This is a genomic window from Hymenobacter sp., assembly GCF_031398885.1.
Lineage (GTDB): Bacteria > Bacteroidota > Bacteroidia > Cytophagales > Hymenobacteraceae > Hymenobacter.
Genome location: NZ_JANNOD010000046.1, coordinates 1 through 50,606, shown reverse-complemented (window position 1 = coordinate 50,606; position 50,606 = coordinate 1). Strand labels below are relative to the sequence as shown.

General features: G+C 64.6%; 52 protein-coding genes. 25 read left to right on the top strand and 27 right to left on the bottom strand.

Annotation, left to right across the window (positions count from 1 at the left end):
* Positions 1-183 precede the first annotated feature (183 nt).
* Positions 184-1,191: a bestrophin family ion channel gene (locus RMO51_RS08380; protein ID WP_310393749.1), complete on the bottom strand. Its 1,008-nt coding sequence runs from the start codon at positions 1,189-1,191 to the stop codon at positions 184-186.
* A gap of 420 nt (positions 1,192-1,611) precedes the next feature.
* On the opposite strand from RMO51_RS08380, the gene RMO51_RS08375 reads away from it, so the two are divergent.
* Positions 1,612-3,354, top strand: coding sequence for an alkaline phosphatase D family protein (locus RMO51_RS08375; protein WP_310393747.1), 1,743 nt, complete (start codon positions 1,612-1,614; stop codon positions 3,352-3,354).
* 146 nt (positions 3,355-3,500) lie between these two features.
* Here RMO51_RS08375 and RMO51_RS08370 read toward each other — a convergent pair whose 3' ends face one another.
* The gene (locus tag RMO51_RS08370) at positions 3,501-4,301 is read right to left on the bottom strand and encodes a TerC family protein (protein WP_310393746.1); all 801 of its coding nucleotides are present in this window, start codon (positions 4,299-4,301) and stop codon (positions 3,501-3,503) included.
* A gap of 234 nt (positions 4,302-4,535) precedes the next feature.
* On the opposite strand from RMO51_RS08370, the gene RMO51_RS08365 reads away from it, so the two are divergent.
* From RMO51_RS08365 to RMO51_RS08355, 3 genes are all read left to right on the top strand, one after another.
* Positions 4,536-5,291 carry a DUF3891 family protein gene (locus RMO51_RS08365; protein WP_310393745.1) on the top strand — a complete coding sequence of 252 codons (756 nt, stop codon included), beginning with the start codon at positions 4,536-4,538 and terminating at the stop codon, positions 5,289-5,291.
* A gap of 104 nt (positions 5,292-5,395) precedes the next feature.
* Positions 5,396-6,364 (top strand): YihY/virulence factor BrkB family protein, encoded by a 969-nt coding sequence (locus tag RMO51_RS08360; RefSeq protein ID WP_310393743.1) that lies wholly within the window; start codon positions 5,396-5,398, stop codon positions 6,362-6,364.
* Between the two features lie 221 nt (positions 6,365-6,585).
* Entirely contained in the window at positions 6,586-7,581 is a 996-nt protein-coding gene (locus RMO51_RS08355) for a hypothetical protein (RefSeq protein WP_310393742.1), read from the top strand.
* A 90-nt stretch (positions 7,582-7,671) separates the two neighbouring features.
* Here RMO51_RS08355 and rlmN read toward each other — a convergent pair whose 3' ends face one another.
* Positions 7,672-8,754 carry a 23S rRNA (adenine(2503)-C(2))-methyltransferase RlmN gene (gene rlmN, locus RMO51_RS08350; protein WP_310393740.1) on the bottom strand — a complete coding sequence of 361 codons (1,083 nt, stop codon included), beginning with the start codon at positions 8,752-8,754 and terminating at the stop codon, positions 7,672-7,674.
* Between the two features lie 95 nt (positions 8,755-8,849).
* Here rlmN and RMO51_RS08345 point away from each other — a divergent pair, with 95 nt between their 5' ends.
* Both RMO51_RS08345 and RMO51_RS08340 read left to right on the top strand, forming a co-directional pair.
* Positions 8,850-9,122 (top strand): hypothetical protein, encoded by a 273-nt coding sequence (locus tag RMO51_RS08345; RefSeq protein WP_310393739.1) that lies wholly within the window; start codon positions 8,850-8,852, stop codon positions 9,120-9,122.
* A gap of 72 nt (positions 9,123-9,194) precedes the next feature.
* Positions 9,195-9,515, top strand: a complete 321-nt coding sequence (locus RMO51_RS08340; RefSeq protein WP_310393737.1) for a type II toxin-antitoxin system PemK/MazF family toxin — start codon at positions 9,195-9,197, stop codon at positions 9,513-9,515.
* Positions 9,516-9,679: 164 nt separating this feature from the next.
* Here the strand turns inward: RMO51_RS08340 and RMO51_RS08335 are convergent, their stop codons facing one another.
* From RMO51_RS08335 to RMO51_RS08325, 3 genes are all read right to left on the bottom strand, one after another.
* Positions 9,680-10,258 (bottom strand): cupin domain-containing protein, encoded by a 579-nt coding sequence (locus tag RMO51_RS08335; RefSeq protein WP_310393735.1) that lies wholly within the window; start codon positions 10,256-10,258, stop codon positions 9,680-9,682.
* Positions 10,259-10,362: 104 nt separating this feature from the next.
* Positions 10,363-11,196 (bottom strand): helix-turn-helix domain-containing protein, encoded by an 834-nt coding sequence (locus tag RMO51_RS08330; protein WP_310393733.1) that lies wholly within the window; start codon positions 11,194-11,196, stop codon positions 10,363-10,365.
* 178 nt (positions 11,197-11,374) lie between these two features.
* Positions 11,375-11,797, bottom strand: a complete 423-nt coding sequence (locus RMO51_RS08325; protein WP_310393732.1) for a thioesterase family protein — start codon at positions 11,795-11,797, stop codon at positions 11,375-11,377.
* Positions 11,798-11,893: 96 nt separating this feature from the next.
* Here RMO51_RS08325 and mnmD point away from each other — a divergent pair, with 96 nt between their 5' ends.
* The 3 genes from mnmD to RMO51_RS08310 all read left to right on the top strand — a co-directional run bounded on the left by mnmD (position 11,894) and on the right by RMO51_RS08310 (position 14,677).
* Entirely contained in the window at positions 11,894-12,694 is an 801-nt protein-coding gene (mnmD, locus tag RMO51_RS08320) for a tRNA (5-methylaminomethyl-2-thiouridine)(34)-methyltransferase MnmD (RefSeq protein WP_310393730.1), read from the top strand.
* A gap of 155 nt (positions 12,695-12,849) precedes the next feature.
* Positions 12,850-14,130 carry a DUF2157 domain-containing protein gene (locus tag RMO51_RS08315; RefSeq protein ID WP_310393728.1) on the top strand — a complete coding sequence of 427 codons (1,281 nt, stop codon included), beginning with the start codon at positions 12,850-12,852 and terminating at the stop codon, positions 14,128-14,130.
* A complete protein-coding gene (locus RMO51_RS08310; RefSeq protein WP_310393726.1) occupies positions 14,123-14,677 on the top strand; it encodes a GDYXXLXY domain-containing protein in 555 nt (184 codons plus the stop codon). The genes RMO51_RS08315 and RMO51_RS08310 overlap by 8 nt, the downstream gene beginning before the upstream one ends.
* A gap of 125 nt (positions 14,678-14,802) precedes the next feature.
* Here the strand turns inward: RMO51_RS08310 and RMO51_RS08305 are convergent, their stop codons facing one another.
* From RMO51_RS08305 to RMO51_RS08295, 3 genes are all read right to left on the bottom strand, one after another.
* Positions 14,803-15,630 carry a TonB family protein gene (locus RMO51_RS08305; protein WP_310393724.1) on the bottom strand — a complete coding sequence of 276 codons (828 nt, stop codon included), beginning with the start codon at positions 15,628-15,630 and terminating at the stop codon, positions 14,803-14,805.
* Positions 15,627-16,160, bottom strand: a complete 534-nt coding sequence (locus RMO51_RS08300; protein ID WP_310393721.1) for a biopolymer transporter ExbD — start codon at positions 16,158-16,160, stop codon at positions 15,627-15,629. The genes RMO51_RS08305 and RMO51_RS08300 overlap by 4 nt, the downstream gene beginning before the upstream one ends.
* 127 nt (positions 16,161-16,287) lie before the next feature.
* Positions 16,288-16,875 (bottom strand): 5-formyltetrahydrofolate cyclo-ligase, encoded by a 588-nt coding sequence (locus RMO51_RS08295; protein WP_310393719.1) that lies wholly within the window; start codon positions 16,873-16,875, stop codon positions 16,288-16,290.
* Between the two features lie 60 nt (positions 16,876-16,935).
* Between RMO51_RS08295 and RMO51_RS08290 the strand changes: the two genes are divergently transcribed.
* Positions 16,936-17,364: a DUF4440 domain-containing protein gene (locus RMO51_RS08290; protein ID WP_310393718.1), complete on the top strand. Its 429-nt coding sequence runs from the start codon at positions 16,936-16,938 to the stop codon at positions 17,362-17,364.
* 102 nt (positions 17,365-17,466) lie between these two features.
* Here the strand turns inward: RMO51_RS08290 and bshC are convergent, their stop codons facing one another.
* The 4 genes from bshC to pheS form a co-directional block, all read right to left on the bottom strand.
* The gene (bshC, locus tag RMO51_RS08285) at positions 17,467-19,068 is read right to left on the bottom strand and encodes a bacillithiol biosynthesis cysteine-adding enzyme BshC (protein WP_310393716.1); all 1,602 of its coding nucleotides are present in this window, start codon (positions 19,066-19,068) and stop codon (positions 17,467-17,469) included.
* A gap of 205 nt (positions 19,069-19,273) precedes the next feature.
* Complete coding sequence (gene rimO, locus RMO51_RS08280; protein WP_310393714.1) at positions 19,274-20,587, bottom strand: 30S ribosomal protein S12 methylthiotransferase RimO; 1,314 nt, start codon at positions 20,585-20,587, stop codon at positions 19,274-19,276.
* A gap of 64 nt (positions 20,588-20,651) precedes the next feature.
* Positions 20,652-21,278, bottom strand: a complete 627-nt coding sequence (locus RMO51_RS08275) for a Uma2 family endonuclease (RefSeq protein ID WP_310393713.1) — start codon at positions 21,276-21,278, stop codon at positions 20,652-20,654.
* A gap of 40 nt (positions 21,279-21,318) precedes the next feature.
* Positions 21,319-22,401: a phenylalanine--tRNA ligase subunit alpha gene (gene pheS, locus RMO51_RS08270; RefSeq protein WP_310393711.1), complete on the bottom strand. Its 1,083-nt coding sequence runs from the start codon at positions 22,399-22,401 to the stop codon at positions 21,319-21,321.
* Between the two features lie 95 nt (positions 22,402-22,496).
* Between pheS and RMO51_RS08265 the strand changes: the two genes are divergently transcribed.
* The 3 genes from RMO51_RS08265 to RMO51_RS08255 all read left to right on the top strand — a co-directional run bounded on the left by RMO51_RS08265 (position 22,497) and on the right by RMO51_RS08255 (position 24,329).
* On the top strand, positions 22,497-23,120 hold the full coding sequence (locus RMO51_RS08265; RefSeq protein ID WP_310393710.1) for a hypothetical protein: 624 nt from the start codon (positions 22,497-22,499) through the stop codon (positions 23,118-23,120).
* A 216-nt stretch (positions 23,121-23,336) separates the two neighbouring features.
* The gene (locus RMO51_RS08260) at positions 23,337-23,765 is read left to right on the top strand and encodes a hypothetical protein (protein WP_310393707.1); all 429 of its coding nucleotides are present in this window, start codon (positions 23,337-23,339) and stop codon (positions 23,763-23,765) included.
* Between the two features lie 180 nt (positions 23,766-23,945).
* Positions 23,946-24,329 (top strand): hypothetical protein, encoded by a 384-nt coding sequence (locus RMO51_RS08255; protein ID WP_310393705.1) that lies wholly within the window; start codon positions 23,946-23,948, stop codon positions 24,327-24,329.
* A gap of 13 nt (positions 24,330-24,342) precedes the next feature.
* Here RMO51_RS08255 and RMO51_RS08250 read toward each other — a convergent pair whose 3' ends face one another.
* The 3 genes from RMO51_RS08250 to RMO51_RS08240 all read right to left on the bottom strand — a co-directional run bounded on the left by RMO51_RS08250 (position 24,343) and on the right by RMO51_RS08240 (position 29,937).
* Positions 24,343-25,578 carry a pitrilysin family protein gene (locus RMO51_RS08250; RefSeq protein WP_310393704.1) on the bottom strand — a complete coding sequence of 412 codons (1,236 nt, stop codon included), beginning with the start codon at positions 25,576-25,578 and terminating at the stop codon, positions 24,343-24,345.
* A 142-nt stretch (positions 25,579-25,720) separates the two neighbouring features.
* Positions 25,721-27,169: a hypothetical protein gene (locus RMO51_RS08245; RefSeq protein WP_310393702.1), complete on the bottom strand. Its 1,449-nt coding sequence runs from the start codon at positions 27,167-27,169 to the stop codon at positions 25,721-25,723.
* A 131-nt stretch (positions 27,170-27,300) separates the two neighbouring features.
* Positions 27,301-29,937, bottom strand: coding sequence for a TonB-dependent receptor plug domain-containing protein (locus RMO51_RS08240; protein ID WP_310393700.1), 2,637 nt, complete (start codon positions 29,935-29,937; stop codon positions 27,301-27,303).
* 205 nt (positions 29,938-30,142) lie between these two features.
* On the opposite strand from RMO51_RS08240, the gene RMO51_RS08235 reads away from it, so the two are divergent.
* From RMO51_RS08235 to ytxJ, 5 genes are all read left to right on the top strand, one after another.
* Positions 30,143-30,718 (top strand): hypothetical protein, encoded by a 576-nt coding sequence (locus RMO51_RS08235; RefSeq protein WP_310393698.1) that lies wholly within the window; start codon positions 30,143-30,145, stop codon positions 30,716-30,718.
* A gap of 53 nt (positions 30,719-30,771) precedes the next feature.
* Positions 30,772-32,805, top strand: a complete 2,034-nt coding sequence (locus tag RMO51_RS08230; protein WP_310393696.1) for a dehydrogenase E1 component subunit alpha/beta — start codon at positions 30,772-30,774, stop codon at positions 32,803-32,805.
* A gap of 179 nt (positions 32,806-32,984) precedes the next feature.
* Positions 32,985-33,428 carry a hypothetical protein gene (locus tag RMO51_RS08225; protein ID WP_310393694.1) on the top strand — a complete coding sequence of 148 codons (444 nt, stop codon included), beginning with the start codon at positions 32,985-32,987 and terminating at the stop codon, positions 33,426-33,428.
* Positions 33,415-33,768: a hypothetical protein gene (locus RMO51_RS08220; protein ID WP_310393693.1), complete on the top strand. Its 354-nt coding sequence runs from the start codon at positions 33,415-33,417 to the stop codon at positions 33,766-33,768. Before RMO51_RS08225 ends, RMO51_RS08220 begins: the two co-directional genes overlap by 14 nt.
* A gap of 120 nt (positions 33,769-33,888) precedes the next feature.
* Positions 33,889-34,233 carry a bacillithiol system redox-active protein YtxJ gene (gene ytxJ, locus RMO51_RS08215; protein WP_310393692.1) on the top strand — a complete coding sequence of 115 codons (345 nt, stop codon included), beginning with the start codon at positions 33,889-33,891 and terminating at the stop codon, positions 34,231-34,233.
* A gap of 59 nt (positions 34,234-34,292) precedes the next feature.
* Here the strand turns inward: ytxJ and RMO51_RS08210 are convergent, their stop codons facing one another.
* Entirely contained in the window at positions 34,293-34,700 is a 408-nt protein-coding gene (locus RMO51_RS08210) for an OsmC family protein (RefSeq protein ID WP_310393690.1), read from the bottom strand.
* 106 nt (positions 34,701-34,806) lie between these two features.
* On the opposite strand from RMO51_RS08210, the gene RMO51_RS08205 reads away from it, so the two are divergent.
* Positions 34,807-35,625: a hypothetical protein gene (locus tag RMO51_RS08205; protein ID WP_310393688.1), complete on the top strand. Its 819-nt coding sequence runs from the start codon at positions 34,807-34,809 to the stop codon at positions 35,623-35,625.
* 162 nt (positions 35,626-35,787) lie between these two features.
* Complete coding sequence (gene lipA, locus RMO51_RS08200; RefSeq protein ID WP_310393686.1) at positions 35,788-36,681, top strand: lipoyl synthase; 894 nt, start codon at positions 35,788-35,790, stop codon at positions 36,679-36,681.
* A 52-nt stretch (positions 36,682-36,733) separates the two neighbouring features.
* Here lipA and RMO51_RS08195 read toward each other — a convergent pair whose 3' ends face one another.
* Positions 36,734-37,276: a dihydrofolate reductase family protein gene (locus RMO51_RS08195; protein WP_310393685.1), complete on the bottom strand. Its 543-nt coding sequence runs from the start codon at positions 37,274-37,276 to the stop codon at positions 36,734-36,736.
* A gap of 92 nt (positions 37,277-37,368) precedes the next feature.
* A complete protein-coding gene (locus tag RMO51_RS08190) occupies positions 37,369-37,968 on the bottom strand; it encodes a DUF4136 domain-containing protein (protein WP_310393683.1) in 600 nt (199 codons plus the stop codon).
* Between the two features lie 231 nt (positions 37,969-38,199).
* On the opposite strand from RMO51_RS08190, the gene RMO51_RS08185 reads away from it, so the two are divergent.
* Positions 38,200-38,511, top strand: a complete 312-nt coding sequence (locus RMO51_RS08185) for a hypothetical protein (RefSeq protein ID WP_310393682.1) — start codon at positions 38,200-38,202, stop codon at positions 38,509-38,511.
* A gap of 92 nt (positions 38,512-38,603) precedes the next feature.
* On the opposite strand, the gene RMO51_RS08180 is transcribed toward RMO51_RS08185, so the two are convergent.
* The 3 genes from RMO51_RS08180 to gcvP are packed head-to-tail and all read right to left on the bottom strand — an operon-like array spanning position 38,604 to position 42,557.
* On the bottom strand, positions 38,604-39,308 hold the full coding sequence (locus RMO51_RS08180; protein ID WP_310393680.1) for an IS630 family transposase: 705 nt from the start codon (positions 39,306-39,308) through the stop codon (positions 38,604-38,606).
* Positions 39,309-39,346: 38 nt separating this feature from the next.
* On the bottom strand, positions 39,347-39,592 hold the full coding sequence (locus RMO51_RS08175) for a helix-turn-helix domain-containing protein (protein ID WP_310393679.1): 246 nt from the start codon (positions 39,590-39,592) through the stop codon (positions 39,347-39,349).
* Between the two features lie 49 nt (positions 39,593-39,641).
* Positions 39,642-42,557, bottom strand: a complete 2,916-nt coding sequence (gene gcvP / locus RMO51_RS08170) for an aminomethyl-transferring glycine dehydrogenase (RefSeq protein ID WP_310393677.1) — start codon at positions 42,555-42,557, stop codon at positions 39,642-39,644.
* 277 nt (positions 42,558-42,834) lie between these two features.
* Here gcvP and RMO51_RS08165 point away from each other — a divergent pair, with 277 nt between their 5' ends.
* Both RMO51_RS08165 and RMO51_RS08160 read left to right on the top strand, forming a co-directional pair.
* Complete coding sequence (locus RMO51_RS08165; RefSeq protein WP_310393676.1) at positions 42,835-44,061, top strand: NAD(P)-dependent oxidoreductase; 1,227 nt, start codon at positions 42,835-42,837, stop codon at positions 44,059-44,061.
* Between the two features lie 42 nt (positions 44,062-44,103).
* Positions 44,104-44,700, top strand: a complete 597-nt coding sequence (locus RMO51_RS08160; protein WP_310393675.1) for a Uma2 family endonuclease — start codon at positions 44,104-44,106, stop codon at positions 44,698-44,700.
* A 60-nt stretch (positions 44,701-44,760) separates the two neighbouring features.
* Here the strand turns inward: RMO51_RS08160 and RMO51_RS08155 are convergent, their stop codons facing one another.
* The 4 genes from RMO51_RS08155 to RMO51_RS08140 all read right to left on the bottom strand — a co-directional run bounded on the left by RMO51_RS08155 (position 44,761) and on the right by RMO51_RS08140 (position 47,538).
* Positions 44,761-45,591, bottom strand: a complete 831-nt coding sequence (locus RMO51_RS08155) for a DUF1206 domain-containing protein (RefSeq protein ID WP_310393674.1) — start codon at positions 45,589-45,591, stop codon at positions 44,761-44,763.
* Between the two features lie 174 nt (positions 45,592-45,765).
* Positions 45,766-45,984: a CsbD family protein gene (locus tag RMO51_RS08150; RefSeq protein WP_310393672.1), complete on the bottom strand. Its 219-nt coding sequence runs from the start codon at positions 45,982-45,984 to the stop codon at positions 45,766-45,768.
* Between the two features lie 141 nt (positions 45,985-46,125).
* Positions 46,126-46,734 (bottom strand): hypothetical protein, encoded by a 609-nt coding sequence (locus RMO51_RS08145; protein ID WP_310393671.1) that lies wholly within the window; start codon positions 46,732-46,734, stop codon positions 46,126-46,128.
* 33 nt (positions 46,735-46,767) lie between these two features.
* Positions 46,768-47,538: a hypothetical protein gene (locus RMO51_RS08140; RefSeq protein WP_310393669.1), complete on the bottom strand. Its 771-nt coding sequence runs from the start codon at positions 47,536-47,538 to the stop codon at positions 46,768-46,770.
* A gap of 333 nt (positions 47,539-47,871) precedes the next feature.
* On the opposite strand from RMO51_RS08140, the gene RMO51_RS08135 reads away from it, so the two are divergent.
* Positions 47,872-49,452: a hypothetical protein gene (locus RMO51_RS08135; protein ID WP_310393667.1), complete on the top strand. Its 1,581-nt coding sequence runs from the start codon at positions 47,872-47,874 to the stop codon at positions 49,450-49,452.
* A 126-nt stretch (positions 49,453-49,578) separates the two neighbouring features.
* Here the strand turns inward: RMO51_RS08135 and RMO51_RS08130 are convergent, their stop codons facing one another.
* Positions 49,579-49,965 (bottom strand): hypothetical protein, encoded by a 387-nt coding sequence (locus tag RMO51_RS08130; RefSeq protein ID WP_310393665.1) that lies wholly within the window; start codon positions 49,963-49,965, stop codon positions 49,579-49,581.
* A gap of 169 nt (positions 49,966-50,134) precedes the next feature.
* On the opposite strand from RMO51_RS08130, the gene RMO51_RS08125 reads away from it, so the two are divergent.
* A complete protein-coding gene (locus RMO51_RS08125; protein WP_310393664.1) occupies positions 50,135-50,536 on the top strand; it encodes a hypothetical protein in 402 nt (133 codons plus the stop codon).
* Positions 50,537-50,606 lie beyond the last annotated feature (70 nt).

Below are 50,606 nucleotides of genomic sequence, written 5' to 3'. Positions count from 1 at the left end.
CCTCGAAAAAGCCATCGTGCCACGCGCGCCCACACGCGTTACACCTCCCCCCCGCCCCCTCTCCCGCGGTGTGGGGTGCGTTCAACGATACGCAATTGGCTCCCCTCCCCGGGGGAGCGGGGCCGGGGGTGAGGTGAAACGCGTGAGGCCGCGCTTGGCACGATGGCTTTTTCGAGGCAAACCCTACAATAGAATGTTGTTCATCGGCTGCAAGGCGGCCGGAATTTCTGCCTCGTCGAGCAGCTCGCGCAGGTCGATTTCGATGGTGCGGACCAGGGCGGTGATGGGCACGTCGTTGGCGTTGCCCTCAAACGGGTTTTCGGTGCCCTCGCCAATCTTCTCCATCATCAGGAAAATCCAGGACACCAGCATGCTGAACGGGATGGTGAGCCACACGAAATGCTCGCCGAGCTTTTCGAACTCCTGCAGCAGGCCGAAGGGCACCAGGCACACGAACATGCGCACAAAGAACATGTTGACGGTGGCGAACTGCCGGGGGTAGGGGAAGTTCTTGACGCGCTCGCACTTGCCCTGCTGGTCGTAGAGGTTGGTCAGCATCTTGGTCAGCTCCAGGTAGCGGAATTTTTCGAGGTGGTCGTCTTCGGCAAGCTCTTTGAGCTGCTTGGCCTGCAGGCCGAGCAAGTGGGTGGCCCGGTTTTTCTTGCTTAGCACGTACCCTGCGTCGGCGGGCGTGAGGTAGGGCCGCAGCTCGTCGGGCAAGGCGGTGAGGCGCTCGGCAACGCGGTAAAGCTGGCTGTACTCGGCGTTGGCGGGCTGGGCCATGTTTTCCCAGGCCCGGGGCTCGCGCAGCTGAAACCGCAGGGCCGTGAGCCAGGCCAGGTGGCGGTACACCAGCTGCTGGCGCGCGTCGGCAAACGCCGGCTCGTCGCCGGGCACCGGGCGCACAAAGTCCCGCACCAGCACGGCCCACGTCCGGCTCGCGTTCACGATGGCGCCCCAGATTTGCCGGGCTTCCCACGCCCGGGCGTAGGTGGCGTTGTTGCGGAAACCTACCACGAAGGCCGTGGCCGTGCCCACCAGGGCAATGGGCACCCAGGGCATGGCCAGCCAGTGCCAGTCCAGGGCGACGTACAGCACCGTGGGCACCAGGCCCAGCACGAATACGCCGACGATTTCGCGGCGGGTCCAGATGAGAACTTCTTTGAGGGAGTAGTGGTGGCCCGCGTGCATGGGGAAGTGGGGGAAGGTTCAGGTGCAGCAAATTAACGTCGGCCGACGCACACGGCGGGCCGCTCCCCGGGGGTGGCCAAGCGGCAGAAAGCCGCGCGCGCCCAAGCCGAATGGAGCAGTTTCTCAGACCTTTTTACAGGGGTGAAAGTTGCGGAGTAAAAGTTAAAAATCTGACAAGTGAGACTTTAGCTTTTGACCCGCAACTGCTACCCCTGCTCTAGGACGTGCGCGGACCCTGAAACTGCCCCGGTAGGGCGGCGTGGCCCCACCCCCGCCGCGGCGTAAATCGAAAAAATCACAACCCCCTTGCCGGCAATTAGGAAGCCCGGCCGGAGGGCGCTTATTCCATTCGTAATATATAGATAATCTGCTGGCAACAAGCTGTTTTCATCTTTGTGAAGCACTTCATAGGCTTTCTATATGTCCGAAAACAACAAAAAAATTACCCGTCGCGCATTCGTCCGCAACACGGCCCTTATCTCCGGCGGCGTGGCGTTGATGCCCGCCTTCCTCACCAGCTGCGACGACGACGACGAGCCGAGCATCACCTACACCGGCGACTTTGGTTTCAAAGAAGGCGTAGCCAGCTTCGACCCCTCGGCCACCAACGTCATTCTCTGGACCCGCTACACCGCCGCCGACAACGAAACCGGCGACCCTGCGCTGCGCTGGGAAGTGGCCGAAAGCAGCGCCTTCAGCCCCTTGGTGGCCAGCGGCACTGTGGCCGCCGCCGCCGCCGCCGACTTCACCGCCGTGGTGGACGTGCCCGGCCTCGTGGCCAACAAGAAGTACTATTACCGCTTCCGCAGCGAGCTGACCAAGGCCGAGTCGGTGGTGGGCGAAACCAAGACGCTGCCCACCGGCAGCCAGGCCAGCAGCGTGAAGCTGGCCGTGGTGTCGTGCGCCAACTTCCAGTCGGGCCTCTTCAACGTGTACGGCGCCGTGGCCGCCTCCGACGCCGACGCCGTGGTACACCTCGGCGACTACATCTACGAGTACGGGGCCGGCGGCTACGGCACCAACCCCACCACCGGGTCGCTGGGCCGCGCCCACCTGCCGGCCACCGAAATCATCAGCCTGAGCGACTACCGCACCCGCTACCGCCAGTACCGCTCCGACAAGCAGCTCCAGCGCGCCCACCAGCTCAAGCCCTTTATCTGCGTGTGGGACGACCACGAGTACGCCAACGACGCCTACAACACCGGCGCCCAAAACCACGACCCCGCCACCGAGGGCAGCTTCGAGACCCGCAGGCTCGCCGCCAACCAAGCGTGGTTCGAGTACCTGCCGGCCCGCACCACTGATAAGGCCAAGATTTACCGCCGCTTCGAGTTCGGCAACCTCGTGAACCTGCTCATGCTCGACACCCGCATCGCGGGCCGCGACAAGCAACTGAGCCTGGCCGACTATTTCACCGGCCCCAACGGCACGTTCAACACCACGGCCTTCGGCCAGGCTTGGCTCAACCCCACCCGCTCCATGCTCGGTGCCGACCAGCGTACCTGGCTGGCCGGGGCCCTAGGCGGCAGCAGCGCCAAGTGGCAGGTGCTGGGCTCGCAGGTGCTGATGGGCAAGATGTACATTCCGGTCGAGCTGTTGACCATCGTGGCGGGCCTGGCGGCTGCTCCCACGCCCCAGCTGCTGGCCCAGTACAACGCGGTGGCCACGCAGCTGAGCGTCATCAAAGGGCGCATCCTGCAAAACGACCCCACGGTGACAGCGGCCGAGCGCGCCCGCGTGGAAACGCAGCTGCCCTATAACCTCGACTCTTGGGACGGCTACCCCGCCGAGCGCGAGGGCGTGTTCGCCGCCGCCGCCGCCGGCAAGAAGCTGATTGCGCTGGCCGGCGACACCCACAACGCCTGGCACAGCGACTTGAAAAACGCCGCCGGCCAGCGCGTGGGCGCCGAGTTCGCCACGCCCTCGGTGTCGTCGCCCGGCTTTGAAACGCTGCTCACGGCCGGCGGAGCCGCCGCCATCAAAGGCTTCGAAGACTCGAACACCTTGCTCATCGACGACCTGCAGTACCTCGACGCCTCCAAGCGCGGCTACGTGCTGGCCGAGTTCACCGCCTCCAACGCCACGGCCGAGTACCGCTACGTGGCCGGCCTGGCCACGGAAGACGTGGCCACCACGACGGGTAAATCGGTGCCCGTGGCGTAAGTTGGTCCTGTTTCAACGTAAAAAAGCAGCGGCCGTCAGGTCGCTGCTTTTTTACTTTAGGAGCTAATGCGGGGTTTCTCGCAGAAGCCACAGCGCAGCCGGCCGGAGCTGGTGAACTTATCAGGCCTGATGAATGGGCCGCGTTTCTACGCCTGTTGCCGGGCGGCCTCGGTTTCGGCCAAGCGGTTGCCGCCGGGGCGCTGGGGCACGTTGAAGAGCATGGACGTGGCCCAGGGCACCAGGAAGCAGGCCACCGTGAGCACGGTCAGGCCCACGTCGGCGGCTTCGCTTTCCAGGGCCTTGCTCACCGGGTGGCCGGGCAGGTAGTGGCCCATCAGCGAGAGCAGTAGCTTGAGCCCGAGCAGGCCGATAACCACGAAGGCGGCCGTTTCCAGGAACGGGTACTTGCCCATGAGCAGCACGAAGGCCTGGGCCACCAGCCGCATGGCCAGGATGCCGATGAACACGCCCCCGCAAATCAGAATCAGGTTGTCGGTGAAGGCCACCACGGCGAACACGTTGTCGATGGAAAAGGCCAGGTCCATCAGCTCGATGAGGGCCACCGTGGCCCAGAACTTGCCAAACAAGCCCAGCGTGTGGCGGTAAAACCAGCTGTTCTGCTTGTCCACGGCCTCGGCATCGTGGGGCGGGCGGGCCTTGAAGTGGTCGTACACCAGGTAGAGCAGGTAGAGCCCACCCAGCGGCTTGAGGTACCAGAACTGGATGAGGAAGGAGGCGAACAGGATGCACAAGCCCCGGAAAATATAGGCCCCAAAAATGCCGTACTGCAACGCCTTCTTGCGCTGGTCCTTGGGCAAGTCGCCCACCATGGTGGCCAGCACGGCGGCGTTGTCGACCGAGAGCAGGCTTTCGATGATGACCAGGTTGCCCATGATGGCCAGCGAAGCCACGGGGTTATCGAGAATTTGCTGGACGTATTGATTCATAGACGGAAAAGCCGGGGCCGGGGTCGCGGAAGTGGCCGCTGGCTTAACGGCGAAACCGGGCCAAGGGTGCCGCCAGTTGCAACAACTGCCCCGCAAATATGTGGCGCAGTGGCCCGATGCCGCCCCGTTGCCCGCGCCGGGGCGCCAGTTCCGCACCGGGCCGCCCCCGCCCCGCAACCCCGTGGTCGACTTTGCAGTTGAACAAAGCCCCTGTGTTTTGCGGCCCCTTCTTCAATGATAGTGAACTCCACGCCCGCCGGCTGGCAAGTCATTTACCAGCAAGCCCACGCCCTGCTGGCCGCGCAAGCAGCCTGGCACTGGCCGCCGCTGGGGCCGCCGGACCAGTTTGTGGGCCTGCTGGCCGCCATTGCCCAGCACGACGACGAGCAGGACGACTGGCACGGCCGGGGCGGCCACCACGGCCTGACGCCGGCCGGCGCCCCGGCCAGCTTCGTCCAGAAAGAATTTTCCCTGGTCCAGGCCCAAAGTGTGCTGGCCGCCGCCCGCTTCCAGGGCCGCTGGCGCAGCCTGCTCACCAGCCAGCACCTGAGCGCCCTCTACGGAGCGCTGCGGGGGCAAACGAAGGAACTCGACGCGTTTCTAGACGAGTTGGCTGCCCGCCAGAACGAGTGGCGCAAAGCGCTTAAAATCAACAAAAAAGAAGCTCATCAGGCCTATGCCCTGCTGCACTGGTGCGACCGGCTCTCGCTCATCCTGTGCCGCCAGGAAATCCCGGAGATGGGCCGGGCCGTGGAAATCTACCGCGGGCCGGACGGCCCCACGCACACCCTGGCCCAGCCCGGCGGGCCCGGCCAGCTGGTGGTCATTGCCCCGTGGCCGTTCCGCGTGAAGGAAGTGGCGGTGAGCGTCGAGGCCAGCGTGCTCGCCCAGCTGCAGTTCGCCGACGATGCCGCGCTGGCCGCCGCCCTGCGCGCCGCACCGGTCGAAACCCTGCGCTGGGAGCTGCGCCCGGCCCCAGCCGTAAAATAAGGCCCGTTCCCGTGCGGAGTTGGGGCCCCGCCGCCAACGCGGCCCCGCGCCGGCCGTATTAGCACGCAGCGCCCCGCGCATCACGTCCCTTCCTTCTTCGCAGCATGGCAGATTACAAGCTTTCGGATATTTTGACCGTTTTCAAGGCTTCGGCTGCGGAATTCAGCAACAACAACTCGTTCCGGCACGCGGCGGCGATGTCGTTCTACACCATTTTCTCGCTGCCGCCGCTGCTGCTCATCGTCATCACGGTGGCCAGCGTGGCCTACGGCGGCGAAGCCGTGACGGGGCAGATTTACGGGCAGATTAAGGGCCTGGTGGGGGCCGACTCGGCCAAGTTCCTGCAGGACAGCATCGCCACCTTCACCAAGCAGCAAAAGGGGCCCCTGGCCACGGCCATCGGTGTTGGCACGCTCATCTTCGCGGCCACCACCTTCTTCGTGACCCTGCAGGAGAGCATCAACGACATCTGGAACCTGAAGGTCAAAACCAAGGGCATTGGCATCGGGGCTTTTCTCAAGCAGCGGTTCTTGTCGTTTGGCCTCATTCTGAGCGTGGCCCTGTTGCTGCTCATCTCCTTCGTGGTGAGCGCCGTGCTCAGCGCCTTCACCGGGTGGCTGCAACAACTGCTGCCCGAGGTGGGCGTGCTGGCCATCAAGCTCGTCGATTTTGCCCTGTCGCTGGGCGTCACCACGCTGCTGTTTGCCCTGATATACCGGTTTTTGCCCGACGCCATCATTCGCTGGCGCGACGTGGGCGTGGGCGCCTTTATCACGGCGCTGCTCTTCGTGATTGGCAAGTTTCTCATTGCCTTTTATATCGCCCAGTCCAACCCCGGCTCGGCGTTCGGGGCGGCGGGCTCGGCCATCGTGCTGCTGGTCTGGATTAACTACTCCTCGCTCATCGTCTTTTTCGGGGCCGAGTTTACCCAGGAGTTCGCCGACTCCTTCGGCCAGAAGGTGCAGCCCAAGGCCCACGCCGTGCGCGTGCGGCTCGAAGAAGTGGCCCCCGGCGAGTCGGACGAGGAAAAAGCCACCGGCCGCCCCCGCAGCGAGGGTAAGTGGCGGGGGTAGGGGCACTCGGTAAGCGCAGCCAGAAAAGTTGAAAAGTCCTTTCTATTGCGTGGCTAAGCCTGGCCTTTGTCTAACGAATACATTGTTAGTCATGTAATAGATAAAGAGCAAGATTTTTCGCCAAGGTTTCTTCGCGCTGCCAAAAGATCCTAAGTACGCAAAAGAGCATTGCGCAGTATCGGGAGCCGAGCGGCATATTTGGGAAATTAATTATTTCTGTCATGCTGCAGTTGCTACCTCCGCTCCGCTACGGCGTTGCCCTAATCCTCCTCAGCGTGCCCGCTTGGGCCCAGCAACCAGGTACCGCACCGGTGCTAGGCGCGCCCCCGCAACCCGAGCCGGCCGCGCAAACGGCTACGCGCCCCAGTTCGGGCACCGGCGAAGTCATTGGCCTGTCTTACACCGTAGAGCTGGTGTCGGGTACTTCTTTCACGGGCAAGCTTACTGCCATTGGCGGCGACGACCTGACCTTTGAAACAAAGGATTTGGGCCTGATTACGGTGAAGCGGCCAAATATCAAACAGCTCACCCTGCTCACCGCCGAGCAGGCCAGCCGCGGTTTCGACTACATCGGCAACGGCAACCGCCTGTCGTTCGCCCCCACGGCTCGCAACCTGCGCCGCGGCGAAGGCACCGTGCAGTCCATCTACGTTTTCCTGCTGGGGGTGAACTACGGCATCACGGATAATATCTCGATGGGCGCCTTGTTTACGTGGTTACCCGGCGAGGGCAGCGACAACTTCTTTGCCCTCACGCCCAAGGTAAGCTTCCCGGTGAGCGGCGACAAGCTGCACATTGGCGCCGGCGCGCTGATTGTCTTTCAGGATGGCACCGCCTTTACCCTGACCTACGGCAATACCACTTACGGCTCGGCCGACAACAACGTGACTGCCGGCGTCGGGTATGCTTTCGCTGGCGGCGAGTACATCAGTACGCCCGTTTTCTTGCTGGGTGGGGCCACGCGCGTTTCGCGACGCATCTCGCTCCTCAACGAAACCTACATTCTCAATATCACCGACGACGGCGACCGGGCCACGCTCGTTGGCGGCATTGCGGGGCTGCGCATATCGGGCCAGCGCATGAGCGGTAGCTTGGGCCTCATGTACGGCTTCTACAACTATTCCAACAAACGCTTCAACGGCAGCACCGATTCTGACTCCGATGGCGGCGCCCTTCCCTTTGCCGAAGTCACGTACCGCTTCGGCCGCACGAAGTAACGTCAAAGTCAGCTCGTGCTTAACCGCATAAAAGAAGCCCGGCCATTTCCTGATGGTCGGGCTTTTTGTATTGAAATAGTAGTCAATGACTCACGCTGCCGCGGTCTTCTCTTCCTTCACCGCCAACTGCCCGCAAGCCGCGTCGATGTCCTTGCCCCGCGAGCGGCGGATGTTGGTTTGCACGCCGCGGTCGGCCAGGTACTTGTGGAAGGCGGTGATTTTGTCGTCGGCCGCGTTTTGGTAGTTGGCGTTTTCGATGGGGTTGTACTCAATCAGGTTCACCTTGCAGGGCAGCCACTTGGCTATTTTGAACAGGTGCTCGGCGTCGTCCAGTCCGTCGTTGAAGCCGTCGAACACGATGTACTCGTAGGTGACTTTGCGGCCGGTTTGCTGGTGGTAGTACTGCAGGGCTTCCTTGAGTGCGGCCAGGGAATTGGCCTCATTGATGGGCATGATGTCGTTGCGCTTGGCGTCGGTGGGCGCGTGCAGCGAGAGGGCCAGGTTGGCCTTCACGTCGTCATCGGCCAGCTTCTTAATCATCTTGGCGATGCCGGCCGTGCTGATGGTGATGCGGCGCGGGGCCATGTTCAGGCCGTCGGGCGCGGTGATGCGGCGCACGCTTTCCACCACGTTGGCGTAGTTGAGCAGCGGCTCGCCCATGCCCATGTACACGATGTTGGTAAGCGGCGTGCCGTACTGGCTTTCGCACTGCTCGCGGATGCGCACCACCTGGTCGTAAATCTCGGCCGCGTCGAGGTTGCGCTTGCGGTCCATGTAGCCCGTGGCGCAAAACTTGCACGTGAGCGAGCAGCCCACCTGCGAGCTGATGCAGGCCGTCATGCGCGTGTCGTGCGGGATGAGCACGCCCTCCACCACGTTGCCGTCGTGCAGCCGGAAAGCCGACTTGATAGTGCCGTCGTTGCTGAGCTGCTGGTTCTGCACCGTCACGCCGTTTATCACGAAGTGCGCGGCCAGCAGCTCGCGGGTCGCCACCGAGAGGTTATTCATCTCCTCAAACGTGGCGGCGGTGTTTTTCCACAGCCATTCGGCCACCTGCTTGGCCCGAAAGGGCTTCTCGCCGTGCTCCACCATAAACGCCTTCAGGTCGTCGGGCGAGGTTTTGCGGATGTCGCGCCTGGTGGGCACGGGGGCGAGGGGCAGTTCCAGTAACATAGCGCAAAGATACAAGCAGGCAAGGCGTTGGGTTCCGAGAAAGAACTTTTAGCAGGGCCGGCGTATTTTGCAAACATCACTACTATCTGCCCTTTATGAGGAACGAAGCCTTAATTACCGAAACCGGGCGACTGTTGGCTGCTCTGCCAGAAGACCAAGCGCGGAGCGTACGCGACTTCGCCGCCTTTCTCGCCCAAAAGGCCTGGGCCAACCTGTCCTTGGTCGACGATGCGTTGCCATCGACTGAAACCGAAGACCAGTTCAAAGCCGACCTGGCAGCTGTGGCGCGCCACAGCTCCGCTCTCGATTTTCTGCGCGACGAACCTGATTTGTATACTGACGATGACTTGATAGAGCGGTATAAGTAAACCCGGGTTGCGCCAACAGCTGCATGAAAGTGGCACTAACGCACGTAATCAACGACCCTACTACTTCTCTAAATGAAAAAAGGCGACATCCTGTCCGTGCAATTTCCTTTCACCAATATGCAGGTACTGAAGCGTCGCCCAGCGCTGGTTGTAGCAGTGGAAGCCCCTGATGTTACGGTGGCATTCATTACCAGCAACCTGGATGCAAGCCAACCATACGATGTGCTGTTGCAACCCACGGCGCTCAATCGTCTGAAGCAGGTCTCCCTTGTCCGAGTGGTGAAAATGGCTACGCTCGACCCCGGCTTAATTTACGGCCGAATCGGTGAGCTTACGGCAACCGAGCAGCAGCAGGTTGATGCAGGGTTGAGACTTGTCTTGCAATTATTCTGAGAGTGCAAGCATAACGGTCCTTCCACCTGCGCTGCCGGCAGCAGGCGCAATGGGTTCACCGACCTTGAAACCGCGCTACTTACGCGAAAACGGCAAGCACAGACTTGAAAGCAGGCTCTCAGCCCCGCCAAGAACTTTGACCTGAGCCCTTGCCGGGGCCCGCGTCAAGACTTAATGGGTAGGGGCGGACCGAGGGTTTTCATGCCGTGGTCGGCGAAGAGCTGCTCGCGTTGCGCGGGGGTGAGCGGCGTGGCGTTGCCCGAGCGGGCCCGGAAGAAGTCTTCCATTTTTCCCGCGGGCTGGAGGAAGTACAGCAGCTTGCCGGTGGTGGTGAGCTGCGTCCAGGTGTGGGGCACCTGGCGGGGCAGGAAAATGGTGTCGCCGGGCCCAAGTTCGCGCTGCTCGTCGCCCACCACAAACAGGTACTCGCCGGCCACGACGTAGAATATTTCGTCCTGGGCCAGGTGCAGGTGCAGCGAGGGGCCGCCCTTGGCCACGCCCGCGTACTCAAATACCGCCAACGCGCCGCCGGTGTCTTGGCCGGAGATTTTGATGTCGTTGGGGTTGGGCCCCACCAAGGTCTTTTCCCCAAAACGGCCCTCGCCGGCTGCCACCACGAAGCTTGAGCTGGTGGGTAAGGTTTCGTCAGGTTCGGTTGCGGCAGCGAGCGAAAGCAACGGGGCCGCGAAGGCGGCGGTGGGCGCCGCCAGCAGGGCGGAGGCCAGGAAGTGTCGGCGTTTCATAACCAAGGGGGTTAGGAGTGAGAGGATGCCCAAAGGTCCTCCTGCCCTTGCCCCGGCTACTGGTAAAAAACGGACGTTTTTTGCGCAGCTCGCTTGCCCCCGATTCAGGCCTCCACCAAGCCAAAGCCGCGCTCCGGCGCCTGGGTATCCTGCAGAAAAAAGGCCGTGGGCGAGCTGCCGGTAAAGTCCCGGTAGTCTTTGGCCAGGTGCTGGTGGTCGTAGTAGCCGCAGGCCAGGGCAATGCTGAGCCAGTCCAAGTCGGGCTGGCTGTTTTTGAGCCGGAAGGCCCGGTCGAAGCGCACGATGCGGGCGTAGAGCGCGGGGCCCACGCCCACGCGCTGGGCAAACCGCCGGTCCAACTGCCGCGGGCTCAGGCAGGCGTGGCCGGCCAGGGCGTCGAGGGTGAGGCGCGGGCCGGGGCGCAGCAGCAGTTGCCCTACGGCATCGGCCGGGTGCGGTGTGGTGGCGCGCAGCCGTTGCAGGCGCCCGAGCAAGAACTGCTCTACCAGGGGCAGCATCTCGGGCCACGCGGCGGCGCTGCTCAGGCGCTCGTTCAGCTGGCGCAGCTCGCCGCCCCACACGGCCTCGGCGTCGACGAAGGTGTTGGTGAGCTCCGCCTGCGGGATGCCCGTGAGGCGGTAGAGCGCGCCGGGCTGCAGCACCACTTGCAGGGCCAGAAATTCCCGGCCCACGTACCGGTTGCTCACCACCGCGTGCTGGCCGATGAGCGCCGCGCGCGGCCGGGTGGTCTTGGCACTGCCGCCGGGGTAGGCCACAGCTTCGGCGTCGCGCGGATAAAACGCCAGGCATTGTTCCGGCCGGGGCGGGTACGCTTTGAAGGGCAGCGGCACGCCGGCGGGAAACACGAAATGAATGACCTGAATAATCCGCACGTACTCGCGCAGCGGCGGACTGGGCAAAAAATCCTGGAGCAGCATGGGCGAGAGCAAAAAAACCAGCGGCCCCCTTCGGTTTTCTAAAAACCGGGTTCAATCGCCTGGCCAAGGCTTTGCAAAAATAAGCCGCTCTGCTCCGTGTTATTATTAAAAAAATTGATAGTTAGATGCTCTTAAACATTGCTGAGTAGAGGATGCTGACCCGGACTGCTGCGCCCGGCTACTGCACTTGCGCCGCCAGCGCCTCGGGCAGCAGGCGCAGCTTGCGCACGTTGTAGTCGAAGCAGAGCATGCCGGTTTTGGCGCGGGCTACTTCCTGGCCGGCCTGGTTGTGCACGCGGTACACCACGTCGAAGCCGTATTTGCTGGCGTCGGCGGCGGCCATCTCGAAGCGCAGCACGTCGCCGTGGAAGGCCTCGGCCTTGTACTCCACGGCCGCGTCGGCCATGATGAGGCCGAGCTTGCTCACGGGGTCGTAGTCGCCGGCCAGGCCCAGCGAGCGCAGGAACTGCACCCGGGCCTCGTGCAGCAGGCCCAGCAGCGCGTCGTTGCCGAGGTGGCCGCCGTAGTTGAGGTCGGTGATGCGGACCGGAATTTCGGCGGCGAAGGAAAAGGTCTCGGGCAGGGCTACTTTTACTCTCATCGGCAGAGGGTTTCTCGGTGCTGGTTGCTGGTTGTGCGGCCGTGCCGGAACGAAGCTAGTAGCCAGCACCGGGAAACCAGCAACCTTCATTACCCAATGCCTTCGCAATCAAAATACGCCCGGCGCCTGCGCCGCAACCCGCCACCGGCCGCCGGGCCCGGGCCCGACCCCGCGGCTGGGGTCGAGCCGGCCCACGCTGAGGTGCGCCAAACCGCCGACGGCTCCTACACGCTGTTCGTGCCGGAGCTGGACGAGCACTACCACTCCCGCCACGGCGCCCGCCAAGAGTCGGCGCACGTGTTCATCCGGCACGGCCTGTGGCCCGTGCTCCGGGCCGGCGCGGCCGACCACCAGGCCACCTTGCGCATCTTGGAAGTGGGCCTGGGCACCGGCCTGAACGTGCTGCTAACGGCCGAGGCCTGCCAGCAAGCCGCGGCCTACACCGTGTACGACGCCCTCGAAACCCGCCCGCTGCCGCCCGCCGTCGTGGCCGCGCTGGCCTACGAATACTGCTTCGAGAACCGCCCCGAGCCCGATTGGCGGGGCCAGTTGCTGCACCAGCTGCACCGGCAACGCTGGAACGACCCCGCCGCGCCCGCCCTGGTCCCCGACTTTCACCTGCACAAGCGCCTCGAAGGCCTGGAAACCGCCGCCCTGCCCGCCGCGGAATACCACCTGATTTACTTTGATGCCTTCGCCCCAGACAAACAGCCCGAGCTGTGGACGGAAGCCATTTTTCGGAAGCTTCACGCTGCCACCCGGCCCGGCGGCGTGCTGGTCACGTACTGCGCCCAGGGCCAGTTTCGCCGCAACCTGCGGGCTGCCGGCTGGTGCGTCGAAAAGCTGCCCGGCCCGCCCGGCAAGCGCGAAATGACGCGGGCGGTGAAGCTGTGCTGATTGTTTGAGGTGCTGATATGAAAATGTGGAGGTGTGCTGATGTTGTTCTTTTGCATTCCAAGCCGCTGGCAATCCCTCCTCGGGAAATTCATTTCCGCATCAGCACATCAAAGCATCAGCACATTTCCACATCAAAGCATCAGGACATCAATTTTGTGAGTCGCAAATTCCTTGAAACCGAAGGCCCCGCGTGGGTCGCCGAAGGCCTTATCAGCGAAGAGCAGCGCCGCCAATTGCTGGCCCGCTACCCGCCCGAAGGGCAGGCGCTGGGGCTGCTGCCGGTGCTGGGCAGCGTGCTGGTGGGCCTCAGCGGCCTGAGCTTGGTGGCCGCCAACTGGCAGGCCCTGCCCGAAGTGCTGCGCCTGGCGCTGCTGCTCGGCAGTTTTACCGGCGCGTACGCCGCCGGGACCTATTTCCTGCGGCGCGGCAACCTTGATTTGGGGCACGGCCTCATCGGACTGGGGCTGGTGTTGTTTGGCGCCAGCATCATTCTTACCAGCCAGCTCTACCAGCTGGTGGGCTACGATGCCAGCGGCCTGCTGGCCTGGGTGGTGGCCGGCGTGGCCCTGAGCTACGTGTACGGCTCGCGGCTGCTGGTGCTGCTCACGGTGCTCATCGGGGCGGCCGTGCAAACGTATTGCGTGGAGGCGCTGGGCAGCTTCAGCTACGCCACGGCGGCCCTGGTGGCGGGCGGCATGGGCTACTACTGGTGGCGGCGGCCCGACGCGGTGAGCAGCACGGTGCTGGCCGCGGGCCTGCTCTGGCAAGCCGGGCTGCTGATCGTCGTGCTGCACGCTAAAATCACCTGGTTTTTCGTGCCGGCCATGGCCATTTACGCGGCCGGCGACTGGCAGCGGAGCCGCCCCGGCGGCCGGGCTTTGCAGGGGCCGCCGCTGGTGGCGGCCTACCTGTTCATGTTCGGGCTGGCCACCTTCGGGGAAACCGACACCTACGCCAACGTGCTGCGGCCGCCGCTGCTGCCCTACCTGGTGGCGCTGGGGGCCGTGCTGGCGCTGTCGGTGGCCGGCAAGCGGGCGCGGGGCCGGCTGGGCTCGCTGCCCGACTGGCTGCTGCTGCTGCCAGGTTTCTACCTGCCGGGCGGGCTGCCGCTGGCCGTGGCCACGCTGGTGGTGCTCTACGCCCACGCCGGCTCGGTGCTGGCCCGCGCTCACCGCGCCGAAGACCCCGAGCAGCTCACCATCGGCGCGGTGCTGTTCGTGGCCGCGACCATGGTGGCCTATTTCAAGTTGACCTGGGGCTTCCTCGACCAGTCGCTATTCTTCCTGCTCGGCGGTGTGCTGCTGCTGGGCCTGAGCTGGTACCTGCGCCGCCGCAATGCCCAAACGCTGGCTGCCGCTGCGCCCGCCGCCCCGCAAGCGGCGGGGGTTTCGGCCGGGGTCTCGCCGGCCGCCGAAACGCCGCCCCGCCATGACTAACCTGCTGGCTTGGTTTTCGAACCCAACCCGCCGCCGGCCCTTGCTGCGCCTGCTGGTGGCGGCCCAGGTGCTCTACGTGCTGGGCGTGGCCGGGGCGGGCTACGCCACCACCGCGCTGGGCCAGCACATCGTGCTGGCCACCGCGCCCGTCGACCCGCGCGACCTGATCTACGGCGACTTCGTGCGCCTGCGCTACGCCATTGGCGAGCCGTCGCTCCGCCTGTGGCACGGGGCGGCGCTGCCCCGCCGCCGCCAGGGCGTGTTCGTGCTCCTGGCGGCGGGGCCCGCCGGCCTGGGCACCACGGTGGGCGTGTATGCCCAGGCCCCGCGGCCCGGCGCCAACCAAGCCGTGCTGCGCGGCTGGGTGACGGACGTGTACCGTCGCTCCTTCGCCCTGCGCTTCAACCTGGAGCGCTACTACGTGCCCGAAGGCAGCAGCCTCCGCCTGGGCAAACCCACCCGCCTGCGCCCGCTGCGGGTGCGCGTCGTCATCGCCCCCTGGGGCCAAGCGCGCATTGCCGGGGTAGAGGAAGTGGGAAAGAAATAGCAACAGCAGCGCTGGAAGAACGTGAAAAAGGGACGCCTTGCTGCGCGCAGCAAGGCGTCCCTTTTTACCAGGCACTGCGGCCGGGTGTCAAGTCAGGTGGTTGGAGCGGGGAGCGGACTTGTCACCTATTCAATACTAAAGGAAATGGGGACTGAAAACGACACGCTTACTTCGCGGCCGTTCTGCTTGCCGGGAATGAATTTGGGAAGAGTGCCGATGGCCCGTAAGGTTTCTTCGTCCAGCCCTGACCCTAGGCCTTTCAAAATTTTCGCGTCAACAACGTCGCCTTTTGCGTTCACCACGAAGCTGACATAAATTTTGCCTTCAATCCCGTTGCGCAGTGCCAAGCCGGGGTACTTCACCGCCCGCTGAATGGCGGCCACGATGGCCGCCGCGCCACCGCCACCGGGTAATTGGGGCATCTGCTCCACGGAGACGTAGATACTCTTATCCATTGTGCCATCTACTTCGGCGGGTCCGGCCGTGGCTTCAAGCGGTACCAAATCAGCCGGCTGCGCTTCGCCGGTAGCCGTGACGGTTGAGATGCGCGCGTTTTGCAGCGCGGTCTGCTCGGGTATTTCCTCCGTCACCTGGGGGTCGGGTGCCACCACGGGCGGCGTGAAGCGGATAGTAGCCGCGGGCGGGCGCACCGGCGGAGCCACCGGCGGCGGGGTCACCGGGGGTGGCGTAGCGGCCACCGGGTCCAGCGGTGGGGCAATGAGCGTATTCTCGGTGAGGCGCTTGGGTGGGGCGGTGGGCAACTGGTCTTTGAGCATTCGCGCCACCAGCGGAAATGCCACCATCAGCGCGAAAATGGCCGTGGCGATGACCAGCGCGCGCGTCACGTGGCGCTGGTAGAGGGCGCGGAGCTGGTAAGCGCCGTAGCCTTGGTTGCGACCATCGAACACGATGTCGTCGAGGCTGGCCGTGGCCAGCTGGGTATTGGTCATCATAAATCAGCGGTTTTAAGAAGGGTTAGGTCGTCTGGGGTAATCTTGACCAAGGCGTATTTTTTCTGGTTGGTGATGCTCATTTCGTCCAGGATGTCCACCATGTCCTGGTACTTGGAATCGGCGCTGGGTTTGATGAGCACCACCAAGCCGGCTTGTTGCCGCTGCCGCGCGAGCAGCGCCTGCCGGATGCCGGCGGCGGCGAAAGTGGTAGTCGTCAGTACCGGAGTAGGGGCCGTGCGGTCGTTCGGCGCATTCAATCCGAAGAAATAATGCACCCGGTGGCCCTTGCCGAGGATAATGGTCATGGCCTTGGACAGCGGTACCGGCGTTTCCTTTGTTTTCACCGGCATCTGCAGCTCCAGGGTATAGGGCTTGGCGAAGGTGGTGGTGAGCATGAAGAAGGTGAGCAGCAGAAATGCCAGGTCCACCATCGGGGTCATGTCGATGCGGGTCGACAGCTTCTTCGTTCGGCGCTTGCCGCCCTTGGGAGGGCCGGCTGCGCGGGGCTGGATTTCGGCCATGGATTCCATTCGTTCTAGGTGAGAGACACCCGGCGAACGCAGCCCCTGAACGACTTATTGTGAGAATGTTACGGCCAAAAAATTAATTTTCAGGAATATACCAGAACGCCTCACGTCGGCGTTTCAGCCGGATGCCCTAAAACCACCACGCGCCGCCCGGCGTGAGGTAGGCGTGCAGGGGCACGTCGGTGGGCCGCACATCGGCAATGCCACTGACGGGCGCCTCGTCCAGTACGCTGATGCCGACGAACCGCGTGGCCGGGCCGCACTGGGCCAGAAACCGGTCGTAGAAGCCGCCGCCGTAGCCCACGCGGTGCCCGGCCGCGTCCACGGCCAGCAGCGGCACCAGCACCGCATCGAAAGCGGCGGGGGCCACTTCGGGGCCGGCCGGCGGGGTGGGCTCGGCAATGCCCCAGTGGTTGACGCGCAGAAGAGTATTGGGCGTCAGCTCGTAGTGTTTCAGCGACTTTCCATCGGCCTGCATCACGGGCACGGCCAGGCGCACCGGCAGTTTCTCGGCCCACACGCGGCGAATGATGCGCCAGATGTCGGGCTCGTGCTTGCTCGCAATGGGCAGAAACACGTGCAGCCAGCGCCACTGCGCCACCGGAAAGTGCCGAAACAGCTGCTCGCACAGTTGCTGGCTGCGCCGGGCGACTTCGGCCGCGGGCAGGGCCCGGCGGTGGGCCAGGGCGGCGCGGCGCAGGGGGGCTTTGGCAAACATCGCGCAGGCGCAAGGGTTCAGAAAAAAAAGGCAATCTTCCAGTCCCAAAGTACGCTTCCCATGACCGAAAAACCCTTTTACGCCGAAACCGAGCAGCTCTTCGCCCACGTGCGCGACCACGCCTTCGAGCCCCTGGCCGCCCTGTGCGACGACGACTTCGGCATCGTGGACATCAACGCGGAGGGCGGGACGCTCGTCGTGCGCAACCGCGCCGAGTGGGAAGCGTGGTTTCGGGGTCTCTTTGTGCAGCTCGACCAGCTCCAGGCCCAGACCTGGTCGGAAATCACAAACTACGAAGCCGTGCAAACCGCCGAAATGGGCTACTGCGTCGTGGACTTCGACCAGTTCCTGGTCACGCCCGACGGCAAGCGGCTGCGCTTTTCTGCCCTGAGCACCATCATCTGGAAGCGCGTGGGCGACACCTGGAAGGAAGCCCGCTACCACAGCTCGCTGCTGGGCGTGAAGGACGAGACGCCAACGGCGGGTTGACCGACCACTCGGGCCATGCTTTTCTCAGGGCCACCACAGCCATTCCAACGGGTAGTCCAGAACTGAGCCAGCGTCGAAACAGGGCAATGATGTCACGAGTGTCTATTCCTCGACCAGCACCGTGAACTCCAGCGCCAGCGGGTCGAACGCGGCCAGCAAGTCCTGAATGAACTCCGGGTTATTAACCAAAATGCTCAGCACGTTGTCGGTGCGCTCCTGCAAGCCGCCGCCGGGAAACAGCTTTTCCTTGAGGGCGGCCAACTGGACGTAGGCGGTTTCGTGCTTGGTTTCGGCGGCTTTGCTCAGGCGCTTTTCGAGGCCGGCGAGGCCGGCGGCGGCTTTCTGGGCTTCGGCGGCCACGGTGCGCACCAGCGTGGGGTCGAGGCGCTGGGCCAGGTCCTGCACCTGCTGGAAGGCAGCGGCCAATGCTTCCTGTTGCGCCTTCAGGCTGATTTCTTCCTGGCCCAGGGCGGCGCCCACCTGCTTTTTCAGCTCCGGCAGCGGCCGGAAAATGTCCGGCACGGTCAGGCCCAGCTTCCTGAGCTTGCCGCCGTTGGCCCGGCTGATGTACTGGGCCGAGTTGCGGGGCAGCACGATGGGAAAGGGCACCCCAAACGCCGCAAACACGTCCTTGAACTGGAACCAGTACGCCACCTCGGCCCCGCCGCCAATGTAGACCAAGTTGGGCAGCAGAATTTCCTGATACACCGGCCGCAGCACCACGTTGGGGCTGAACCGCTCGGGCTGCTGGCGGGCCAGGGCCAGCAATTCGGCCTGGGTGTGACATTTGGCGGTGTTGCGCACGGTCACCTCCACGCAGTCGGCGCCGCTGGCGTCGGGCTCCAGCCGCTCGCGCTGGCCCTCGTCGGTGATAAAAAACAGGTTGATGGGCCGGGAGAATACTTGCGGCTTGTAGCCGGCGGCACTCAGGCGGGCGTTGGTGGCCTGCACGGCGGCGTTGGATACCTGCGCGGCCAGCTCCTTTTCTAGCAGCGGCACCAAGGCCTGCTTTAGCGCCGGCCGGTCTGCGTCGAGCGTCACCAGCCCAAACTCGCCAAACAGCGCATCGGCCAGCCGGCGCGTGGCGTCGGCCAGGTTTTTCGACTCGGTGTAGGCCTTGTGGAAGGCGGCGGGCACTTCGGGCGGCAACTGGCTCAGCAGCTGCTCGGCCAGGCCATCAAGCGGCAGCCGGCCCACCGGCCCGCCGGTGCCCGCGGCGTCCCAGGCGTAGGTTTTGCCGAACAGCGAGAAGTGGTTGATTTCGGCAAAGTCGTGGTCCTCCGTGGCCATCCAATACACCGGCACGAAATCGTACTGCGGGTACGCCGCCTTGAGCTGCCGGCTCAGCTTGAGGGCCGACACGATTTTGTAGATGAAGTACAGCGGCCCGGTGAGCAGGCTGAGCTGGTGCCCGGTGGTCACGGTGAACGTCGTGGGCTCGGCCAGCAGCAGCAGGCTGGCCTCGATGGCGGGCTCGGGCTCCGGGGCCAGGCCGTACTGGTCGCGCAGGGCCGCCACCAGCCGCTTGCGGGCCTCGGGCGAGTACGCGGCTTTCTTCTCCTCGATTTGCGCAGCGAAGTTCTCCAGCGTCGGAAAGCGGTGGTAGAACGGGGCCAGGGCGGGCTTTTGGGCCAGGTAGTCGGTCAGCAAGCCCGAAAATGCGCCGGTGTCGGCGTAGGGCAGCGTGGTACAGCGAGTGGGCATGGGGAAGACGCGAGCGGGGCCGGGCTCAGAGTGAGCCCGGGCCCGAAGGCAAAAGTCCGCACAAAACCCGGCCCCGGCTCAAAAGTTGCTTTTCGGCTACTGGCACGGTGTAGAGACGCATACTTGCGTCTCGTTGTCCGCGCCACCTGCAAGTTATTCTCGGTTCAACGCAAGTCTTTCAACGACGAGACGCAAATATGCGTCTCTACACCAAGCGCCCGTACAAGTCGAAATCCGTGGCCGCGGTAATCTTCACGTGGGCGAAGTCGCCGAGGCGCACGAAGGTGTCGCGCTCCACCGGCACCAGCACCTCGTTGTCCACCTCGGGCGAGTCGAACTCCGTCCTGCCCACGAAGTGGCCGCTTTCCTTACGGTCGAACAGCACCTTGTAAATCTGGCCCACCCGCGCCTCGTTCAACTCCATCGAAATGCCCTGCTGCAGTTCCATGATGGCGTCGGCGCGCTGCTGCTTCAACTCGGCCGGCACGTCGTCCGCTAAAGTGTGCGAGTGCGTGTTTTCCTCGTGCGAATAAGTGAAGATGCCCAGCCGCTCAAACCGGGTCTGTTCCACAAAGTCGTACATCTCCCGGAAGTCCTGCTCCGTTTCGCCGGGGTGGCCGCTGATGAGCGTGGTGCGCAGGGCAATGCCCGGCACCCGCTGCCGGATGGTGTCGACCAGCTCAACAGTCCGGCGCTTGGTGATGCCGCGGCGCATGGCCTTCAGCATGGCATCGGAGCCATGCTGCAAGGGCATGTCGAGGTACTTGCAAATGTTTTCGCGCTCGGCCATCACGTCCAGCGCGTCCAGCGGAAACTGGGAGGGGTAGGCGTACTGCAGCCGTATCCAGTCGATGCCGTTCACGTCGGACAGATTCCGAAGCAAGTCGGCCAGCTTGCGTTCGCCGTAGGCCTGCAGGCCGTAGTAGGTCAGGTCCTGGGCAATGAGAATCAGCTCTTTGGTGCCCTGAGCAGCCAGGCGCTTGGCTTCCTTCACCAAGTCCTCAATCGGGCGGTCAACGTGCTGGCCGCGCATGAGCGGGATGGCGCAGAACGAGCAGGGGCGGTTGCAGCCCTCGGCAATCTTGAAGTAGGCGTAGTGGCGCGGCGTGGTCAGCAGCCGCTCGCCAATCAGCTCGTGCTTGTAATCGGCGTTCAGCACCTTCAGCATCTGCGGCAGCTCAAGGGTGCCAAAATAGGCGTCGACCTGCGGGATTTCCACCTCCAGCTCGTCCTTGTAGCGCTGCGAGAGGCAGCCCGTCACGTAGAGCTTGTCGAGGCGGCCAGCCTCTTTCTCGTCCGCGTAGCGCAGGATGGTGTCGATGCTTTCCTGCTTGGCGTTGTCGATAAAGCCGCAGGTGTTGATGATAACAATGTTGGCGTCCGACTTCTTCGCTTCGTGGGTCACATCGAAGTCGTTGGCCTGGAGCTGGCCCATCAGCACCTCGCTGTCCACAATGTTCTTCGAGCAGCCCAGAGTAATGACGTTTACTTTATTAGTAGTCTGATTTCTAACTTTCATGAATCACGGATTCGTCGGATTTTCCACGGATTAAGCGGATTTTGTGGACGATTTAATGGAGGTTTTAGCGTAGCGCGGCGAGCGGAAATGCGAAGCCCGGCAGCACATCCTCGCCGCCGAGCGTTTCGGCGAAGGACTTTGCTACGCTCACCGAGCCATCGGCGCGGAAGACGCGGGCGGTTTCGGTTTTGGGGTCGATGAGCCAGGCCAGGCGGCAACCGTCGGCGATGTACTCCTGCATTTTGGTCACCAGGTCGGTCACGCTGTCGGAAGGACTGAGCAGCTCCACTACAAAGTCGGGACACAGGGGCGGAAACTTTTCCTGCTGCCCAGCCGGCAGGGCTTGCCAAGCCTCGGCGCGCACCCACGCCGCATCGGGCGAGCGCACCGCGCCGTTGGGCAGCCGGAAACCGGTGGAGGAGTCGAAGACAAAACCCGCCCGGCCCTGGCGATTCCAGATGGTTAGGTCGGTTATCAATTCGCTGTTGCGGCGGCCCGTGGTTCCTCCGGTCATGGTTAAAAACTCGATGGTGCCGTCGGCGCGGCGTTCAAACTTCGACTCGGGGTTGCGCTGGCAAAAGGCGTAGAACTCGTCCTCGCTCATGTGGTTGAGCCGGTCGGCCAGGCTGGCGGACGCCCCGGGCTCCAGGTCGGGGCTCGGCGTGGCAAAGGGCAGGGTGATGTTCAGCATAAGACGAGCAACAACGGGGTGAAGCCAAATGATTCAGCGCCTACAGCGCCTCGAACTGCCGCAGGAACCGCATGTCGTTCTCCGTGAACAGGCGCAGGTCCTTAATCTGGTACTTGAGCATGGCGATGCGCTCGATGCCCATGCCCCAGGCGTAGCCAGAATATTTCTCGGGGTCAATCTTGGCGTTTTCGAGCACGGCGGGGTCCACCATGCCGCAGCCGCCAATCTCGACCCAGCCCGAGTACTTGCAGATGTTGCAGCCCGCACCCTTGCAAATCAGGCAGGTGATGTCAATCTCGGCGCTGGGCTCGGTGAAGGGAAAAAAGCTGGGCCGAAACCGGATGTTGATGTCGGCCCCGAACAGCTCCTGCACGAAGTAGTACACCGTCTGCTTCAGGTCGGCGAAACTCACGCCCTCGTCAATGAAAATGCCCTCCACCTGATGAAACATCATGTGGGCGCGGGCCGAGATGGCCTCGTTGCGGAACACCCGGCCCGGCATCACTCGGCGGATGGGCAGCGGCTCGGTTTCCATCACGCGCACCTGCACGGTGCTGGTGTGGGTTCTTAGTAGGTGGGGTTTCGGGTCTTGGGAACTTGGGGTCTTGGGGTCTTGGCTTCCACCATCACCCAAGTCCCGGCTTGCCACAAAAAACGTGTCCTGCATGTCCCGCGCCGGGTGGTTTTCGGGGAAGTTGAGGGCCGTGAAGTTGTGCCAGTCGTCCTCGATTTCCGGCCCCTCGGCCACGGCGAAGCCGATGCGGCCGAAGATGCGCAGCATTTCCTCGCGCACCAGGCTCAGCGGGTGGCGGGTGCCCAGGCCGTTGGGCACCGGGGGCAGGGTGTAGTCGAAGTCGGGGTGGGCGGGGGCATTGTCGGCGGCCGCGTCGGCGGCCTGCTGGGCGTCATCGAAGCGGGCCTGGGCCTGCTGCTTGAGGGCGTTGAGCTGCTGGCCCACGGCGCGCTTCTCGTCGGCGGGCACGGCCTTGAGCTGGTCGAACAAATCGGCCAGGCGGCCCTTGCGGCCGAGGTAGCTGATGCGAAAGGCATCGAGGTGGGCAGCGCTGCTCAGGTCGGCCGCCGTGATTTCGGCCGCGAGGCCGGCAATGGATTCCTGCATCATAGGCCGCAAAGTTACGGCCGGGCCCGTACCCTGGCCGAACGTTTCGCGTAAGCGGTGGGTTAAACGAGTCCTTTATATTTATTTCTCCCTTCGCCATGAAACGCATATTGTTTTCGCTGCTCCTGACTGGGGCCTTTGTCACCAGCGCGGCCGCCCAGGCCGGCGGCTGGGGAGCCTCCGATTCATGGGACGCGCCCAAGAAGAGCACGAATAAAAAAGCCACTGCGGGCCCGCAAAAGGCTGCGCCGAAAGCCGCTCGCCCCGTGACGCCCCAGCCGGAGCCCATGGCCCAGCCCGAGCCCGCCACCGGCGCGGCTGCGGCTGCAACCGGCGGTGGGTTTGGCGGGGCGGCAGGCGGCAACACCCCCCCGCAAGGCATGGGCATGTCGGCGGCCCCCGGCACGCCGATTATGATGCAAAGCGGGCGCAACGTGCTGGCCGACGACGCGGCGGCCACGCGCGAGCGGCGCCTGCGCCACCGGGCTGGCAAACCCGCGTCGGCCCCGGCCCCGGTTGTTGAAGCTGCGCCGCCGAGCGCCGCCGCCCCCGGCATGGGCGCCGAAGGAACCAGCGGCGCGGGCAACGCCTCGGGGGGCATGGAAGCCGGCGGCTCCGCGGCGGCCGGCAATGGCACTGCCCCCAAGAACACCGGCGCAACCAAAAGCACCCGGAGCACCAAAGCCCCGAAAAAAGCTCCAGCCGTGCCATCGGGCTGGTAGCTCAGCGGCGAGCAGTTCCGCAACGACTTTTTACCGCGCGGCGGCTGCAACTATTTACTTCGGTTCAGCTGGTATCAGATAACGCTATTCCGGCCCGGCCGACCCGCTACGCAGTGGGTCGGCCGGGCTTTTTTCGCGGCTTAACAAGGCATTTTGGGAATCGGCACGGTTTTCGTTTTTACCCCGAGCATCCACTCACTAATTCCTTTTTCAGCTATGTTCCGTTCCCTGTTTACGCTCGCATTATCGGTGTTCCTGCTGGCTGAGGCCAGCGCCCAAACCACCCCCGCCACGGCCAAGGCCAAGTCGGCCAAAGCCGCCGCCCGCACCGCCGCCCGCGATGCCAAAAAGGCCCGCCGCGTGGCCCTGAAAACCTTGCCGGCCGCGCCCCTGGCCAACGACGGCTGGCCGCCGCTGGACGACGCTCAAACCACCGTGGCCTCCGCGGCCGCCACCAACGCCGATTGGGGCTACGATGCCGCCCCCGCCGCGGCCCCCACCTCTCGCGGCGAGATTGACAACGCCAACGTGCACGCCGCGCCGGGTATGCCCATTCACATCCGCACCGGCAACGGCCTGGTGCCCTACAGCGTGCGCCCGGCTCGTAAGTCCGCCGCGCAAACCACGCTCACGACCGGCAACTAACTAACGGGGCTGGTCGGAGTTTCGGCCCGGCCCAACGAGCGTCAGCGCTTGTTCAGCGGCTTCCGTCGCACGCGTCGTCACCTCCCGGGGCGGTTGCGCGTATTACGGGAGCCGCTGTGCTTTTAGCCAAGCGCCTCCAGTCAACATAAACCTGATTCCTGAGTTTTATTCATTCCGAATATGCTACGCTTACGCTACTTATTGGCCATGCTGTTGCTGGTCAGCTTTGCTCTGGCCGACGCCAGTGCCCAAACCACGAAGCCCCGCGTCGCCCGAAAGAAAATTGCCCCGTACTCCGCCCGCGGCCCGCGCCGGGCGCCCAACATCAACCCCCACACCGGCAAGCCCTACGGCGCGGGCGTGTCGCAGGACGTGAAGGACGGCACGGCGTACCTGGCCCCCGGCGTGCCCATGCGCAAGCAAGCCGGCTACCAGAACAACGGCGGCTACAACGACAACCGGACCCGCCGCCCCGCTACCAAAAAGCCCACCAACAGCTCGCTGACCCGCGGCGAGGCCGCGCCCACGGCCCCGGCGGCCAAGAGCAAAAGTGCCCGCAACTAAGCCCCGGCGGGCGCTACACGGCTTCGTAGTACAGCGTGCTGCAATTTTCGGGGCGCAGCACGGTTTGGGCGGCGGCGCGCACGTCGGCCACGCCCACGGCCTGAATGCGCCGGCTTTCGTCGTTCACCAGGTTGGCGTCGCCCTGCAGCTTGCTGTAGGCCAGGTTTAAGGCGCGATTCAAGAGGTCAATTTCTCCGAAAACCAGGCTGCTCTCGGCCTGGTTTTTTACTTTTTCCAGCTCCTGGGCGTCCACGTCCCCGGCCAGAAATTCGGCCACCACGGCCTCCACGGCGGCATCGGCCGCGTGCAGGTCCACGCCCGCGTTCAGCTTGCCGCTGATGACGAGCAGGCCGGGGTCGAGCGAGCCGGTGAGTGAGGCCGAGATGTTGTTGAACAACGCCTGCTCTTTCACCAGGCGCTGGTGCAGGCGGGCCGACTTGCCGCGGCCGAGCACGTCGCTCAGCAAGTCCACGGCGTGGTAGCGCTCGTCGGCGCGGGCGGGCATATGGTACGCTTTATACAGCGCCGAAAGGGGCACGGGGGCCGTCGCGCGCAGGTGCCGCGCCTCCCGCTGGGCGGGCTCGGCGGGCAGGTGGCGCTGGTGGGCCGGGCCGCCGGGAATGGGGCCGAACCACTTTTCGGCCAGCTTGCGCACTTCGGCGGCGCTTGCGGCGCCGGCCACCACCAGCACGGCGTTCTGTGGGGCGTAGTGCTTCTGGAAAAAGCTGCGCACGTCGTCCATCACCGCGTTTTCGATGTGCGCAATCTCCTTGCCGATGGTGTTCCATTGGTAGGGGTGCGTCTGGTAAGCCAGGGGTTTGAGCTTGAGCCAGACGTCGCCGTAGGGCTGGTTGAGGTAGCTCTGCTTGAACTCCTCGACCACCACCTTGCGCTGCACTTCGAGGCCGTTTTCGGAGAAGGCCAGGTTCAGCATCCGGTCAGATTCCAGCCAGAAGCCGGTTTCGAGGTTGGCGGCGGGCAGCGAGAGGTAGTAGTTGGTGACGTCGGCGCTGGTGAAGGCATTGTTCTCGCCGCCCACGCGCTGCAGGGGCTCGTCGTAGCTCGGAATGTTGACCGAGCCCGAAAACATGAGGTGCTCAAATAAATGCGCGAAGCCGGTGTGCTCGGCGTCCTCGTCGCGCGAGCCCACGTCGTACATCACGTTGAGCACGGCCATGGGCGTCGAAAAATCTTCGTGCACGATGCAGCGCAGGCCGTTGGCGAGGGTGAATTCGGTGAAGTGAATCATGGGGAAAGTCGTAAAGAATAAGCAGCAAACTATCGGCAAGCGCGTTGGGTTCGGGCGGCCGGCCGTTTATGGCCCGCCGCCGGGCCACCACCGCACCCAGCTGCGCAGACGGCGCCGGGCGCTGGCAAGTGCGATGGGCGGCTCACCAGCCCTGTTGGTAATACAGCTTTTTACCCCGGGTGATGCCCCAATACTCCAGCATCTGGGCGTTGATTTCCGACTCCGGCGGGGCGCCCACATTGCCCCATGCCATAACCGTGCAGCCGGCCCCCAATCGCACCACCGGCTCGGGGGCTTGGGCCAGGCGCGTCAGGTTTTCGCGCTCGCAGGCGTTGGTGGTGCGCGGCATTCGCCGGTCGGCGATGAGGAAGATGGCCGAGAATACGACTACCGCCCCGAGGTACCAGCGCCGGGGCCGGGCCGGCAGGTGGTGCAGTAAAAAGTAGGTGGACAGGCCGTAAAAGAACATCAGGCCCAGCAGGAGCGGAATGACGGAATCGCGGCGGATGATGAGCGCCCGGTACTCGCGGTAGCCGCCCAGGGGCAGCAGCAGCACGTAAATCACCGCGAAGATTCCCAGCCACCGCAACATGCGCAGAATGCGCTGGCTGTCGGCCGTGGCGGGCACCAGCCGCCGGATGAGCCGGGCATTGACCAGCACGGCCAGGGTCAGCAAAGGCAGGCCCAGCTTGCGGTACTGCCACAGGATGCCGTGCGGAATCCGCGCATAGCGCCGCCACATTGGCAAGTCCTGGCCCACGCTTTCTCGTTCGTTGAGCCCGATGTAGAGCGAATAGACGCACAGCGCGGCAAACAAACCCAGCAGCACCGGGGCCAGCGGGGGCAGCTGCCGAACCCGGCCCAGCCATTGCCCCGAGTCGAACCGCACCCCGGACTGCCACTGCCGGACCGCCCAGTGCAGGACAATGCAAAAAAAGAGTACCGCCACCGTGCCGGCGATGATGGCCCCATTAAAAGCCAGCACCACCATCAGCCCGACCAGGGCAAGCCGGCCGGGCCAGCTCACCCGCAGCGGCTGCCCCTGGTAGGCGGCCCGGTAAAAAGGCAGCAGCAGCACCAGCAGCAGCAGCATCGGAAACCCGTAGAAGAACGTGTAGGTGATGGCCGGGTCGATGATGCCCATCTGGTCGTTGTAGCCCACCATCTGAAACAGGGGCGCCAGCAGGGCCACCACCACCCAGAAGCCGCGGCTCGTGAGCTGGTAAGTGCCGCTGATGTACACCCCGAGCACGTAGAGCAGCAGCGCCTGCACCAGCACGCCAAACAGCGCGCACGCCGCGTACACGCTGCTAATCGGGTCGGTGAGGCGCTGCAGCGCGAAGGGCACCGACTTGAAGTAGCTCACCATGGCCGCGTGCGCAAAAAAGCGGTTGGGGGCTACGTACACTTCGTTGCGGGTGAGCACGGCCCAGCCGAAAGGGTCGCTGAGCACCTGCCGGCACTCGGGCGAGGGCAGTACGATGGCGGGCAGGTCGCCTTCCAGAGGCAACTGGTAGCTCTGCACGAAGGTGTAACCCAGGTCCAGCAGCACGAACAGCGCCAGGAGAACAGGCAGTAAATATTTTCTCATTTAGCAATCGGAAAGCATAGCCCGGCGCCAACAGCGCGCCGAGAACCAAGGTAAAACGAAGCTCGACTGTTTCATGCAGCGTGCTCGAAAAGGATTAGCCGTGCCGGCCGCTGGTCCCGCCTGCTACGCCGTTAAAACTGCCCGCGCACGCCCACCTGCCACACCCGGGCCACGGGGTACACGCTGGCGTCTTGCCCGGCCTGCAGCGGCGCGGCCCCGCCGCTGCCCACGTTGGGGTCGAAGCCGCGGTAGGCGCCCGTCACGAACAGGTTCTGGCCGCCCACCCACACGCTGGCCCGCCGGGCGCCGGCGTTCAGCACCTCGTAGCTGAAGGTAAGCTGGGAAAGCCGCACGTGGTTGCCGCTTTCCAGGGCTTGGTCGCTGAGCCGGAAAGGTACGTCGGAGCCGGGTTGGGGCACGGACGTATCCTGCCGACTGGGAGTCCAGTAGCCGAGGGCCCGCGCCGAGCTGTTGAAGTTGCCGGTTGGAGTGTCGAGCCACACGAGTGCGGGATTGAGCAACTGGTAGCCAAAGAGGCCATCGAGTTGAGTCTCCAGCTGAAAGCGACGCAGGCGCAGTTGCTGGTAGAAGCCGAGCGTGTAGCGCGGCAGTCCACTGCCCTGGTATGAGCCGTCGGCGAAGTCCACTTGGCCGTCGTTGTTGCGGTCGCGGAAGCGGGTCTGGCCGGCCAGGGGCGAGCCGGCGGGGTGGGTGCCGTCCTGTTCAAACACGTAAAAGCGGCCAACGGGTTGGCCTTGCTCCAGTCCTTGTCTTGATGGCAAACTGGGACTACCGGCGGGCAGTCCTCCCTCCACCTGGTTGCGGTTGGTGGCGGCGACCACTTGGGTGGAGCCCTGCATGGTTCCTATTTCCCAAGCGCTGGTTAGGGTCAGTTCCAGGCCGCGGTTCAAAAGGACCACGTCCGGGAAGGCCACGGCAATGTATTCCACGGGAGAGGTAAAGGGTACGGGCAGTCGTAGCAAGGTTTGGGCGTGGCGGGTGCGGCGCTGGTAGGCGCCGGCTTCCAGCGTGAGCTTGCCGTCCAGCACGCCCAGGCGCAGGCCCGCGTCGTGGTGGGTGGTGCGGTCGGGCGAGAAAAACGTGCTGGTTTGCCCCGTGCCAACCCACAGCGTGAAGTCGCGCAGGCCGGCTGCTTCGGCTAGAAAAGCTTCCCTGTGCAGGTGCCAGCTGACTTGCGCGCCCGGAAACCAGTGGTAGTCGCCCTTGCCAGCCGGGTTGAAGGCAAAGTCGGAACGCAGCGAGGCCTGCACCTCGTAGCGGCCGGCGTAGGCGTAGCCCAAGCGGGCCGACGGGCTGTGAATCGGGTTGCTTTTGACCGATTGCTCATAGGAGCTGAGGCTGGAACCGCCGCCGAAGCTGTAGTACTCGCGGCGCGCCAGCTTGCGGTCGAACCGCTGGCGCAGGTAGGCGAGCGCCCCGGTCAGGGCGTGCTGGCGGCCAAACGTGCGCCGGTACTCCAGCGCGGCGTCCAGCACCGAACTATGCCCGACGGTGGTGGAAGTGGACGTCTCAACCGCGTTCGGGGTCGGGCTGCTGTCGGGAGAATAGCCCAGCGCCCGGGCGTCGGTCTGCTCGCGGCTGCCGCGCACGCGCAGGCTCAGGGCGTCGCTGAGCTGGTAGGTGGCGCTCAGCTGGGCGAGCAGGCGGCGGGTGCGGGGTTCCCCGCGGAAGTAGTCCAATTCAAACTGCGGGGAGTTGAAAAAGCGCGGCGCCGGCGTGCCGGGCAGCACGGCGGGCCGGGCCAGCAATGCATTTTCCAGCAGTGGCCCGGCATCGAATCGAGACCCCGCGTAGCGCTGGTCGGCTTGGCTGGCGCTGGCTTTCAGGCCCAGGCGCAGCCGGCGGGTCAGCTGCTGGTCGAGGTTGGCCCGCAGGTGGTAGCGGCTCAGGCCGGAGCCGGTCACCACGCCGGCTTGGCGCAGGTAGTCGGCGGCCGCGTAGTAGCGGGTGCCGCGGGCCAGGCCGTCCACGCTCAGGTTGTGGCTTTGCACGCCGGCCACCCGAAATACCCGGTCCTGCCAGTCCACTTCGCTCAGGTTGCGGAGGTCGGTGGGAGAGTAGCGGGGTGGGCGCCCGGCGTTGGCCTCCGCCACGTTGGCCAGGTCGGCATACGCCCGGCCGCTGAGCAGGTCGTAGCGCTGGCGCACCTGCTGCACGCCGCCCCAGCCGGCGTAGCGCACCCGCAAGGGCTGGGGAGCGTTGGCGCCGTCGGCCCCGGCGCGGGTGCTGATGAGCACGACGCCGTTGCTGCCCTGCATTCCGTAGCGCGCCGTGGCCGCCGCGCCTTTCAGCACTTCTACGCTGGCCACTTCCTCCACCGGCAGGTCCAGCAGCGGATTGGTCGCGGGCGTGTAAGGCGGGGTCACGGCGCCGTACCGGCTCAGGAAACCCGGGATTGGAACTTCCGTGTTGCCCCACTCTTCGGGGGTTACCTCGGTGTTGTATACCGGCACGCCGTCCACCACGTATAGCGGCTGGCTGCCGCCCGTCACGTTGGCGAAGCCCCGGATGCGCACCGTGGCCCAGGCCCCCGGCGCCCCGGAATAGGGCGTGACCTGCACCCCGGCCACGCGGCTCAGGGCCGGCTGAACGGTGGTGAAAGCCGGCAGGCTGCCCGCCCGCAACCGGGCGGCGTCCAGGCTGTCGGGGGCGGACGCGGGCGCCGCGAGCGAATCGGGTTGCTGGGCGTGGGCGGTGTTTACGAGTAGAAAAAGGGCAAGGAGAACACGGGGTAGAGTTTGGAGCATAAACAGGGATAAAAAATTACAAAGCGGGCACGAAGATAGACGCCCGCGCCGGCCGCATTCCACGAGTCATGCAACGCCAATGGACCTTTCACGCTCAGGAGCTCAGCGGCAAACTGTGGCCGCGCGTGGCTACCTTTCGCTCCGTGCCGCATCCGTTCGCGCATCACCCAATCTCAACGCTCTTTCCTGATTTCTGCCCTGACTTATGAAACGACTGTTTTTACTCTTCCTGGTGCCGGTGCTGCTAAGCTGCGAAGACGCGACGGACCAGCTGTTTCCGCAGCCGCAACCGGTGCGGCTGCCCGCCGCCACGCAGTCCGGGGCCAACACCTTCGGCTGCCGCGTAAACGGGCAGGTGTGGGAAGCCAGCAACACCACCACGCTGGCAGGCAATGTGCTCACCCCCAACGCTTACTACGAGCACGGCGAGCTGCGCCTCGACGCCTTCCGCCGGCTGCAAGTGGCCGGGCCGGTGACCAACTTCAACTTTGTGGTCGACCACGTGACCGGCCCCGGCGTGTACCCGCTGGGGGCGTTGCGGGACCACGCCGGCCGCCACGCGGTGCTGCAAACCAGCCGCCGCCGCGTGGGCTACGCCACCGATGCGCCGAGCGCCGGCACCCTCACCATTACGCGCCTCGACACCGCCGGGGCGCACCCGTCCGTGGCCGGCCGGTTTGAGCTGCGGGCCGAGCCCCAGCAAAGCGCCCGCTACGCCGACTTGCCCGCGGTGCTGCAAGTGACCGAAGGCCGGTTCGACGTTCAGCTCACCCGCCGCTAGGCAGGCACGAAGCTCTGCTACCTTTGCCGGGTCCCGTCTTCCTGCGCCCACCCATGACTTTTGACCGCCACGACCACGCCAACGACACCCTGCTGCACCTCTACCAGCACCTGCTGCGGCCCCGGCTGATTGAGGAGAAAATGCTGATTCTGCTGCGGCAGGGCAAGGTGAGCAAATGGTTTTCGGGCATCGGGCAGGAAGCCATTTCGGTGGGCAGCACCCTGGCCCTGGAGGCCGACGAGTACATCCTGCCGCTGCACCGCAACCTGGGCGTGTTCACGGCGCGCGGGGTGCCGCTGGGGCGCCTGTTTGCGCAGTGGCAGGGCAAGCGCACGGGCTTCACCAAGGGCCGCGACCGCAGCTTCCACTTCGGCAGCAACGAGCACCACATCGTGGGCATGATTTCGCACCTCGGGCCGCAATTGGCCGTGGCCGGCGGCATTGCCCTGGCCGATGTGCTCGACCAAAAGCCCAAAGTCACCCTCACCTACAGCGGCGACGGCGGCGCCTCCGAAGGCGACTTCCACGAGGCCCTGAACGTGGCCGCCGTGTGGCAGTTGCCGGTCATCTTCGTGATTGAAAACAACGGCTACGGCCTGAGCACGCCCAGCAACGAGCAGTTCCGCTTCCAGTCCTTCGTCGACAAAGGCCCAGCTTACGGAATGGAAGCCGTGCAGGTCGACGGCAACAACGTGCTGGAGGTGTACACCACGGTGAAGCGCCTGGCCGAGGACCTGCGCCAAAACCCGCGCCCCGTGCTGGTGGAGGCCCTGACCTTTCGGATGCGCGGCCACGAGGAAGCCAGCGGCACCAAGTACGTGCCGCAGTCCTTGATGGAAGAGTGGGCCCAAAAAGACCCGGTGGACAACTACGAAAAGTGGCTGCTGGCCGAGGGCATCCTCACCGAAACGGCCAGGCACCGCATCCGCGAAACCATCAAGGCCGCCATCGAAGCCGGCCTGCAGGAAGCCGACGCCGAGCCGATGCCAGTGGCCGACGTGGCCGAGGAAATAGCGGATATGTACGCGCCGTACGCTGCGCTTAATGAGGAATTAAGAATGAGGAATGAAGAATTGGGGACGCCGGATAATTCCTCACTCCTCATTCCTCATTCTTCATTAGCGAATCGCGAGATTCGCTTTATCGACGCCATTTCCGAGGGCCTGCGCCAGAGCATGGTGCGCTACCCCGACCTCGTGCTCATGGGCCAGGATATTGCCGACTATGGCGGGGTGTTCAAGATTACCGAAGGATTTGTGGCCGAGTTTGGCAAGGCGCGGGTGCGCAACACGCCGCTGTGCGAGTCGGCCATCGTGGGCGCCGGGTTGGGGCTGAGCATCAGGGGCAAGAAGAGCATGGTCGAAATGCAGTTTGCTGATTTCGTGACCTGCGGCTTCAACCAGATTGTGAACAACCTGGCCAAGAGCCACTACCGCTGGGGCCAGAACGCCGACGTGGTGGTGCGCATGCCCACCGGCGCGGGCAGCGCCGCCGGCCCCTTCCACAGCCAGAGCAACGAGGCCTGGTTTACGCACGTGCCCGGCCTGAAAGTGGTGTACCCCAGCAACCCGCACGACGCCAAGGGCCTGCTCTGCGCCGCCTTCGAAGACCCCAACCCGGTGCTATATTTCGAGCACAAGCTGCTCTACCGCAGCCTCAGCGGCCCGGTGCCCGAGGCCTACTACACCACGCCCATCGGTCGGGCCGCGCTGGCGCTGGAGGGCGAAGAACTGAGCATCATCACCTACGGCATGGGCGTGCGCTGGGCCCTGGAGGTATGCCAGGAGTTGAACGTGTCGGCCGACATCCTCGACCTGCGCACCCTGCTGCCCTGGGACCAGGACGCCGTGCGCCGCACTGTGGCCAAGAACGGCCGCGTCCTCATCGTGCACGAAGACACCCTGACCGGCGGCATCGGCGGCGAAATCGCGGCCTGGATTGGGGAGCATTGCTTCGAGCACCTCGACGCGCCGGTGCGCCGGGTGGCCTCGCTCGATACGGCCATTCCATTTGCGCCGCCGCTGGAGGCGGCGTTCCTGCCCCAGCAGCGTTTGCGCGAGCAAGTGCTGGCATTGCGGGCGTATTAGTCGGCGCGGCGCCGGGTTGGCCCGGTTTTCGCGCGCGTTTCTTCGCATCTTTGTTGCGCTTACTCTTTGACCTTGCCTGCCTTACGGTGAAAAACTGTTTACTCCTTGCTCTTCGTGCCGGGTTGAGGGTGCTGTTGCTGACAGGGCTGGGCGGCTGCGCCATTTTCCATCCCTACCGGATGCCCACGCCCAAGCCGTCGGCCGAGTTCCTGGCCCAGCAGAAAGCCACGGCCGAAGCCCGCAAAAGCCGGGAATCAAATTCCCTCTTCAAGAAAAAACCGGCCGTTGATACCGAAGAAGCCGCGACCGACGTGTCGACCCCGGCGGGTGCGCCCGTGGCCGCGGCAGTGGCAGTGGCCGCCGCCCCCGAAGCCCGCCCGCTCCCCGAGCGGCCCACGGTGAAATACGACAAGCAGGGGCTGCTGAAGAAGCCCAAGCTGATGCGCCGGCGCAAGAACAAGCCCGCGCCCAAGCCTTTTCGCCCCAGGCAGTCCATCCGTCACTTCTTTAAGTTCAGCCTCCATGGCAAACCCAACTACGGCCCCGACCACCAGCCGGCGGCTCCGGCGCCCGCACCCGATGCTGCCCCTGACGCCGCGCCCGCGCCCGATGTCAAGCCCTAGGTTGTTGCTGGCCCTGCTGCTGGGCGTGGGGGCTTTGCTGAGCAGCCGGGCGGCCGTGGCCCAAATCGTGCACGAAAACCCGGCGCAGGTGAAGGCCGCCAACCGGCGGGCGCTGCGCGAGGCCCAGCGCACCGACTCGCCCTACAAAGACAGCCACCTCGCCGTGACGCCCGCCCGGCTCCGGCGCGGCGAAAGCACTCAGCCCCGGCCCGAACGCAGCGACGAGCTTGACTACGAAACCGTCACCGGGCCCCCCGCGAAGCCGGCCGGATTGTTGAACCTGCGTCGCCGCAAGAAACCCCAGGCCCCGCCGGTCGGAACAGGTAAAAAGATGGAATGACTTCGGGGCAGTTAGGTGTTATCGCCCCGTTATCCCAACCTAAAAATCGCTGCCGCACGTATCGTTTCCGCCGGCTGATTCCCGCCGAAGCGCGTTGCTATTTTCATCATTGTGTATTTTATGTCCACCCCCTGGCTTCCCCTCACCCAACCCGAACAGCTAACCGACCTGGCACAGGCCTCGCACGAGCAGCCGGTGCTCATCTTCAAGCACAGCACGACCTGCTCCATCAGCGCGGCGGCCAAAAGCAAGATTGAGCGCCAGTGGGCCGACAGCGGCCTGGCCCACGTGCCCATTTATTACCTGGACTTGCTGCGCTTCCGGCCCCTGTCGGCCCAGATTGCCGAGCAATTCGGCATCCGCCACGAGTCGCCCCAGCTACTGCTCATCCAGGACGGCGAGTGCCGCTACGATGCTTCCCACATGGGCATTCGCCTCAGCGAAGTAGCCTCTAAAATGAAGTGATGAAGTGATGAAGTGACGAAGCAGTACCTGTTGACCCCATTACCCCATCACTTCATCACTCAGTTGTACTCAAACACCACGTTTTGCCGGATGTCCGGGTGCAGGCTCAGCGTGACCGGGCAGGTGTGGGCCGAGCGTTCCAGCAGGGCCCGCTCCGTGGCCGACAGCCCGGCGGGCAGCGTGAACGTCACGTCGATTTGGGCGATGCGGCGCGGCGCTTCCGTGCTCATGTGCTTGGTGACGGCAAAGGTGCTGTTGACCAGATTGAGCTGGTGGCGTTCGGCCACGATGCCCATGACGGTCATCATGCACGCGCCGAGGGCGGTGCTCACCAGGTCGGTGGGCGAAAAAGCCTCGCCCCGGCCGTGGTTGTCGGTGGGCGCGTCGGTCTGAATCAGGTTGCCCGAGGCCACGTGGGTGGCTTCGGTGCGCAGGTGGCCGGCGTAGCGGGCAGTGGCGGTGTTCATCAAATCAGGAAGTTAACTTTACAGAGTTGTTTATTCTTTAGCTAATTTACGTACTGCTTAGCACGCCGCGCCTGCGGCCTTTGGTCGGGCTCATTTCTGGATACTTATGCTTCCCCTCATTCCTCGTTTTTTTGGCTTGCTGGCCACCGGCCTACTACTTGCGGCGACGGCCCAAGCCCAGGCGCCCACCCGGCCGGCCCCAGGGCCCGGCGCCGCGCCGTCCGATGAGCAGTCGTACCGCAAAGAGTTTGTGTACGGCATCAATTTTAATACCCAGGGCGGCTTGCTCGGGGGCGGGTCCGTGCGCTCCTCGCGCGTGCTCGACGACCGGTTTCTGCGGTTCTGGAGCATTGAAGGCGTGATGCTGAAAAACACCAAGGAAGAGCGGGTCAACACCGTGGTGGGCGGCAGCTTCGTGGAGCGCAAAACGAACTACGCCTTCGTGCTGCGGCCCTCCGTGGGCCTGCAGCGCATTCTGTTCCGCAAAGCCGCCGACGCGGGCGTGCAGGTAAACGGCCTGGTGAGCGTGGGCCCGTCCCTCGGCTTGCTCATGCCTTACCATATCAGCTACGACCGCACAGTGGCAGCTGCCGGGGGAGGACCCCCCAATCTGCAGGGTGACGAAATTGTGAATGAGCAATACGACCCTGTCAAGCACGCCGTGACGAGCGCCATCCTCGACCGCGGTCCGCTCTTCAGCGGCATCGGCCAAACGAGCGTGGTGCCCGGCTTCCACGTGCGCGGCGGGCTCAGCTTTGAGTACGGCCGCTACCGCGACGCCGTCACGGGCCTCGAAGCGGGCTTTCTGGTGGAAGCCTTCACCAAGCGCCTGCTTATTCTCAGCCCCGAAGCCGACCGGGACGACTTAAACCGGCAGTTCTTTCCGTCGGTGTACCTGACGCTGTACTTCGGGCACCGGTCGTAGCGCTGCGCTTGATGAGGAATGGGGAATGAAGAATGAGGAATTGGGCAAGGACAAGGATAGGTAGACGCAACGCATCAATTGCGCCGTAAATTTGTTGGTGCTTGGTATCCAATGAGCCGGAGGTAATTCCTCATTCTTCATTGCTCATTCCTCATTGAAACAATGATTGACCTTCCCGTTATCCAGCCCGAAACGGCTGCCCCCGCCCGCCCCCGCAAGCCCGACTGGCTGCGCGTGAAGCTGCCCGTGGGCGAAGAGTACGCCGCCGTGCGCCGGCTGGTGGACGAGCACAAGCTGCATACCATCTGCGAGAGCGGCAACTGCCCCAACATGGGCGAATGCTGGGGCGCCGGCACCGCCACGTTCATGATTCTGGGCAACATCTGCACCCGCTCGTGTTCGTTTTGTGCCGTGGCCACCGGCCGCCCCACCGAATACGACCTCGACGAGCCCCGCCGCGTGGCCGAAGCCATCAAGCTGATGAAGGTGAAGCACGCCGTCATCACCTCGGTGAACCGCGACGAGCTGAAGGACCGCGGCGCCAGCGTGTGGCGCGAAACCGTGGTGCTCACCAAGCAGCTCAGCCCCGAAACCACCATCGAAACGCTGATACCGGACGTGAAAGCGAACTGGGACGCGCTGGACGTGATGATTTCGGGCGGCCAGGAAGTCATCAGTCACAACATTGAAACCGTGGGCAGCCTCTACCGCCTCGTGCGCCCCCAGGCCCGCTACGACCGCAGCCTGGAGCAAATCCGGCGCACGAAGCTGGCCGGCCACCGCACCAAGTCGGGCATCATGCTGGGCCTGGGCGAGCAGCCCGACGAGCTGTACCAGGCCATGGACGACCTCGTGGCCAACGGCCTCGACATCCTCACCCTCGGCCAGTACCTGCAGCCCACCAAGCGCCACCTCGACGTGGCCGAATTCATCACTCCCGACCAGTTTGCCCACTACAAGGAAGAAGGCCTAAAGCGCGGCTTAAAGTATGTGGAAAGCGGCCCGCTAGTGCGCAGCAGCTACCACGCCGAGCGCCACGTGAACGTGCCGATTTAAGGGCCTTCGCAGGGCCGCCCGCTAGCACAGAAGCCGCGGGTGCAGCCGGGCTTCAGCTTCTTACGCGCTGGTAGTGGCGCTGCACCAGCCCCGAGGCGTACGCGGTGCTGCTCACCAGCTGCAGCGGCAGCTCCTGCGCCTGCCGCCCCGAAAACAAGGGAATGCCTTCGCCCAGCAGCACCGGAATGGTAGAGACGATGTAGTCGTCCACCAAATCCTGCGCCATGAAAGCGGCCAGCGCCTGGGCGCCGCCGTCAAGAAAAATGTGCTTTCCCGGCCGTTGGCGGAGTTCCTGCACCAGTTCGGCAGGGTGGCCGGCGTAGTACCGCACGTTGTCGTCGGCGCCGGTGCGGGTGCGCGAGAGTACGTAGCAGGTGCGGCCCAGGTGCGGAAACGGCAGGCCAAAACCCAGCACCGTGTCGTAGGTGTGGCGGCCCATGATGACGGTATCTACCTGCTCGATAAAGCGGGCGTAGCCGTAGTCCTCGCCCTCGGTTTCGACCCGGGCCAACCAGTCAATCCCGCCATCGGGGCGGGCAATGAAGCCGTCGACGCTGGCGGCAATAAACAGAAAAACCCGGCGGGAGGAACGCATGTCAGTCACAGCAGTTGCGCGGTCAAGTTAAACAAAAAAGCCGTTTCCACATTGGAAACGGCTTTTTCAGACAAATACCCTCGGCCTTGGTTCTAACGCCGGGCGTTGCTATCCTGTGGCGGGTAGGTGGTCAGGATGCCATTCACGATGCGTAGGGTTTCGGCGTCGGAAATGGTGTTCTGGTCGACCTGGGCCTGGCCGGTACCGCGCCACGCCAACTCCTTGCGGCGGGCGTCGATGATGTCAATCACCACCGTGCCGGCTTTGTACTGGGTCACGGGCTGGTAGTTGCGGCCGTAGTACCCATAGCCGTAGCCGTACGGATAGCCGAGCCCGTTGTAGTAAGGCGACACTTGCTGCTTGTCTTCCACCCGGGCGCTGTAAGCCACGTAGATGTCCGGCGCTTTGTCGACCTCGGTCAGGCCTTTACGGGTCATCTCGGCGGTAACGGCTGCGCGCATCCGCTTATCAAGAAACGACTGGTAGCCCTTGGCGGGGCCGCCCTCGGTGTCGGTGGGCTGCTGCGGGTACCAGGACCAGGTTTTGTAGGCCCGGAAGTTAACGGCGTGGTCGAAGTCGTTGGTGACGCCCACGCGGGAAGTGGTGGTGCAGCCGCTGGTGCCCAACAACAGCACAAGACTCGCGGCGACCAAAGCAGCCGGACGAGTCAAAAAACGGGTGATGCGGTTCATATATCGGGAAAGAGGACGGGTGAGAAAACGAGCCTAAAACGCCGTGTTTCAGTAAAGAAATGCGCAGTTTTGGGCTCTGGGTTCTCAACGAAGAAACCACCCCCCGCGTTCCCGTTTTCTTAGCATCGGGTGGGGTGCAGGGCCTCTTCAAAGTCGTTGCATAACCTTGACATAACCAGATTTTATCCTACCTTACCCCCAAATTTCCACCCCATTCTTCTTGCTGCGTCAATGAAAAGTGCTGTCTTATTGGTTATGGCCGCGGCGGGCCTGCTGGCTGCTTGCTCTTCCACCCGCGACGAACGAATGCAAACCTCGGGCGCAAATCGAACGCCGGTCCCGCACAACACCATTGTGAATTGCCCCGTGTACGACGGTATGAAGAAAACCTCCACCGTGCTGGCCCAAACCATCGCCGGCAACGAAGTGCAGGTAACCGACACCATCAACGCCTACTTTGTGCGCGTGCGGCTGGACAAGGACGGCAAAACTCTCACCGGCTACATGGACCGCCGCTGCTTCGGCGAGCAAGGCAGTAAATGAGTTAAAAGTGAAGAGTTAAAAGTGAAAAAGCCCGCCTGAATCGTCAGGCGGGCTTTTTCACTTTTAACTCTTCACTTTTAACTCCTAAGTATTCAGGCAAAAGTAATCGTATAGTCATAACCGATTCGTTTGAGGATGAATTGGAGTCGTTGGTGCAGGGTGTCGAGGGAAAGATAATCGGGTGGCGTGAGCCAGTAGTGCTTGAGGAAGCGCCACAGGATTTCAATCCGGTTGAGTTCGGGCGAGTAAGCGGGGAGGGACTGCAGTTGCACGCCGGCCGTGCGCCAGGCGGGCAGGCGCTGTTGCACGCAGGTAGCCCGGTGAATGGAGGCGTTGTCGAGCACGAGCACCGTGGGCCGGCCCGATGTGCCCACCTGCTCGTCCACGGCCTTGACGAAGAGTTCTGCCGTCCAAGCCGTTTCGCTCACCAGGCCGACGAAGGCCCGGGCCGGGTCGGCGGCCCCGGGCTGCCAGAAGCCGAGCACGGAATAGCCGCCGGAATCGCGCTCGGCGGGCAAGCGTACGGCCGGTTGCCCGCGCACTTGCCAGGCGTAGGGCACCGGGGCCTGGCGCGAAACGCGGCACTCGTCCACATAGACCACGGCCACTTCCCCGGCCCGTTCGCCGCGGTGTAAGTGGGCCAGCTCCTGTTGAAAAAAACCGAACAACACCGCATCACGCCGCTCTTTGAGGCTGCGACGCAGCCGTTTCCAGCGGTACCCCAAGTGGCGGGCCAGGCGGCGCAGACTGCCGGCGCTGAGCCGCACGCCCATCTCCTGGCCGATACGCGGCAGCAACGTGCGCAATTGCTGGGTCGCCGGCCCCAGCCAGGCCATCACTTTTTTTGGGCCACCACCGGGGCCAGGCCAGCCACGCCGCGTTGCTGCCAAGCCTGTAGCCAGTCGTGGACAGTCGCGTAGCGCACGGCGAACAGCGTCGCCAGTTGGGGCAGCGACTGGCCCCGGTGGTGGCCCAAAATAGCTAAGGCTCGCCGTCGCTGGCGCGGGTGCGGCCCGTGCAAGCCACACGCTTCCAACGTCACCATCTCGGTCGCCGTGAGCGGTGTGGGGGGTAATAACATGCCCCCAAATTACACAGCCAGCACTAGACGGTTACTTTTGCCTGAGTACTTAATAGGAAGGGCCTTTGTCGGCCTGCACCAGTTCTTCTTCCTTGTCCACGTACTGCTCAATGGGCGTGCAGCTGCAAATCAGGTTCCGGTCGCCGTAGGCCGAGTCGATGCGGCTCACGCTGGGCCAGAACTTGTTGGCCCGCGCGTGCTCCGTGGGGTACACGGCCTGCTCGCGGGAGTAGGGGCGGGTCCAGTCGTGGACCAGCACGGTGGCGGCGGTGTGGGGGGCGTGCTTGAGCACGTTGTCCTTGGCGTCGGCCTTGCCCGACTCCACGTCCGCAATTTCCTTGCGAATGGCAATCATGGCGTCGCAGAACCGGTCCAGCTCGGGCTTGCTCTCGCTTTCGGTGGGCTCCACCATCAGCGTGCCGGCCACGGGGAACGAGACGGTGGGGGCGTGGAAGCCGTAGTCCATCAGGCGCTTGGCAATGTCCTCGACTTCGATGCCGGCCTTTTTAAAGTGCCGGCAGTCGAGAATCATTTCGTGGGCGCAGCGGCCGTGGCGGCCGGTGTAGAGCACCGGGTAGTGCGCTTCGAGGCGGGCCTTGATGTAGTTGGCGTTCAGAATGGCCAGCTCGGTGGCGCGCTGCAGGCCATCGCCGCCCATCATCGAAATGTAGGCGTAGCTGATGGGCAGGATGCTGGCCGAGCCCCACGGCGCGGCTGATACCGAGCCGTTCACGCGGCCTTCCACCGGCACCACGGCGTGGCCGGGCAGGTAGGGGGCCAGGTCGGCCACCACGCCGATGGGGCCCACGCCGGGGCCGCCGCCGCCGTGTGGGATGCAGAAGGTTTTGTGCAGGTTGAGGTGGCACACGTCGGCGCCGATGATGGCGGGCGAGGTGAGGCCCACCTGGGCGTTCATGTTGGCGCCGTCCATGTAGACCCGGCCGCCGTGCTCGTGAATGGTCTGGCAGATGTCGATGATGGTTTCCTCGTACACGCCGTGCGTGCTGGGGTAGGTCACCATCAGGCAGGAGAGCTTGTCGGCGTACTTGGTGGCCTGGGCCGTGAGGTCGGCCACGTCGATGTTGCCGTCCTCGGTGCTCTTCACCACCACCACCTGCATACCGGCCATCACAGCCGAAGCGGGGTTGGTTCCGTGGGCCGAAGCGGGGATGAGGGCGACATTGCGGTGATGGTCGCCGCGGGCCTCGTGGTAGCCGCGGATGGCCAGCAGGCCGGCATACTCGCCCTGCGCACCGGAGTTGGGCTGCAGGCTGACGGCGGCAAAGCCGGTTACCTCGCACAGCCAGGTTTGCAGGTCGGCGAAAATCTGCTCGTAGCCCTTGGCCTGCTCCACCGGGGCGAAGGGGTGGAGGCCGCCGATTTCGGGCCAGGTCACCGGAATCATCTCGGCGGTGGCGTTCAGCTTCATGGTGCACGAGCCCAGCGCAATCATGCTGTGCGCCAGGCTGAGGTCCTTATTCTCGAGCTGCTTCATGTAGCGCAGCAGCTCGTGCTCGGCGTGGTGCGAGTTAAAGACGGGGTGGGTGAGGTAGTCGCTGGTGCGCACGAAGCTGCTGGGCCAGGTCAGCTCCAGGGTTTCGGCCTGGGTGGCGGCGGCTGTGGCCTTGCCCAGCACTTTGGCGAAAACGTTGAGAATGTCGGCCACGTCGGCCAGCTCGGTGTTCTGATTGAGCGAGATGCCGACCCGCACCTCGTCGAAATAGCGGAAGTTGAGGCGGGCGGCTTTGGCTTCTTTCCTCACCGCCTGCTGCAACTCGGCGCTTTCCAGGCGCAGGTTCAGGGTGTCGAAGTAGTGTTCGTTGGTCTGCTCCACGCCCAATTTCTGCAGGCCGGCCTCCAAGGTTTGGGCCAGGCTGTGGGTGTTCACGGCGAACTGCCGCAGGCGCTGGGGGCCGTGGTACACGGCGTACATGCCGGCCAGCACGCTCAGCAGCACCTGCGCGGTGCAGATGTTACTCGTGGCTTTCTCGCGGCGGATGTGCTGCTCGCGGGTTTGCAGGGCCATGCGGTAGGCCTTGTTGCCGGCCGCGTCCACGCTCTGGCCGATGAGGCGGCCAGGCAGCACCCGCTTGAACTGGTCCTTCGTGGCAAAGAAGCCGGCGTGCGGGCCGCCGTAGCCCATCGGCACGCCGAAGCGCTGGGAGTTGCCCACGCACACGTCGGCGCCCAGCTCGCCGGGCGCGGTAAGCAGCGTGAGGGCCAGCAGGTCGGCGCCCATCACCACGAACACGTCGTTTTTGCGGGCCTGGGCGATGAAGTCCTGGTAGTCGAAGATTTCGCCGTCGGCGGCCGGGTACTGCACCATGGCGCCGAAGAAGCTCCCGGCGCTCAGGTCCAGCCGGCGGTGGTCGCCCACCACCAGCTCGATGCCGACCGGCGTGGCGCGGGTGCGTAGCAGGTCGATGGTCTGGGGCAGCACCTGGTCGGAGACGAAGTATTGCTGGGCGCCCTTTTTCTTGGTCTGGCTGTGCAGCATGTGCATGGCCTCGGCGGCGGCGGTGCCCTCGTCGAGCAGGCTGGCGTTGGCGATTTCCATGCCGGTCAGGTCAATTATCATCGTCTGATAATTGATGAGGGCTTCGAGTCGGCCCTGGGCAATTTCGGCCTGATAGGGCGTGTAGGCGGTGTACCAGCCCGGGTTTTCCAGAATATTGCGCTGGATGACGGGGGGCAAAGTCGTGTCGTGGTAGCCCAGGCCGATGTAGCTTTTGAACACCTGGTTCTGACCGGCAATCTGCTTGAATTTGGCCAGAAAGGCGCGCTCGGTCAGCGCGGCCGGCAGGTCCAGCGGGCGCTGGAGGCGGATGGCGGGCGGCACGGTTTCGTCGATGAGCTGGGCCAGGCTGGCCACGCCGATGGTGCGGAGCATGGCGGCCTGCTCGTCGGCGCCGGGCGCGTTGTGGCGGGCTTCAAAAACGTCGGCAAGCTGGGGTTTCAACGTCATAAAAACGAGAAGTGGGAGGTTTGAGGGCGGTTTTAGCGGGGTAACTCGCAGGGTTAGATTCCTTAACAAAGGTACGCCCGAAACGTCCCGTCGGACGGCTACCAAACCCGTAATTTTGGCCTTTGCTCTATCTGAACAGCCCGTCATGTCGAGCGCAGCCGAGACATCTCGCTCGCTTCGTTGCAGCGACTAGATTACTGCTGCCCGCGAGATGTCTCGGCAAGCTCGACATGACGTTCTTTTCGCCTTCCTGAACCATTCCCCCAAATCCCGCCCCATGCCCCTCACCATCGGTCTTCTGCGCGAAGGCAGAACCCCGCCCGACAAGCGCGTGGCCCTCACCCCCAAGAAATGCGCCGAAGCCGAGGCCCAGTACCCCGGCCTGCACATTTGGGTGAAAACCAGCCCCCACCGCTGCTTCTCGGACGACGAGTACCGCGACCTGGGCCTGGAAGTGTGCGAGGACGTGGCCGACTGCGACATCCTCATGGGCGTGAAGGAAGCAGACGTGAGCCAGCTCATCCCCGGCAAAACCTACCTCTTCTTCTCGCACACCGTGAAGAAGCAGCCCGCCAACCGCGAGCTGCTGCGGGCCGTGCTCCGCCAGCGCATCACCCTGATTGACTACGAGCTGCTAACCAACGGCGACGGCGGCGAGCGCCTCGTGGCCTTCGGGCGCTGGGCCGGCATTGTGGGGGCCTACAACGGCCTGCTCACCTACGGCCGCAAGCACGGCCTGTTTGCGCTCAAGCCCGCCCACCAGTGCGTGGACATGGAGGACATGGAGGAAGAATTCTTCAAGGTGAAGCGGCTGCCGCCCATCAAAATGGCCGTCACGGGCTCGGGGCGGGTGGCCCAGGGTGCGCTAGAAGTGCTCAAGCTGATGGGGCTGCGGCAGGTGAGCGTGTACGATTACCTCTACCTCGACTTCCACGAGCCCGTGTTCACCCAACTGCGCAGCTCCGACTACAACCGCCGCCGCGACGGTCGGGTGTGGGACACCGCCGACTTCCACCGCCACCCGCACGCCTACGAGTCCACGTTCGGCCCCTTCCTGCCCGTGACCGACCTGCTCATTGCCTGCGCCTACTGGCACCCGGCCGCGCCGGTGCTGTTCACCGAAGCCGACACCCGGCGCCCGGATTTCCGCATCAACACCATCGCCGACGTCACCTGCGACGTGAACGGCTCGGTGCCCACCACCAAGCGCGCCACCACCATCCCGGACCCCGCCTACGACTACAACCGCCGGACCGGCGCCCTGGAGCCGGCCTACTCCCGACCCGACAACATCACGGTGATGGCCGTGGACAATCTGCCCTGCGAGCTGCCCCGCAACGCCAGCCGCGACTTCGGCCGTCAACTGCTCGACCACGTGCTGCCCCACCTGCTGGGCGACGACCCGGCGGGCATTGTCGCCCGCGCTACCATTGCCCGCGGTGGAGAACTCATGCCGCGTTACCAGTACCTGGCCGACTACGTGGCGGAAACGGCCAACGCCTGAGCCGCCCGCGCTATCTTTATTCATGTACCAACGCTCCCGGCCATGCCCCCCATTACCCACCTCTCGCAACTCGACCCCAACGGCAGCTACACCTACGCCGACTACCTGACCTGGAAGTTTGACGAGTTTGTGGAATTGATTCGGGGCAAAGTGTTTCGGCCAATGGCCGGGGCTGGCCGGCGGCACCAGACGGTTTCGCGCCGCCTGGCGTACCGGATAGAAGACTTCCTGCTCCACAAGCAGTGCGAGATGTTTAATGCGCCGTTTGACGTGCGCCTTGCCCGCAGCACTGGAAATGGCGATGCCCAAATTCAGACCGTCGTGCAGCCCGACATTTTTGTGGTCTGCGACCAGGCGAAGCTTGACGAGCGCGGTTGTCTGGGCGCGCCCGATTGGATAATCGAAATTGTCTCGCCCGGCAACACGGCCCACGACACCCGCACGAAGTTCGGCGTGTACGAAGAAAACGGCGTACGGGAATACTGGATAGTATATCCGGGGCAGCAAACCATCGAAACCTATGTGTTGGAAAACGAGCGGTATGAGCTGGCCGCCGAATACGCCGCGCCCGGCCCCATGCCCGTGGCCACCCTGCCCGGCCTGGCCATCGAGTGGGCCAACGTGTTCGACGAGGCGTAGCCGGTGGTGTTTCGGTGGCCGCTCTCGCCCGCTGCCCCAGCTCCGGCCGCAACGCCCGGCCTACACGCCGCGCAGCACCGGGTATTTGGCCTGCACCAGCATGAAGAGCCCGTAGGCCACCAGGCCCGCGGCCACCACGCCCAGCGCCACCGGCCCCATGGCGGCCAGCAGGTCAAAGGCTTCGTCGGTGCTGCCCACGGCGCCGGCCCGCGACTGCCGGCCGGCTTGCACGAAGAAGTAACCGATGAGGCCCAGCACCACCGCCCGCGCCGTGAAGCCCACCTGCCCGGTGCGGTACACCACTTGCTGCTGGCCGGCCGGCAGGCGGCTGGCGTTCACGTCCTTCTGAAACTGGCCGGCGTAGGCGCGGTAGACCTGCGAGACGCCGATGCCGATAATGACGAGGCCCACCAGGAGTATCAGCCAGTTGCCACCGGGCCAGCCCAGCACCTGGGCGGTGAGGGACTGCGAAGTGTCGCCGCCCTTTTGGGCACGTCCACTCAGGGCGAGGCGGCCCGCGTAAAGCGCCAGACCGCTGTAGAACAGGCCGCTGGCGACGTAGAAAAGCCGCGTGCCCACCCCTTTGGCGCCCGAGCCCTTGCTCTCGGTGTCGCGGATGGCCTGGGTGAACCGCCACACGATGTAGCCCAGCAGCCCGAAGGCAACCAGGCCCAGGAGCAGGCTGCCGCCGGGCACGTCCTGCAGGCGCTGCACGGCTTCTTCTTTGTCGGCGCGGGCGCCCTGGCGCTGGCCGGTGGCGGCCAGCAGGGCCAGCACGCCCATCAGCAAATACACCACCCCGATGGCGGCGAAGCCCAGGCGGGCCAGGGTTTTGATGCCGGACGCAGGCGAACGCGGCACGGCGGCGAGGAGCGTATCAGTGGCGGACATGGGGCGGCACGAAGCGGAACGACGAAGTTTTTATTACACGGAAAGCCCGCGCGAAGGTTGGGGTAACGAGCATTGACTAAGCAAAAAAAGCCCTTTCTGCTGCCAGAAAGGGCTTTTTGCAACGAGGCAGCCGCGTGTGGATTGGAAGGCGCGTCACCTCGTTGGCATGCGTTGCTAAAACGTGCGCTGAAACCAGGTTTTGATGTCTTCCACGGCGTGGCCGGTTTTCTCCTGCAAGCGACCGAACCACTCGTCCTGCTTGCCGTCCTCGTAGGTTAGGTCGTCGTCGGTGAGGTTGCCCCACTTCTGCTTGGCTTCGCCCTTTAGCTCGTTCCAGTTGCCGCGGGCCTTCAGCTCGGTTTGGTCTTTGACATTGTTCTGGTTGATGTCCATGGTGAGTGCGTTGAAAAGTGAAAGAGAAGTGGCAAGGGTTGAGCTAAACCATGGGCCTTGTACGGAAGCGTCTGCGCGGGCGATGCCGCCTCGGGCGGAATGCCGGAATGTTGCACCCCCGCCCGCCAAGCCAGCGGCGGGCTAGTGGGCGCTGGCCGCGAGCGCGCCAATTAGCAGCACCCAGGCGCCCACACCCACGCCGTAGCCGCCCCAGGTCCGGCCGCGCTTGCGCCGCTGGGCCTCCTGGCGGTACGCCTCGCCGTAGGACGGGTCGGCCAGCAGCTCGGGGTGGGGGGCGCCGAGCCGGGCAGTCGCCACCGGACGCGGGGCGATAATAGCCGGCGCCACCACGCCCAGCAGCGGCCCCCCGTAGAGGGTAGCCCCCAGCGAACCCCAGAACGGGCCCCGGTCGGTGTAGCCGCGGGCGGCGGCCTGCTGGGCCAGGGCGCGGCGCTGGGCCACGTCGAGGCCCGGCAACAGGTCGACGGGAAAGAGCCGCGCGCCAGCCGGGGCGGGTGGGTGCAGCACCTCGCGGGTCCCGTTGGCATAGCGCACTAGGAACACGTCGGCCGTGGCGAGGCGCAGCGTATCGGCCCCGGCCGGGGGCAGGTAGCGCAACTCTTCGGGCGTAATGGTGAGCACGCGGCTGGGCACCTCCGAGCCGTCGGTGCGCAGCATGACGTCGGTGGGGGCGGGCTGAGCCCGGGCCGTCCCGGCCAGCAGCAGGAGCAGGGGAAAGAGTCGGTTCATGGCGCGGATGCGAAAAGCCCGGTGGCGCCGCTGCTAGCGGCGGCGGGCGTTGAAACCAACCAGCAGGCTAATGCGGGCGCCGCCGTTGCCGGGCACCACGGCCAAGTTCACGGGGAAATTGATGCCGTTGGAGCGAAACGACGTGCCCAGCGCCAGCACCAGGTTGGCCCCGAGCGGCGTCAGGTTGGGCCCCACGCCCACCTCGAACCCCTTGGGGCCGCGAATGCCCAGCAGCCCGCTCAGGCTGGGCAGAAACTTGCCCTGCTCCAGGCCGCCTACCAGCGGCACGAATTCCACCAGCCCGCTCAGGCCGCTGGGCATGCGGAACAAGCGGGTTTCAAATTGCCAGCCGAACTGCGTCAGGAAGGGATTGAGGTCGCCTACCTGCTCGCGGGCTTTGTTCAACACGCCGTTCGTGAGCACGGTAAAGCCGATGCGCGGCCCGTCGAGGGCGATGGTCTGGTTCAGGTCAATCTCATCGCCGGGCACCACTATGCCGCCCACCGCAGGTGTTGGGGCCGCCGGGGCTGCTGCCGGCGTGGCAGCCCCCGAAATGGCCGGAACGGCCCCCGTGCCGAATACCTCCTTCGTGCCGTTGGCGTAGCGAATCATAAACACGTCGGTGCGCCATACGCTGATGAGCGGGCCGTCCGGGTTGTCAGTTCGGCGGTATTTTACCTCGGCCGGCGTGATTTCAACCACCTTCACCGGCAGCTCGTCGCCGTTGCGCTTGGTGAGCAGGTCCTGCCCGTGGGCGGCCCCGGCCAGTAGGGCCAGTATTACAAATAGTAAGTAAGTACGCATGGGGAAATAAGTTAGGTGAGACCGTGCGTAAAGGTGAGCGAGTGACTGACGGAATGCTAAGGTATTTCCAGGATTCTCCGATGTTGCAAATGGGTAGGTAGTGCGCGTATCTATTTGGCTAGTAATAATGAACGGATAAAATATAGGATATTGGGGTTCTTGTCGCCCGCCGGCTCCGGTAGCGGGCGGGGCGGTTGGGTGGGGTTGTGCTGGGGCGATTTTTTGCGATAAGGCCGGCCGCAGTTACGGGCCCGTTGGGGTGCCCGTGAAACATGAGCTGGTCACGGCTCCGCCCTCAGCGGCCGGCCGGCGCCCGCGCCGTAATTTGCTCCCATGGATGACCTGCGCACCACCCTGCTCACCCTCAGCCCCGACGACCGGCGCGACTTCGGCCGGTTCATCCAACGCCAGCGGCGCAAGGCCACCGGCCGCCTCGACTCCCGCCTCTACGAGCTGCTGCTCCAGGCCAAGGAGCTGACCAGTGCGCAGCTTATTGCCCGGGTGTACCCCGCCGAGCCCAACCCCGTGGCCTACTACGCGCTGCGCAAGCGCCTGCTGCGCCACCTCACCGATTACCTGCTGCTGCGCCAGCGCCAGCTCGACACCACGGCCGCCGCTTCGGTGCGCGGGCAGCTCACCTTGGCCCAGTATCTGTTCGAGGCCGGCATTCCGCGCCTGGCCTGGAGCACGCTGCGCAAGGCCGAGAAGCTGGCCCACGCCAACGAGCAGTACGAGCCCCTGAACGCGGTGTACAACCTCCAGATTCAGTACGCCAACTCGCCGCACGCCGAGCCCCTGGCCGAAATCATTGCCCGCCGCCACGTCAACAAAAAGGCCGCTGATGAGGAGGAGCGGGCCAACATCGCCGACAGCCTGCTGCGCCAGCGCCTGCGCGAAGCCCGCAAAAAAGGCCGCGCCGCCGCCCCACTCGACACTTTGATGCACGACATTTTGGTCGAGTACGACTTGCAGGAAGCCTTTGCCCGGTCGCCCTCGCTGCTGTGCCGCCTCATGTCCATCGCCCGGAGCGCCATGCTGGTGCGCCGCGACTTCGCCGTCTTTGCCGCCTACATCGAGCGCTGCTACCGCCTCATGGAGCGGCGCCACGGCTTCGCGCCCGCCCAGCGCAGCTACCAGCTGCGGCTGCTCTACATGCTGGCCCACGCCCTGTACCGGTCCCGGCACTTCGCCGAATCGGTGGCGTACCTGGAGCAAGGGCGGGCTCTGATAGCGGCGGCACCCGGCCGCAAGTTTGCGGAGCTCGCGCCGCGCTTCAGCTTTTTGCTGGCCGCCAACCTGGCGTTTTTGCGCCGCAACCCCGAAGGCATCGCGCTGCTGGAGCAGGCGTTGAAAGCCACGCCCGCCCTGTCGCTGAACGAGGAACTGACGGCCCGGCTGCAGCTGGTGTTTCATCATTTTGCCGAGGGCAATTTCAGCAAAGCCAACCAGGCCCTGCTCCGCCTCGGCCGCACCGACCACTGGCTGGAAGAGCACCTGGGCCTGGAGTGGCTGCTGAATAAGAACCTGGCCGAGATGTTCATTCAGCTGGAGCTGGGCCACGAAGACCTGGCCCTCGGCCGCCTCCGGGCCATCGAGCGCGGCTTGCGCGAACAGTTTCCGGCGGTGCCCGCCGTCCCGGTCTCGGCCGGCGCGCCCGCTGCGGAGGCCGTGCCGGTGGGCGGGCCCTACCATTACGCGCTCAGCTTTCTGGGCTTGGTGCACGAGATAATCAACGACCCCGCGGTGGCCCGCCGGCCGGCCTTCGCCGCCCGCGTCGACGAGCTGCCGTCCTTCGTGCCCCTGGAGCGGGAAAACCTCCAATCCATCAGCTTCTACTGCTGGCTGCTGGCGCGCATGTCGGGCCGCCCCTACTATGAGGTGCTGTTGGAAATGGCCGGGCTTGCGCCGGAATAGCGGAACAAAAGAGGCCCGTGCGTTCTGCGCACGGGCCTCTTTTGTTCCACCCTTCGAGCCGGTACCGGCCCGGGGCTCATCTGAACAGGCGGCCGTGCTTCGCTGCGCGCCGCGTGGCCGGGTGCCTTACTTCTTAGCGGCCTCTTTCATGTTCTCCTTGGTTTGCGCGGCCGATTTGGCAGCGGCGTCGCCCATGGCGTCCAGTTTAGCGCCGGCGGCATTCATTTTTGCCTCCACCTTAGCGCCGGCAGCCTCTATTTTGGCGCCGGCCTTGTCGGCGGCGGCGTCGATTTTGGCGCCGGCCTCGGCCATGCCCGCTTTCGTTTCGGCCGCGGCTTCGTCGACGGCGGCCCCGGCTTCGGTGGCCGTCACCGCGGGCGTGGTCGTGGTGCTGTCAGTCACGACGGTGGTTTGGCCATCGGTGGTGGTTTCGGTAGTTTTGGTTTGCTCGCAGGCGGTGGCGGTCAGGGCCACGGCGGCGGCGAAGAGCAGGGTTTTGACGGGCGTTTTCATTGAATTTAGTAATTGAAGGTGAAACGATGTCAATTAATGAGTAGCTTCCGAAAAGGTAACCCGCCGCCGATGCCCGCGCGTCTGCGCAGCCCTTGCCAAACCGCTCAGCTAACTTTTTTGGGCCCGCGCTAGTATAGCCCTCCACGCATCTTCCTCATTTCGCATTCCCATGGACTCCACCGCCACCACCCCGCAAACGCCCGCCACTCCCGCCGTGCCCCTGGCCGTGAGCGACCAGCAAAACACCGCCCTGCTCGACGATACGCTGACGTTTCTCACGGCGAGTACGCCCACTAACTCCGGCCCCCAGGGCCGCGCCGAGATTGAGCGCTGGGCCGCCGTGCTCACCGCCTCCACCCGCCCCGGCCTGGCCAAAATCAAGCAGGAGCTCAACTTGCTCAACAACTTGCTGGCCGACGCCAAAACCCCGGCCCACGACATTGCCGCAATCCTCGCCAGCCTCGGGGCCGAAACCGCCAAGGTGGCCGAGGACGCCGGGGGCGACTACAGCGGCCCGCTGGGCAACCTGAGCAAGCTGCTCATCAGGGCCGGTTCGACGTTGTCGCGGTAACTCCTTCCCCTTCCGTCCGGTTTCATAACCGCCGTAGCGCGAACTTTGCGGCCCGCGCCGCCAGATACGT

What these genes read in the sequence shown, in the direction of transcription:
- RMO51_RS08380 (WP_310393749.1), bottom strand. Translation starts at nt 1,191, where the DNA reads ATGCACGCGGGCCACCACTACTCCCTCAAAGAAGTTCTCATCTGGACC.
- RMO51_RS08375 (WP_310393747.1), top strand. Translation starts at nt 1,612, where the DNA reads ATGTCCGAAAACAACAAAAAAATTACCCGTCGCGCATTCGTCCGCAAC.
- RMO51_RS08370 (WP_310393746.1), bottom strand. Translation starts at nt 4,301, where the DNA reads ATGAATCAATACGTCCAGCAAATTCTCGATAACCCCGTGGCTTCGCTG.
- RMO51_RS08365 (WP_310393745.1), top strand. Translation starts at nt 4,536, where the DNA reads ATGATAGTGAACTCCACGCCCGCCGGCTGGCAAGTCATTTACCAGCAA.
- RMO51_RS08360 (WP_310393743.1), top strand. Translation starts at nt 5,396, where the DNA reads ATGGCAGATTACAAGCTTTCGGATATTTTGACCGTTTTCAAGGCTTCG.
- RMO51_RS08355 (WP_310393742.1), top strand. Translation starts at nt 6,586, where the DNA reads ATGCTGCAGTTGCTACCTCCGCTCCGCTACGGCGTTGCCCTAATCCTC.
- rlmN (WP_310393740.1), bottom strand. Translation starts at nt 8,754, where the DNA reads ATGTTACTGGAACTGCCCCTCGCCCCCGTGCCCACCAGGCGCGACATC.
- RMO51_RS08345 (WP_310393739.1), top strand. Translation starts at nt 8,850, where the DNA reads ATGAGGAACGAAGCCTTAATTACCGAAACCGGGCGACTGTTGGCTGCT.
- RMO51_RS08340 (WP_310393737.1), top strand. Translation starts at nt 9,195, where the DNA reads ATGAAAAAAGGCGACATCCTGTCCGTGCAATTTCCTTTCACCAATATG.
- RMO51_RS08335 (WP_310393735.1), bottom strand. Translation starts at nt 10,258, where the DNA reads ATGAAACGCCGACACTTCCTGGCCTCCGCCCTGCTGGCGGCGCCCACC.
- RMO51_RS08330 (WP_310393733.1), bottom strand. Translation starts at nt 11,196, where the DNA reads ATGCTGCTCCAGGATTTTTTGCCCAGTCCGCCGCTGCGCGAGTACGTG.
- RMO51_RS08325 (WP_310393732.1), bottom strand. Translation starts at nt 11,797, where the DNA reads ATGAGAGTAAAAGTAGCCCTGCCCGAGACCTTTTCCTTCGCCGCCGAA.
- mnmD (WP_310393730.1), top strand. Translation starts at nt 11,894, where the DNA reads ATGCCTTCGCAATCAAAATACGCCCGGCGCCTGCGCCGCAACCCGCCA.
- RMO51_RS08310 (WP_310393726.1), top strand. Translation starts at nt 14,123, where the DNA reads ATGACTAACCTGCTGGCTTGGTTTTCGAACCCAACCCGCCGCCGGCCC.
- RMO51_RS08305 (WP_310393724.1), bottom strand. Translation starts at nt 15,630, where the DNA reads ATGATGACCAATACCCAGCTGGCCACGGCCAGCCTCGACGACATCGTG.
- RMO51_RS08300 (WP_310393721.1), bottom strand. Translation starts at nt 16,160, where the DNA reads ATGGAATCCATGGCCGAAATCCAGCCCCGCGCAGCCGGCCCTCCCAAG.
- RMO51_RS08295 (WP_310393719.1), bottom strand. Translation starts at nt 16,875, where the DNA reads ATGTTTGCCAAAGCCCCCCTGCGCCGCGCCGCCCTGGCCCACCGCCGG.
- RMO51_RS08290 (WP_310393718.1), top strand. Translation starts at nt 16,936, where the DNA reads ATGACCGAAAAACCCTTTTACGCCGAAACCGAGCAGCTCTTCGCCCAC.
- bshC (WP_310393716.1), bottom strand. Translation starts at nt 19,068, where the DNA reads ATGCCCACTCGCTGTACCACGCTGCCCTACGCCGACACCGGCGCATTT.
- rimO (WP_310393714.1), bottom strand. Translation starts at nt 20,587, where the DNA reads ATGAAAGTTAGAAATCAGACTACTAATAAAGTAAACGTCATTACTCTG.
- RMO51_RS08275 (WP_310393713.1), bottom strand. Translation starts at nt 21,278, where the DNA reads ATGCTGAACATCACCCTGCCCTTTGCCACGCCGAGCCCCGACCTGGAG.
- pheS (WP_310393711.1), bottom strand. Translation starts at nt 22,401, where the DNA reads ATGATGCAGGAATCCATTGCCGGCCTCGCGGCCGAAATCACGGCGGCC.
- RMO51_RS08265 (WP_310393710.1), top strand. Translation starts at nt 22,497, where the DNA reads ATGAAACGCATATTGTTTTCGCTGCTCCTGACTGGGGCCTTTGTCACC.
- RMO51_RS08260 (WP_310393707.1), top strand. Translation starts at nt 23,337, where the DNA reads ATGTTCCGTTCCCTGTTTACGCTCGCATTATCGGTGTTCCTGCTGGCT.
- RMO51_RS08255 (WP_310393705.1), top strand. Translation starts at nt 23,946, where the DNA reads ATGCTACGCTTACGCTACTTATTGGCCATGCTGTTGCTGGTCAGCTTT.
- RMO51_RS08250 (WP_310393704.1), bottom strand. Translation starts at nt 25,578, where the DNA reads ATGATTCACTTCACCGAATTCACCCTCGCCAACGGCCTGCGCTGCATC.
- RMO51_RS08245 (WP_310393702.1), bottom strand. Translation starts at nt 27,169, where the DNA reads ATGAGAAAATATTTACTGCCTGTTCTCCTGGCGCTGTTCGTGCTGCTG.
- RMO51_RS08240 (WP_310393700.1), bottom strand. Translation starts at nt 29,937, where the DNA reads ATGCTCCAAACTCTACCCCGTGTTCTCCTTGCCCTTTTTCTACTCGTA.
- RMO51_RS08235 (WP_310393698.1), top strand. Translation starts at nt 30,143, where the DNA reads ATGAAACGACTGTTTTTACTCTTCCTGGTGCCGGTGCTGCTAAGCTGC.
- RMO51_RS08230 (WP_310393696.1), top strand. Translation starts at nt 30,772, where the DNA reads ATGACTTTTGACCGCCACGACCACGCCAACGACACCCTGCTGCACCTC.
- RMO51_RS08225 (WP_310393694.1), top strand. Translation starts at nt 32,985, where the DNA reads ATGCCCACGCCCAAGCCGTCGGCCGAGTTCCTGGCCCAGCAGAAAGCC.
- RMO51_RS08220 (WP_310393693.1), top strand. Translation starts at nt 33,415, where the DNA reads ATGTCAAGCCCTAGGTTGTTGCTGGCCCTGCTGCTGGGCGTGGGGGCT.
- ytxJ (WP_310393692.1), top strand. Translation starts at nt 33,889, where the DNA reads ATGTCCACCCCCTGGCTTCCCCTCACCCAACCCGAACAGCTAACCGAC.
- RMO51_RS08210 (WP_310393690.1), bottom strand. Translation starts at nt 34,700, where the DNA reads ATGAACACCGCCACTGCCCGCTACGCCGGCCACCTGCGCACCGAAGCC.
- RMO51_RS08205 (WP_310393688.1), top strand. Translation starts at nt 34,807, where the DNA reads ATGCTTCCCCTCATTCCTCGTTTTTTTGGCTTGCTGGCCACCGGCCTA.
- lipA (WP_310393686.1), top strand. Translation starts at nt 35,788, where the DNA reads ATGATTGACCTTCCCGTTATCCAGCCCGAAACGGCTGCCCCCGCCCGC.
- RMO51_RS08195 (WP_310393685.1), bottom strand. Translation starts at nt 37,276, where the DNA reads ATGCGTTCCTCCCGCCGGGTTTTTCTGTTTATTGCCGCCAGCGTCGAC.
- RMO51_RS08190 (WP_310393683.1), bottom strand. Translation starts at nt 37,968, where the DNA reads ATGAACCGCATCACCCGTTTTTTGACTCGTCCGGCTGCTTTGGTCGCC.
- RMO51_RS08185 (WP_310393682.1), top strand. Translation starts at nt 38,200, where the DNA reads ATGAAAAGTGCTGTCTTATTGGTTATGGCCGCGGCGGGCCTGCTGGCT.
- RMO51_RS08175 (WP_310393679.1), bottom strand. Translation starts at nt 39,592, where the DNA reads ATGTTATTACCCCCCACACCGCTCACGGCGACCGAGATGGTGACGTTG.
- gcvP (WP_310393677.1), bottom strand. Translation starts at nt 42,557, where the DNA reads ATGACGTTGAAACCCCAGCTTGCCGACGTTTTTGAAGCCCGCCACAAC.
- RMO51_RS08165 (WP_310393676.1), top strand. Translation starts at nt 42,835, where the DNA reads ATGCCCCTCACCATCGGTCTTCTGCGCGAAGGCAGAACCCCGCCCGAC.
- RMO51_RS08160 (WP_310393675.1), top strand. Translation starts at nt 44,104, where the DNA reads ATGCCCCCCATTACCCACCTCTCGCAACTCGACCCCAACGGCAGCTAC.
- RMO51_RS08155 (WP_310393674.1), bottom strand. Translation starts at nt 45,591, where the DNA reads ATGTCCGCCACTGATACGCTCCTCGCCGCCGTGCCGCGTTCGCCTGCG.
- RMO51_RS08150 (WP_310393672.1), bottom strand. Translation starts at nt 45,984, where the DNA reads ATGGACATCAACCAGAACAATGTCAAAGACCAAACCGAGCTGAAGGCC.
- RMO51_RS08145 (WP_310393671.1), bottom strand. Translation starts at nt 46,734, where the DNA reads ATGAACCGACTCTTTCCCCTGCTCCTGCTGCTGGCCGGGACGGCCCGG.
- RMO51_RS08140 (WP_310393669.1), bottom strand. Translation starts at nt 47,538, where the DNA reads ATGCGTACTTACTTACTATTTGTAATACTGGCCCTACTGGCCGGGGCC.
- RMO51_RS08135 (WP_310393667.1), top strand. Translation starts at nt 47,872, where the DNA reads ATGGATGACCTGCGCACCACCCTGCTCACCCTCAGCCCCGACGACCGG.
- RMO51_RS08130 (WP_310393665.1), bottom strand. Translation starts at nt 49,965, where the DNA reads ATGAAAACGCCCGTCAAAACCCTGCTCTTCGCCGCCGCCGTGGCCCTG.
- RMO51_RS08125 (WP_310393664.1), top strand. Translation starts at nt 50,135, where the DNA reads ATGGACTCCACCGCCACCACCCCGCAAACGCCCGCCACTCCCGCCGTG.